This window comes from Bacteroides helcogenes P 36-108 (genome assembly GCF_000186225.1).
GTDB lineage: Bacteria > Bacteroidota > Bacteroidia > Bacteroidales > Bacteroidaceae > Bacteroides > Bacteroides helcogenes.
This window is the reverse complement of record NC_014933.1, coordinates 3,114,256-3,171,926: the sequence shown is the minus strand read 5'-3', so window position 1 is coordinate 3,171,926 and position 57,671 is coordinate 3,114,256. Positions and strand designations below refer to the sequence as shown.

Sequence of the window (57,671 nt, the reverse complement as noted above, 5' to 3'; positions counted from 1 at the left end):
TCGGTACACACAATGAACTTTACAGTTTCTCCAACTTGTTCATTCAGGACACCTACGGAACTTATTACTTCGGCAGTCCTGCTGATTTTTATAATGGCGTCATTAAGCAGTACCGCTATGGGCAGGCCAATACATCTGTAACAGGCGATCCCCGTTGGGCGCCTTCTTTCAGTGCCGGCCAGGTGGGGCTTTATGCACAGGATAAAATGAATGTGACGGATAATTTGGATGTAACACTGGGTGTGCGTATGGATGTTCCTTTATTTTTCGATACTCCGACAGAAAATGCAGAATTCAATACTTATGCAGCTTCTAAGGGATGGGGGTATAAAACGAACTCCAAGTTGAGCAGCAGTCCGATGTTCTCTCCGCGTGCCGGTTTTCGCTGGGATATCAATGGTAACAATAAGTACATCCTCCGTGGTGGCGTAGGTATCTTTACGGGACGTATTCCTTTTGTATGGTTAAGTAATAATTTCTCTAACACAGGTATTCAGCTTTCTACATATAATGTTTCGGTAAGCACTTCCAATCCCAATGCTACCAAGGATTTGTCAGTTATTCTTGACCCTTCCAAGCAGTCGCAAAATGCAGATAAGCTGAAAGCCAGTGGTTCACAGACCATCAATGTTTTCGATAAAGACTTCCGGTTTGCACAGAACTTGCGTGCCAACCTTGCTTTCGACTTTGAATTGGGGGGCATTAACTGGACTGCCGAGGCTATCTACTCCAAGACATTGAATGATATCTTGTATCAGAATCTGGCTTATGACTTGAATGGGAAGACTCTCTCTGACGTTGTGTCCGGTATGGATTTTGACAAACGTCCGATGTTGAGCAAATTATCAGATGCTTCTGCTTATAACGGTATTTACGCTCTATCTAATACGAGTAAGGGATATACCTATAACTTATCTTTGAAAGCTGAAAAGAAATTCGATTTCGGTTTGGATTTGATGGCGTCTTATGCATTCACAAAGTCTAAAACTGTGAATAATGGTACTTCTTCTGTTGCACAGTCCAATTGGCAGTACAATTATACTATCGGTAATCCGAATGCTCCAGAATTGGCAAACTCTGCATTTAATGTCCCTCATTCTATCCGTGTGGCTGCTTTCTATACCAAGAAATGGAAGGCAAATCGTTCTACTACTGTCGGTTTGATTTATACCGGTACATCGGGTATGCCTTATTCTGTTTACTATAATGGTGACTTGAACGGCGATAGCGGTTATAATGACCTGTTCTTTATTCCTACTGATGCCCAGATCGAAAAGATGCCGTTTGCCGATTATGTCAAAGATGGAAAAGTGGTTACTTCTGCTGCCGATCAGAAAGCAAACTTTAAGGCTTGGCTGGCAAATGACGAATATATGAAAGACCATCGCGGCGAATACTTTGAGCGTAATGCTGCCAATGAGAAGTTTGAGCATCACTTCGATTTTCACTTGGCACACACCATCAACTTCATGGTTGGCAAGAATAAGCGTGCTCTTGAATTCTCGCTGGATATCATGAATATCGGTAATCTGTTCAACGAAAAATGGGGACATACTTCTGCTTCCAATGGATATTATAGTCCGGTCGTTTATGGATACGACAAGAACACCAAGAGCAATTACTTCCAGTTTTTGCAGAAAGGCGACTATAACATGCGTTCTTACAGCGATTACTATTCTCGTTGGAGAGGCCAGGTTGGTGTGAAGTTCACTTTCTAAATAGGGAAGAATAACTTTTCGATATACAGACATGGGCTGTTCCAAATCTTTGGAACAGCCCATGTTGCATAAAAAGATGCACTGTCAATATCCCACTTCCATAATCACCGGATTGTGGTCGCTGCATAGATCCAGATCGGGTGAATAGTAGTCGATGCCTTCCAGCGTGGGCGAGTGAAAGATGTAGTCGATGCGCAGCAGTCCTTTGCCGTAGCGGTATGTATGCATGTAGCCGTGCCCGGCTGTGCGGAAACCGTCTTTCAGAAATTCACGCAGATGATAGTAGGTGTGTGAGGAAGGCAGTGAGTTGAAGTCACCGCATACCAATACGGGGTAGGGACTGTGCTTGGCGTAGTAGCTGATAATGTAGGTCTGCTCCGTACGTTTCACGAAGTTCTCGTGCAGGGTATATGCGGCGTCTTTTGCAGCATGCACTTCGCGGCGGGTGTCGTCTGCCTTCATCTCCCGTTCCCACTTGCGGCGTTTTTGGCTGACACTGGTGGTCTGCAAATGGTTGTTGAGCAGGCGGATGGTGTCTGTTCCCAAAGCGATGTCGCACATCATGCTGCAATTGGCGCTGCCTTGGTAAGTGATGAAGCGGTGTCCCGACAGGGGATAACGGCTGAACACGGCCATGGGAAGCACGCCACGGATGGAATCGTCATTGGGGATGAGTGCATAAGGCCAATGTGACAATGCTCGGCGGATGCTGTCCATCGGGAAGTCCTCGTTGTCGTCAAATTCTTGGAAGCAAAGCACATCCACGCCCTCCCGTTCCATGAAGCGGGCTATCTCCTTGCAAGAGTAGCCGGTCACTTCGTAGCCAAAGTCCTGCACGTTATAGGTAGCTATTTTCAGGTACTTGCCGCCGGGGATTTTCTCCTTGCTGCCGTTCAGTTGGATGACGGAGCTCAGATACGTCCAGTTGCAGCATATCGCCACGAGTGGAACCACAGCCCAGCATTTGCGTGCAAGTGCCCAGCATAGCGCGACAATCAGGTTGACGATTAACAGTACCGGTACGGCCAGCCCCAGCAATGGCATGACGACAGAGTTTGCGGGATCTACGTTTCCCGAAAACCCGGCAACGATGGTGACAGACGCCAGCACAAAGGTAGCGGCCGTCAGGCAGATATAGAATAGTCCTTTGACAGCAGATTTTCCCATATTCGGTATCAGTGGAAAGATGTTTTATACTTGTTGTAAAAGTCTGTCCTATAAGGCATAAAGTTGCTACTTACAGGTTGCAAAGTTATTACTTATAGGACATAAACTCTGTTCGCAGCGCGCGAACGGACAAACGCAATGCCCGAACGGATATTTGTGCGGCCCGGATATACGTTTGCAACGTCCGAATGCAGCTTGCTTTATTTTACTACGTTTACCGGCTTTCCTGCTATGTAGGCTTTGATGTTTTCCAGCATAATCTGCATCAGACGCTCGCGGGCCGCGGTACTTGCCCAGGCTATGTGCGGGGTGATGTAGCAGTTTTGGGCTGTGAGCAGAGGATTGTCGGCGCGGGGAGGTTCTTGAGAAAGCACATCCAGTCCGGCAGCATAGATGATGTGGTTGTTCAGGGCATCGGCGAGGTCTTGTTCGTTGACAAGCGGGCCGCGTCCGGTATTGATAAGGATAGCGGAAGGTTTCATCATTTTCAGCCGTTCGGCATTCACCAGTTCGCGGGTGGAGTCGGTGAGGGGGCAGTGCAGGCTGATGATGTCGCATTCGCGGAAAAGTTCGTCCAGTTCCATCTTTCGGATTTCGGGAGGGAGCTGGAAGTTTGTCTTTGAAGTGAAGGCGCATATTTGCATTCCGAAGCCGATGGCAATGCGGGCGGTGGTGTAACCGGTGTGCCCCAGACCCACAATACCGAGCTTCTTGCCGCGAAGTTCGATAAGCGGCGTGTCTCGGAAACAGAAGTCTTTGCTGGCCGTCCAACGTCCTTTATGCACTTCTTCGGAGTGGTGTTGCACTTGCTGGGCGATGTTGAGGATGTGTGCAAAGACCATCTGTGCAACGGAGTCTGTGCTGTAAGCCGGAATATTGGTTACCACAATGCCGCGTTCTTTGGCTGCCGCAGTATCAACGATGTTATATCCGGTGGCAAGTACGCCGATATATTTCAGTTCGGGCAGAACAGCCATGTGCTCGGCTGTAAGGACTGTCTTGTTGGTCAGCAGGATTTCTGCACCTGCTGCGCGCTCCAGTATTTCTTCGGGGGAGGTGCGGTCATAGATGGAACATTCTCCCAACGCTTGCAGTTCGTCCCAGCAAAGGTCACCGGGATTGGCGGCGTAGCCGTCTAATACTACTATTTTCATGTTTTATAAATTATAATTTGTTGTCTATGATTTCAGAATCTTTCTTTTCCCCACAGTTGCTGCATCCTTTCCTTATGTTTTTGTTCGGCGGCATTGGCTTGAGGTTCCCAGATGCGGCGGTTTTTCAGTTCGTCGGGCAAGAATTGCTGCTTGACGAAATTACCGGGATAGTCATGGGCGTATTTATAGTTGTCTCCGTAGCCCAACTGTTTCATTAGTTTGGTGGGAGCATTGCGCAGATGCAACGGAACCGGCAGGTTACCGGTTTCGCGTACAAGCTCCAGAGCCTGGTTGATGGCCATGTAGGCCGAATTGCTTTTGGGGCTTGTGGCAAGGTAGATGGTGGCTTCCGCCAATGGGATGCGTCCTTCGGGCCATCCCACTTTCATGAGAGTGTCGAAACAGGCATTGGCAATGAGTTGTGCATTGGGGTTGGCCAGGCCGATGTCTTCGGATGCCGAGATTACAAGGCGGCGGGCTATGAAGGCAGGATCTTCACCACCTTCCACCATGCGTGCCAGCCAGTAGATGGCTCCGTCCGGATCACTGCCGCGAATGGACTTGATAAAAGCAGAGATGATGTCATAGTGCATTTCTCCGTCCTTGTCGTATGCCAGGGGATTCTGCTGAAGTCGTTCGGTTACCATTTCGTCTGTAATGACAACCGGATCATCTGCTTCAGACTCTACTACGAGTTCGAGTATATTTAAGAGCTTCCGCGCGTCCCCGCCACTGAAACGGAGCATGGCGGTGGTTTCTTTCAGTTCGATTTTTCTTTCTCTCAGTACGGCGTCGGTAGTGACGGCCCGTTGCAGCAGTTCCAGCAGATCGTCTTTTTCCAATGACTTCAGCACGTAGAGCTGGCAGCGTGAAAGCAGGGGACGTATTACTTCGAAGGAGGGATTTTCAGTCGTAGCGCCTATCAGAGTCACCGTACCTTGCTCTACTGCTCCTAACAGTGAGTCTTGCTGTGACTTGCTGAAGCGATGAATCTCATCAATGAATAGGATGGGGCTTGCCTGTGAAAAGAAGCGGTTGCCTTTGGCGCGCTCTATTACATCGCGTACATCCTTCACCCCACTGGTTACGGCGCTGAGTGTATAGAAGGGCGTGTCGAGTTTGTTGGCTATGATTTGTGCCAATGTGGTTTTTCCAACTCCGGGAGGCCCCCACAAAATGAATGAGGAAATGCGTCCTGCATCAATCATCTTGCGCAGCACAGCACCCGGTCCTACCAAATGCTTTTGGCCGATGTACTCTTCTAATGTCTTGGGCCGAAGCCTTTCTGCTAATGGAGCCACTTTAAAATATCATTAATATCATAAATCGTATGCCGTCTTTCTTTACTCCCGGTATGTCGGTGTAGGTCAGTCGGCGCACATATTCAATATGCAGTAATTTGAATATATTATAGATACCTATACTTGCTTCAAGATAAGGGGTTTTGCCCATCACGTAGCTGGTAGGTATGCCATTGCGTGTGGGGAAAAGGAACAAATCGGAGTTGTCGCTCTTGTACGGATTGTTCTTGTCGGTCAATGTACCCCAAAGTCCACGGATGCGGAATGTTTCACGCCATTTTAACTTCTTGATAAGGGGAATACGGTTGAACAATTTGCCATTCATGTCATACGTCAGGGCGAGTGAGGCATAACGGTCGTTCAGGAACTCCATATTGTTGATGAGGTTGAAGGATTCATTATGCTGCGTGATATATGAAAGGTTTGCCATGGGCAGGTTCAGCAGGGGGAACGGAACGGTGTTCCATTGGGCGCCGGCACGGGCTGTGATATCTATTTTACCCCATGAGCCGAACCAAAAACGCTTGCGCATGCTGGCTTCCGTTAGATTGAAGTTATATTCGCCTCCCAAAACTCCCTTGAAGCCTGCTGTATGAGAAAGGCTGAATATCGGCGCGTCCAGTGATACGGGAACACGGCGCTGCTTGGTGTTGACGAAAGTTTCGCCGGGAGCGTAACGCAGGGTTACTCCCAATTCGGTCGTGGTAATATCGTGTACCAATGTGTTCTTGTCATCCCATGTGCCAGGAACGCTGCCGTTGTTCTTCCAGTATTGCAGGATACCTGCAGGCTGGTCATTGCGATGGCGTGCCATGGCCTGGATGGAGAATCCTGCATTGGTTTCCAGTTCGTAGGTCAGGGTAGCGTCGCGCATGTACGACATTTGGTCAACTGTGGTCCACTTCCAGCCCACAAATACGTTGTCTTTGTCCGTTGCGAGATACTTGTCCATGGGCGACATCACATCGTAGGTATATTTGAAAGCAAGGTAATGTTTCGGAAACTCCCACAATACATATTCGCGCTTGTTGAAAGAGTAGGCTGCTTCACCGGAGTAGAACCATTTTTTGTCTTTCGTTCCGTATGCCCCATAGCCGCTGAAACTCCAATGCGGGTCGAGGTTGCCGGTAGTCATGCCGCTTAAGCGGAAGCGTGTACCGTTTACGTAGTTACTGGTAATCATTGTATTGATAGGTCCGAGGTCAAACTTACTGGGATGTTTCTTGCTGCCTGTTTCCACAAAATTCTCGATCAGGGCTTTTGCTCCGAAGATGACATATTTGAAGCCTGGTATCTGTTCGATGCGGTTCATGAACACGTCCATAGTACTCTCTTTCTTGGTGAGTGGCACTTGGCGCACTTGTGCCCAATATTCATCGCTTTTAGATAGCATATTAGCTTCCTTGATGACATTCCCTTTCAGGCGGAAAAGCCGGGGCTCTATTTCATCGAATTTGTAGTCGGTGTATTTAGTGGTGCGTTCTACTTCCAATCCCTGAATACCTTTTACGAAAGCAAGTTCAACGGTCATGTCGTCATCGGTCAGCACCCAGTTGTTGTCGGGAAGTTGTTCATACTGCTGTACGATGTCAAGGTTTTCCACGAAATTAACTCCTGTCTTTTTAGGTAATTTCATGGTACACTTCTTTACGGCGTATGTAGAATCTTTCACAACATAGAGGTGTCCTGTAAATCCGAAGTCTTGTGGATTCTGCGGAACGAAGGTAAGGTGCACGCATTCTTGCTTATCCACCATCAGGGTGTCCATCAGGTAGTATTTATAGAAACTGATGGCTCCGCGTCCGATGGGGCTGACAAAGCGTCGTTGCAGCAGCCGGATATCATCATCGTAAATATTAATTTCAGAAAACACATCTGTCAGGATGGTTCCCAGCATATCTCCGGTACTGAAGAACTCTTCGATGCCGGTGGAATTCATGCCTTCGATGATTGTCTTTTCGCTCTTGGGGCTTTTGCGATAGATGGTCTTGGATGCTGTCTCCTTGATGGAGATAGGAAGGATCATCTTGTCGGTTTTGGGTGAAACCTCCACTTGGTCTTTGAAGAATGAAAATTTCTTGTAGATTCCTTTTTCCATCTTATCCGGTGTGACATCATTGATGGACATCTTCATTTTTTCATACTTCTGGTATTGGTAATAGTCGTTTTCTTCCAGCTTCAGGGCCTTCTTGTTATCGATAACCTTCTTCATGAACTCTACGGCTGGATTGTTTTTTCGGGAGTATTTCTCTTTCTTGGGCTTCACTACGACTTCAGACAGCATGACATCGTCCGACATCATCTTTACATTCAAGATTTTGGTTCCCGGAGCGAATTTTACTTTTTTGGTAATATAGCCTACGGCTGAAAAGGTCAGGACATCCCAACCTTTATGTGCTTCGACCTGGTATTCTCCTTTTCCGTTGGATATTGCGCCTACCCCTTTGCCTTCATATTGTACGGTGATGTACATCAACGGTTCATGGGTAAGGGAGTCTGTAATAACACCTTTGATCTGTGCAGATGTGCCGATGGAGGCAAACAAAGATAGCAGAAAAAAAATGAGGGTAATATGTCGTTGCTTCATATACTATTATGTAAATCAGGCTGCAAAGTTAACAATTTACTGTTAATCGAGAAGCAAAAAGAAGTTATTAATGATTAGGAATTAATGATTAAGGGTTAAGGATTAGCTTTTAATCCTTAACCCCTGATAAGCGTCTGTACAATCCGTTCCGCAGTTCGTCCATCCCAACGGTCGGGCAGGGTGGCATGTTTCCATTCACCTTTCAGTAACTTGTCGAGTGACGTGGAGAGGGCAAAAGTGTTTTCGCCTACCAGTTCGTTGGTTCCTATACGCCAGGTTTCGGGATGTTCGGCATAAGTGTTGAGGGTGATGCAAGGGACATCGAGGAAAGTGGCTTCTTCGGCAATGTTGCCGGAGTCGGTGACGATGCCTTTGGCCTGATTGATGAGGAAACCGAAATGCAGATAGCTTTGCGGTGGCAGAATATGCAGGTTGGGAGCATTCAGTTCCAATGACTTGACGGCACGCTCTACGTATGGATGTAGGGGGGCGATGACGGGCATGCCATTGGCTTTCTCAATCACAGTCTGTAAAAGAGAGTGCAATACGGCTTTCTTTTCCAGCAAGTCATGTCGGTTGAGTGTAAGCAGGAGGTAGTTGCCTTTACGCAGACCAAGGGTGGAGAACCATAAAGGTTGTATCAGACGATGGCGGTTGTATCGGATGGTGTCTATCAGGATATTTCCTACGTAATGAATATACTCCGGTATCATGCCCTCCTGATTAAGATTGCGGTTTGCTACCATGCCGGCAGTGAAAAGGTAATCGGAAATGGCATCTACAATAGTGCGGTTTACCTCGCGTGGCATGTTCATATCGAAAGAACGGGTTCCGGCAATGACATGTGCCACTTTCAATCCCCGTTTCTTGGCAACGATGGCACAACTCATGGTTGCCGTCATGTCATCTACCACAAGTATTACCTGCGCGGGGTGGGCATTCAGCTCTTTTTCGAAAGCGAGCATGATTTCTGCCGCTACCTGCGAATGGTCGTGCCCGCTGACGCCAAGATAGGCATCTGGTTTTCTTAGAACGAGGTCGGAAAAAAGGGAGGCATCCAGACTGGTGTCATTTTGAGGCCCTGTATAAATCAGGCGATAGGATATTTCTTTTCCCGCTTCTCTGGCTGCGTCGATGGCACGGCAGATAGGCGCTATTTTCATAAAGTTGGGGCGTGCACCCGATACAATGGTAATTTTCATTTCAAATATTTTAAATGATGAGGCAAAAATACGTTTTCTTAGGGAAATTATTTGTTACTTTGCCGATAAATTAACTTAGATATGCCAACATTTGTTCAAATACTCGATTTTATAGGTACATTTGCTTTTGCTATCAGTGGCATACGCTTGGCTTCGGCAAAGCGTTTTGACTGGTTCGGAGCATACGTTGTAGGGTTTGTTACCGCTATTGGTGGTGGTACGATACGTGATTTGCTACTGGATGTCACTCCCGGCTGGATGACTGATCCTATCTATCTGATCTGTACGGGACTTGCTTTGCTGTGGGTTATCTTCTTCGGAAAGTATCTTATTCATTTGCACAATACGTTTTTTATTTTCGACAGTATAGGTTTGGCACTCTTTACAGTGGTAGGTGTGGGCAAGAGTCTTGCGCTGGGATATCCGTTTTGGGTAGCCATTATCATGGGTAGCATTACCGGTGCGGCCGGAGGTGTGATACGTGATGTATTTATTAATGAGATTCCTTTGATTTTCCGAAAGGAGATTTATGCAATGGCGTGTGTGGTGGGTGGAACCGCTTATTGGGGGTGCAGCCTTTGGGGATTGGAGCCTTTTCTTTGCCAGATTGTGGGCGGGGTGACGGTATTTATTACCCGAATCTTGGCTGTGAAGTATAAGATTTGCTTGCCCACTCTTTCGGGAGCTGAGGAATAGAATGGAGATTGATGGTAGTAGGACAATGTCCCGTTTTTAGGTTATTGTCCGGTCTTTTATATTGAAAAAGTGCATCTCAAAAGCTTTATGTCTGCTTCTTCTGAGATGCACTTTTTATTTGGGGATTAGTTATCAGAACATTGTGTCTTTTGTATTGAACAACTTGCGTTCATTGACTTTTACCACCTTGCCATATTTCTCTAATCTTTTCAGATCAATATCTTTCGGATTGCCCATGATTCCGATAGCGTATGGCTTTCCCTTGATGTTTTCTTCGTAGAACTTCACGATATCATCAAAAGTCAATGCGTCTATTTTCGGAAGGTTTTCTTTTGCCGGATCTCCCTCATAGCCCATTTGCCGGTACATCTTGAGGACACGTGCTTTGTACCGAAAGTCCGGGTGTGAGCTTAGAGCTTCCTGCCGCATATAGCTTTTTATATTGTCTATGCGTTCGGCATTTTTCGGCATATTATTGACGAGTTCCATAAATACATCTACGGCATCATTGGCTTTGTCATTTTGCGTGCCGATGCTTCCTATCATGTAGGTTTGGTTTCCCAATACTTCGGGGGTTGCGATATAAGCTCCGGCTGTGTAGGCCATTGAACGCTTTTCGCGGATCTCATTAATTACCAAGCCATTGAATCCTCCTGAGAAGTATTGATAGAAAGCATTACGAAGAACATCGTCCTGCTTGTCATATTTCTGCATAGGCAGGTAGAAAGAAATTTGGGCTTGCTCTGCATCAGAGTTCGGTAAAAAGTAGATTGTATTTTCTGTCACTGATGCCAATGGAGTGTCTTGAGGAGATTGGCTGGGACGTTCATTGGCGACTAATGGCAGATTTTTACTTAATATTTCATAAGCATTGTCGAATGGTAAAGTGCCGCAATAAAATATCTCTGCTTCATAATTAGCAGCGCGGTTGATGTCACCCGTCAGTTCGGAGATTTGTAGTTCATAAACTTCTTTGTCAGTCAGCTCGTTAATATAGTTTGACTTATCCTGATGGCGTATGTATTGGGTCAGGGCATTTGCCAGTAAATTGACGTTTTCTTTACGTTGTTGGCGACTTCCCAGTATAGATCCTTTGATACGGCTCAATTGCTTGTCGTCCAGTTTGGGCATCAATATCTGACGGGCAAGGAGTTGGCAGGCTTGTGGCAGTGTTTCTTCATAACCTCTCATGGTGATATAGAGATAATTGTCGTCAGCATTCACGGAACAAGTTGCATTGAGCTTGCTCATTTCCTCTTTTAATTGTTGAGGCTCGTAAGCACCCATAATTCCGGCGTTGTTCATTAGTTCTGCTGCAATGCCCAATTTGGGGAGTTCGTGTTCTCCTACACCATATCTCAAAGTCAGGCTGAATATGTTATTTTCCGGATTCTTGGTATAGTACATTTTCGAACGGTCATTCAGTTTCTTGATTTGTACATCGCTGAAGTCTATGAACTTTTCATCCACTTGCCCGATAGGCATATTTTTGAACTGTATGGCATAAAGTGATTGTTTACCGACAGGAGGTTCAATAGGCTTATAGCCCGGTTTTTTGATTTTGTTTTCTTCTTTATTTTTGCCTTTTTCAATGTAAAGCGCCAAGTAGTTGTCAGACAGATATTGCTTGGCTACACGTTTGATGTCTTCATTGGTGATGGCCATGATCTCATCTTTATAGTTTAGCACCTTGCCTAAATCTGTTTCATTGATAAAAGCATTCATCAATTCATTGGCTCTGTTTTCATTGAATTCCATCTGCAGATCGTAGTCACGGCACATATTGTTTTTGATGGCTTCTACCGCCCAGTTCTCGAATTCACCGTTGGCTATTTGCTGGATTGCTTTCAATGCTTTCTTTTCCGCACTTTTGTTTGACTCGAAACGGCGTTGGTTTTCATCGTATAAAGGAATCACATTGATGACGTTGCGGCCTTGTTCTCTGAATGTCATGGGGGTGGATACTCCGCTGGTAAGCTCGCCGTCAATAACCAGCTTGTTCAAAGTGCCTGTATTGCTGCTGTTGGATAGCAAATCCATGGCTATTTCCAGTGCTTTCTCGTCCGGATGCCCGGCAGGTACACCTTTATATACCAAATATACGCTGGGATAGTAGCCTATTTTTGCATTATATTGCGTACGTCCTTTAATGTCTAAGTCGGAGTATTTTTTTCGTTCGGGAGTCTCTTTCTTGGGCAGACGTCCGAATGCGGCATTGATTCGTCCGCTGATTTGCCGGGCATTGACATTACCGACCAAAATCAGTACCATGTTTTCTGGCGTGTACCATGTGTTGTAATATTCGATAAGCTTGCTCAAGCGTGGGCTTTTCAAATGTTCGGGCAGTCCTAATACGGAACGTGAATACGGATGTCCTTCGAATGCTTTGCTTAATAGAAATTGTTGTTGTACTCTGCCCGGATTGTCCTGACCACGGTTGTATTCTTCATATACGGTTTCCAGTTCGGATTGGAAAGTGCGGAATACAGGATTGATGAAGCGATTTGAAGAAATTTCCAGCCATTTGTTGATTTGGAAGGCAGGAAATGAGTTGTAATAGATTGTATAGTCATAACTTGTTCCGGCATTCAATCCTTTGGCTCCCATACTTTCCATCAGGTTGGAAAATTCATTGGATACGCTGACTTTACCGGCTTCAATGGTCAGTTCGTTGATTTCTTTTCCGATGACTTCTTTCTTTATCGGATCGGTTTCATCGGCCATTTCATCATATTTGGCAATGATTCTCTTATAAATAGGCTCTTCGGCAGCCCAGTCAAGCGTACCGATTTTGTCTGTACCTTTAAACATTACATGCTCCAGATAGTGTGCAAGCCCGGTGTATTCGGCCGGATCGTTTACTGCTCCGGTGCGCACGCCAACGGCGCCATACACGTCTGATTTCGTATTGTCTTCCCATATATATACGGAAAGACCGTTTTTCAATTTGAAAGCCTTTAGTCCTTGCCCGAAAGAGGGGAGGGAAATGGCAAAGGCAGCCAACAGAAGGATTGGTTTTAACTTGAATGATTTCATGAAATAAAGTGTTTTTATGGCATAAAAGTGTTTTTCTTATATGCGTAGGCAAATCTATAAAAAAATCACAAAAGAACTTACGGAAATCTCGGAAAAAGATAGTATTTTACTGAAAATAGTACCTGAGAACTATCAAAAAAGGGGGTGCAAATTATCAATTGACAGTTTTCACCCCTAATAAAAATTATATTCCATCCGTCAAATTCTATAATCTTCTTTATACTTGCAATCAGAAACCTAAGCCATTAATAATCATTAAAAAAAGAAGCAGAGTATGAATACTTACAGTTTTAGAAAAGATTTACTTGCAGTACAAGAAGAACTGCTCCGCTTTGCATACAAGTTGACTGCCGACCGGGAAGAAGCGAATGATTTGTTGCAGGAAACCTCTCTGAAAGCATTGGACAACGAAGATAAATTTCAACCTGACACTAACTTCAGAGGATGGATGTACACTATAATGCGTAATATCTTTATCAATAATTATCGGAAAATAGTGCGTGAGCAGACATTTGTTGATCAGACTGACAACCTGTATCATTTAAGTATGCCGCAAGATTCCGGATTTGCAAGTACGGAAAGTGCCTATGACCTGAAAGAAATGCACCACATTGTAAACTCTTTGCCGCGTGACTATAAAGTTCCTTTCTCTATGCATATTTCAGGTTTTAAGTATCGGGAAATAGCAGAACGCCTCGGTTTGCCACTTGGAACAGTAAAGAGCCGCATATTCTTTACACGGCAGAAATTGCAGGAAGAGTTGAGGGATTTCATTTAAAAGAGCATCAGATTTTAGGGGTGAGAATCTCTTTTAATAACTGATTTTTCTTGCAATATGATATAAAACATGTCTTTTAGCTTAAACTTTTAAGGATTGTTCTTGACTATATGTCGGAATAATCCTTTATATTTGTATATGTTAAGTTAACCGAAGAAAAATCACTTATTACTGACTATGATGAAAAAGGAAATTAAATTCAGTCTTGTTTATCGGGACATGTGGCAGTCTTCCGGTAAATACCAACCCAGGGTTGACCAGTTGGTACGTATAGCTCCGTTGATTATTGAAATGGGCTGTTTTGCGCGAGTTGAAACCAATGGAGGAGCCTTTGAACAGGTAAACCTTTTATATGGTGAAAACCCTAATAAGGCTGTTCGTGCTTTTACTAAACCTTTCAAAGACGCGGGTATTCAGACACATATGCTTGATCGTGGATTAAATGCATTGCGTATGTATCCTGTTCCCGCAGATGTACGCCGGTTGATGTACAAAGTTAAATATGCCCAAGGTGTGGACATTACCCGTATTTTCTGCGGCCTGAATGAGACGAGAAATATTATTCCTTCCATCAAATATGCTTTGGAAGCCGGCATGATACCACAAGCCACACTCTGCATTACTTATTCTCCGGTGCATACTGTTGAGTATTATGCTGAAATAGCCGATAGGTTGATAGAAGCAGGAGCGCCCGAAATCTGTCTGAAGGATATGGCAGGTATCGGTCGTCCGGGTATGCTGGGACGGCTGGTGAAGACTATCAAGGAGAAGCATCCTGAAGTGCTGATACAGTATCATGGTCACAGTGGTCCGGGATTGTCTATGGCTTCAATTCTTGAGGTCTGTGAGAATGGTGCGGATATTATAGACGTAGCTATGGAGCCTATGTCATGGGGAAAAGTTCATCCTGACCTAATCTCAGTGCAAGCCATGTTGAAAGATTTGGGCTTTCAGGTTCCTGAGATTAACATGAAGGCATATATGAAAGCACGTGCTATGACACAGGAGTTCATTGATGATTTTTTGGGCTGTTTCATGGATCCTACTAATAAACATATGTCTTCACTTTTGTTGAAATGCGGTTTGCCCGGTGGTATGATGGGCTCTATGATGGCAGATTTGAAGGGGGTACATTCGGGTATCAATATGATATTGAGAGGTAAGAATGAACCTGAATTGAGCATTGACGATCTGCTTGTCATGCTTTTCGACGAAGTGGAATATGTATGGCCTAAACTCGGTTACCCTCCTTTGGTAACTCCTTTCAGCCAATATGTGAAAAATGTGGCATTGATGAATGTCATGCAATTGGTGAAAGGCGAAGGGCGCTGGACAATGATAGACAATCATACTTGGGATATGATTCTGGGTAAGAGTGGACGTCTTCCGGGGAATCTTGCACCGGAGATTGTGGAACTTGCCAAAGCCAAGGGGTTTGAGTTTGTTGATACTGATCCTCAGTTGAACTATCCGGATGCTTTGGATGATTATCGTAAAGAAATGGATGAGAACGGTTGGGAATATGGAGAAGATGATGAGGAACTGTTTGAACTGGCCATGCACGACCGCCAGTACCGTGATTACAAATCGGGTGTAGCGAAGAAACGTTTTGAAGACGAATTACAGCGTGCCAAAGATGCTGTTATGGCAAAAAGTGGTTATTCGGAAGAAGATATCAAGAAATTGAAGCGTGCTAAGGCCGATCCGGTCATTGCTTCTGCCAATGGACAAGTGCTTTGGGAAGTCTCTGTGGAAGGACCTTCTTCAGCTCCATTCATAGGACGTAAGTATCAGCACGATGAGGTTTTCTGTTATCTTTCTACTCCTTGGGGAGAATACGAGAAGATATTGACCGGATTTACCGGGCGTGTGGTTGAAATTTGTGCCCCGCAAGGAAGCAATGTGCACAAAGGTGATGTGATAGCCTATATTCAAAGGAGTGATATTTTTGCATAATGTTTTATTTCATCCATTTCTCTAAAACTGTTTTCAGCATCCTTATTTTTTTCAACGGACACAGCATTGGAAGGCTTTTCTTTTTTTGAGGCGGATATCAAAGGAAGGGTGAAAGTGAATGTAGCTCTTTTCCCATTTCGGAATAGACGGATATGTTGCCTCCCAATTGTTCGATAATGGTTTTGCAGATGGATAATCCTGTTCCTGTATCAGAAACATAGAATAAACATACACCGACCTATACAGCCGCAAAGAAAAGGCAGGGAGATGAAGCTATAATTGTTTTATATCGCTGGAAAACAATAAAAAAAGTACCGTTCATGATGCTTTGTGAATGGCACTTTTTTTATAACAGCGAAAACCGCTGATAGCATAACGTTCAAGGGGTGTCCCTTGTTGTTTGCCAGTTGCACAAACGGGTATTGTTTTGCCCGTTTGATTCAGGCATATATGACAGAAAATGACTTGTCAAATCATCCTGAATTTGAAACTTTCAGACAAATACTGGTTTGTTTCAAGAGCGCGCGTGAAAACTCGTACCGGAACGAGCGAGAAGACAGACGCATAAAACATTATATTGCGATTTTAAAAAAGAGTTGAGAAAATCCGTTCAAAAGAATTAAGAAAAAATCGCACTGGATATATATCTTGTGTCTTTATCTCGGAAACAATAAAGATAAAAAAGCCTTGGCAGGAATCCTTTTCTGAATCAATGCTAACAACAAAGTAAAGAGCATCTACAAATTTTCTCGTAATGGCTATGTGACATTAAAAATCGATGAATATGACGAGCAAGGGAATATAATAAAAGCAAACAAGGAAGATCCAGTTGTAAATACTTTCTTAAACTCCGGATGGAATTCTTGGTAGGTAGCCGGAGGTATCACCCTGAACAGGTTTTTGCCCAGTAGTTTTCCTCCTTCAAAAACCAGAAATTTATACCATTTACTGCAATGTCTTTTAGGTGTCCGATGTCAATTTTAATAGCCTTTCGGCATTATCTGCATTTTTCAGAATGCTTTTCATGCTCTTTCAGTATTTAGATTTATGCTCTTCTGGCTTTCTCCCATGCACCGTTTGTGTTGTCTTTTCGTTTGTGCAGGTAATTGAATCCTCTTATTACATTGATATTCATAAAAAGAAAATAATAAGGAATAAATAGTATCTTGTTTTTGACATGTTTTGTTGAGAGGTAATATCCCCAACTTCCCATTAGGTAAAATAGGGCTTGCAACAGCCAGATAATTGCGTACAATAAAGGAGTGTCTGTCGTAAAAATGAGAATTGCGTTGAGAGGAAGTAGTAGGAACAATAAGATGGGGGTAAGCGACCAACGCAATACTCTATGGGAAATATATTGGAAACTGAATATGCCGTAGCGGAATGGATTTAGTAGAGGGCGCAGACGCCAGATAGACTGCAAACCGCCGGCAGCAATGCGCACCTTGCGCTTTTCTTCTTCATTCATATTTGCCGAGCCATTTTCTATGGCATAAGCATTGGCACAATAGGCAATTGTATATCCTTGCATGACAATATGCAGGGAGAGGATAAAATCGTCAAGTAGAGTATCTGTCTTCATCTCTTTGAACAATTCACTACGAATGGCGAATAATTCGCCTGCTGCGCCTACTGTTGAATATAGACGGGAATCGAGTGCCTTGAGGGCGGATTCGTACTTCCAGTACATACCTTCTCCACCAGAAGCTGCATTGTTTTGAGAACATGCTGCTATGCGTTTTTCTCCCGCTACACAACCTACTTCAGGATTTGTAAAAGCATGTACAATCTCACGCAGAGCTGCACGGTTAAGATTAGTATTGGCATCAGTAAATACGACAAGCGGAGTCTTGACAAGTCGCATTCCCCGGTTGAGGGCATCGGTTTTCCCTTGACGTTCAGGTTGGTGTAGTACAGTAACTTGTGTCCAATGGGAAAGATATTCGTTTGTGCGGTCATCGCTGCCGTCTGTTACCCATAAAATATGGAGTTTATCCATGGGATAATCCAGAGATAGGCAATTGCTCATTTTTTCATTCACTACGTTTTCTTCATTGTAAGCGGCTATAAATAAAGTGAGTTCCGGCAGATCTGTGTCAGTCGGCATGTGGTGTTTGGCGGTTGTTTTATGAAAGCATTCTTTTATCTTAACGAGTACATATAGCAGAATGCCATATCCTATATATGTGTAGCATACAATAAAGACACTTATCCAAAAGAGTATTTCGCAGACTTTCATTGCATCAGATTAATATATTCTGTTTGTTAAAAAAATAAATTATCAGCCAAAAGTATGGATAATCTTTTTCTGTTGCAAGAAAAAGTTTGAAAAACAGCATAAAGTCGTTCACACTGCAATAAAGAGCTAAAATGCTTCAGTCATGTTGAAATAAAATAAAGTCTGTTTGTTGACAGTGTTTTTCCCTAAGTCCAGGCGGACGTTCATGCGGGGTTGCACTTCAATGCGCAGCCCCATGCCATAGTTGGGTAGCACACCTTCTATCTTTCCGGGGGTGGGTCCCATGAAGCCGCATCCGGTCCATGCCACAAAACCTATATGATGGAGCATGCGCTCTATCCATGTATTGCGGTTGGTATTAATCATTTGGCGATATTCTGCCATAACTATGTGTGAAGACTTATCCCGGTATTGTCCCATGTAGTAGCCGCGGAGATCAAATGGTGTTCCGGTAAGTGAATATTGTGTAAGAGGAACATTGCCGAAAACATCTTTGGTCTGTGCTGTCCAGGCAAGTATTTTACGGTTACCAAGAGATTTGTATTGGCGATAGTCTATTTCCAAACGGTAGAAAGTTCGGTCGCTACCTATGAATTTGGTGTACATCATGCCCCGAAAGTCCAGATAGATTCCTCTGTAAGCATTGGCAGGTACATCGCGACTATCGTAAGTCATAAGGAAACCGATTCCGGAATTAAAATTCTTATATCCTTTGGCAGTGCCTCCAGCAGTTTTGTATGCAGTTTCAGTAATGAGAAGTTTTGCAGGTTCAGTCAAATGATCATAGTTGATGTCAATTTGAGGTCCGGCAAAGAAATTACTGTTTCCAAGGCGGAATAAGAACCAAGGGTTAATTTGTATGCCACTGTAGCGGTATTTACTGGTACTGTCACTGCGTTCATAGCTTTTATTGGTATTGTAGCCAATGCCGTAAAAATTTTCTTCTGTATTCTTATAGCTAAATTTCCCAAAGATACGAAAACAATCGCCCTTAAAGAAAAGTTGCGGTTTAGAGAATATATTTACACCTCCATTGAACATGAATGCAACTGCCATGGGTACTATCGAGCGTAACTGTGTCGTGTCACCGGGATTCATGCGGAAGGTTATTAATGCGCTTCCGCCAATTAAAGCTCCAAAATCGGGAGTATAACTTGGACCGCCTAAGATGTTATAATGAATATTCCTGCGTGCTACTTTTTGTTTGCGCAATTCTTTTTTTATTGAAATAGAAGAACTATCGGTTATTGCGGTATTTTCTTGTTCTCGGGCAGAAAGATTACCTGTGCCCAGTATTAATGTAATTATACTTAGTATGTATTTCTTCATGATTATATGAAATGTGAATGCAAAGAAAACTGTTTTAATTGGAAAAGTTTTCACGTGGATTGACAATAAATCTAAAGATATTACTAAAAATATCAAAAAAAAGATTACTTTTGTTTGATAAAAAGAATATTGCGTAATTAAAATTTGTAACCTGAATGAAAAAACGATTTTTATCTGTAATTGTTTTTAGTGCTGCATTGTTTTCCATGCATGCACAAGATGGCAAGGGAGGAATCAGCCCTGACATGCTCAATCGAATAAAGCAAAGTTATGAAGGAACGGCTGCCGATAAGGCACTTCGTAATGCTATCAGTAATAATGATATTCGTAAATTATCTGTCAATCTGGATAATATGCAAGGTATGGATACTCATTTTTCTGTCAAGGTGGATTCCAAAGGAATCACCGATCAAAAGTCATCCGGTCGTTGCTGGCTGTTTACAGGATTGAATGTAATGCGTGCCAAAGCTCTTGCTGAATATGGATTCCAGGCTTTTGAATTTTCTCAGGTCTATTCTTTCTTTTGGGATCAGTTGGAGAAATCTAATCTTTTCTTGCAAGGTATCATTGATACTGCCAAGGATCCGATGAGTGATAAGACCGTTGAATGGCTTTTTCAGCATCCTCTGAGTGATGGTGGTACTTTTACCGGAGTAGCTGATATCGTGTCCAAATATGGTTTGGTTCCTAAAGACGTAATGCCCGAGACGAACAGTAGTGAAAATACGTCCCGTATGGCAAATCTGATTTCTCTGAAGTTGAAAGAGTACGGGTTGCAGCTACGTGATATGGTTACTGCTGGGGCTAAGTCTGCTGTTTTGGAGAAAGAGAAAACAAAAATGTTGGGTAATGTTTACCGTATGTTGGTTTTGAATCTTGGCGTACCTCCCACAGAATTTGATTATATCCGTAAAGATGCCAAGGGGAATCCTGTGGAGACAGAGCATCATACTCCTATATCTTTTCTGGAAAAATATGGTGACAAGAAGTTGCTGACGGATTATGTGATGTTGATGAATGATCCTACTCGCGAATACTATAAATGCTACGAAATAGACTATGATCGTCATCGTTATGACGGAAAGAATTGGACATATATCAATCTGCCTGTGGAAGATATTAAGGAAATGGCTATTGCTTCTTTGAAAGACAGTACCATGATGTATTTTTCTTGTGATGTGGGCAAGTTCCTGAATTCAGAACGTGGCCTGCTTGATGTGAAAAATTATGATTATGAGTCTTTGATGGGAACCACTTTTGGCATGAATAAGAAACAGCGTATTCAAACATTTTCCAGTGGTTCCTCTCATGCCATGACCTTGATGGCGGTGGACTTGGACAAAAATGGAAAACCAGTCAAGTGGATGGTTGAAAATAGTTGGGGAGTCGGCTCCGGGTATCAAGGGCATCTCATTATGACTGATGAGTGGTTTGATGAATATATGTTCCGTTTGGTGGTAGAAACAAAATATGTTCCGACTAAAATTATGGAACTATTTAAACAAAAACCGATTCGTTTACCAGCTTGGGATCCGATGTTCGCAGAAGAAGAATAAGGGAAAAACTACCGAAGTGTTTCAGTTTTTTTTGAATATAGGGATGTCGAAAGATATTATCCCGTGCTCGTTAACGAAAGGAATTACGGAAATTTCTCCGTAATTCCTTTCTTTTTTGCTCTTTATTCACATTCTTTTTTGCTACTTTTGCGCCAAATTAATGAAACCATTATTTTAAATAAACGCATGGCAAATGTAATTAAGTTACGTAAAGGCCTTGACATTAACCTGAAAGGCGCTGCTACTGAAAAGTTCATGTCTGTTAAAGAGCCGGGATTCTATTCATTGGTCCCAGATGATTTTACAGGTATAACTCCGAAGGTGGTGGTTAAAGAGCAGGAGTATGTGATGGCCGGAGGACCCTTGTTCATTGACAAGAATCATCCTGAATTGAAATTTGTTTCGCCCGTCAGTGGCGTTGTGACAAGCGTAGAGCGTGGTGCACGCCGTAAGGTGTTGAACGTCGTTGTGGAAGCTGCTGCAGAGCAGGACTACGAGGAGTTCGGTAAGATGGATCCGTTAAAAATGAATGGCCAGCAGGTAAAAGAAGTTCTTTTGCAAGCAGGCATGTTCGCTTTTATCCGCCAACGTCCGTACGATGTAATTGCTGATCCTACGGTAACTCCGAAGGCTATTTTTATTTCTGCTTTTGACAGTAACCCGTTGGCTCCCGATTTTGAATTCGTATTGAAAGGTGAAGAAACTAATTTCCAGACAGGGCTTGACGCTTTGTCCAAAATGGCAAAGACGCATCTGGGTATCAGTGTAAAACAAAAAGCTGCCGCATTGACGCAGGCTAAGAACGTTACCGTTACTGTATTTGACGGACCTAATCCGGCAGGTAATGTAGGGGTGCAAATCAATCGCGTCTCTCCCGTAGTGAAAGGTGAGACTGTATGGACAGTCGGTGCGGAAGCCGTTATCTTTATCGGGCGTTTGATGAATACAGGCCGTGTAAATTTAACTCGTACGGTAGCGGTAACAGGTTCTGAAGTATTGAGACCCGCATATTGCAAACTGCAGGTGGGCGCTTTGCTGACGAACGTCTTCAAAGACAACGTGAATACGGATAAGGGACTCCGTTATATCAGCGGGAATGTTTTGACTGGTAAGAAAGTATCTCCAAATGGTTTCCTCGGTGCTTTTGACACTCAGTTGACAGTGATTCCCGAAGGAGATGAAATCCATGAGATGTTGGGTTGGATTATGCCGCGTTTTAATCAGTACAGTGTTAACCGATCTTATTTCAGTTGGTTGATGGGTAAGAAAGAATATGTGATTGATGCTCGTATCAAGGGAGGTGAACGTCACATGATCATGTCCAATGAATATGACCGCGTGTTTCCGATGGATATTTTCCCCGAATATTTATTGAAGGCGATTATTGCAGGCGATATTGACCGTATGGAAGCTTTGGGCATTTATGAAGTGGCTCCGGAAGATTTTGCTCTTTGCGAGTTCGTGTGTTCTTCCAAAGTGGAAGTTCAGCGCATCGTACGTGCCGGACTTGATATGCTCCGTGCTGAAATGGCGTAATTCAATTAAAAATTTAAGAATTAAAAATTAAAAATGAAAGCGTTAAGAAATTATCTCGACAAGATAAAGCCGAACTTTGAAGAGGGCGGCAAATTCCACGCATTTCGTTCGGTGTTTGATGGTTTCGAAACATTTTTGTTCGTACCTAACACCACTTCGAAATCGGGAACGCATATTCACGACTCCATTGACAGTAAACGCATCATGTCAATGGTGGTTATTGCATTGATACCGGCACTTCTGTTCGGTATGTATAATGTAGGTTACCAGCATTTCCATGCTACTGGAACTACCGGAAGTTTTATCGAAATGTTTGCCTATGGTTTCCTGGCTGTGTTGCCTAAACTGATTGTATCTTATGTAGTGGGACTCGGCATTGAGTTCGTGGTAGCCCAGTGGAAGAAAGAGGAAATTCAGGAAGGATTTTTAGTTTCCGGTATTTTGATTCCGATGATTGTTCCCGTCGATTGTCCATTGTGGATTTTGGCGGTTGCCACTGCATTTTCTGTGATTTTTGCGAAAGAAGTGTTTGGCGGTACTGGTATGAATGTGTTCAACGTAGCTTTGATTACCCGCGCATTCCTGTTCTTTGCTTATCCTACAAAGATGTCCGGTGATGCTGTTTGGGTATCGGGTGACTCCATTTTTGGACTGGGACAGGCTGTTGATGGTTTAACGGTAGCCACTCCGTTGGGGGCAGCGGCAACAACCGGCACTTATCCCGAATTTTCCTGGGATATGGTAACCGGATTGATTCCGGGATCTATTGGTGAAACCAGTGTTATCGCCATTGCTATCGGTGCTGTCTTATTGTTGTGGACAGGTATTGCGAGTTGGAAGACAATGTTTTCCGTATTTGCAGGAGGCGCATTTATGGGATGGGTGTTCAATGCAATCGGTCCTGATACCGCAATGGCCAATATGCCTTGGTATGAACATCTTGTATTGGGTGGTTTCTGTTTTGGTGCTGTATTTATGGCTACTGATCCTGTAACATCTGCACGTACGGAGACGGGTAAATATATCTTTGGATTTCTGATTGGTGTAATGGCTATTGTTATCCGCGTGCTGAATCCCGGTTATCCCGAAGGTATGATGCTTGCCATCTTGCTGATGAATATTTTCGCTCCGCTGATTGACTATTGTGTGGTACAGAGTAATATCAGCCGTCGTGAGAAACGTGCTATTAAGTCTAACAATTAAATACCGAAAGAGAAATGAATACCAATAGTAACAGTTATACTATCATTTATGCTTCGGTAATGGTTGTTATCGTTGCATTCCTGCTGGCATTCGTAAGTTCTTCCTTGCGAGAGACGCAGAACAAGAACGTTGAACTCGATACAAAGAAGCAGATTCTTGCTGCTCTTAATATCAAGGACGTGAAAGATGCCGAAGCGGAATATAATAAATATGTAAAGGGCGATATGCTGATGAATGAAGACGGTACACTTACAGAGAATACCGGTGCATTTGCTACCGCTTATGAGAAAGAAGCCAAAGAGAACCATCGTTTGCACATTTTCGTAGCAGAGGTGGAGGGAGAAGAAAAATACGTGTTTCCCGTTTACGGTGCTGGTCTTTGGGGAGCTATTTGGGGATATGTAGCACTGAATAGCGATAAGGATACCGTTTACGGTGTTTACTTCTCTCATGCCAGCGAAACTCCGGGCTTGGGTGCTGAGATTGCCACTCCTCACTTCCAGGGAGAATTCCCCGGAAAGAAGACATTGGAAAACGGTGAAATCGCCCTCGGTGTTGTGAAAAATGGAAAAGTGGAGAAACCTGACTATCAGGTGGACGGCATATCGGGAGGTACTATTACTTCTGTGGGAGTAGATGCTATGTTGAAGGCTTGTTTGAGCAACTACAAGAACTTTTTAACTAATAATAATGAGGAGGAATAAGAATATGGGACAATTGTTTTCAAAAAAGAATAAAGAAGTATTCTCTACTCCATTAGGACTGAACAATCCTGTTACCGTGCAGGTATTGGGTATCTGTTCTGCTTTGGCTGTTACCGCCAAATTGGAACCTGCCATTGTAATGGGGCTTTCGGTAACGGTGATTACGGCATTTTCCAATGTTGTGATTTCATTGTTGCGAAAGACGATTCCCAATCGTATTCGTATTATTGTTCAGTTGGTGGTTGTTGCCGCTTTAGTGACTATTGTAAGTGAGATTCTGAAAGCCTTTGCTTATGATGTAAGTGTTCAGCTTTCCGTTTATGTAGGTCTGATTATTACAAACTGCATCCTGATGGGACGTTTGGAAGCATTTGCCATGCAAAACGGCCCTTGGGAATCTTGTCTCGATGGTATAGGTAACGGATTGGGATATGCCAAGATTCTGATAATCGTGGCTTTCTTCCGTGAACTTCTGGGATCGGGTACATTGCTCGGTTTCAACATCCTGAACTACGACTGCCTGAAGAATCTCGGTTATGTAAATAACGGCCTGATGTTGATGCCACCGATGGCGTTGATTATCGTAGCCTGCATCATCTGGTTCCAGCGTGCCCGTAATAAAGAATTACAAGAAAAATAAAATTCAAAGAAGAGTGATGAATGATGAGTTTCCCTGTATTGTGTATAGACATTCTTGCAGGTAATTTTTCATTATTAATTCAAAAGATTATGGAACATTTATTAAGTTTATTCGTTCGCTCCATTTTTGTGGACAACATGATATTCGCCTTCTTCCTTGGTATGTGCTCTTATCTGGCCGTATCAAAGAATGTGAAGACTGCCGTAGGACTGGGTATCGCCGTGACTTTCGTATTGGTGGTTACGCTTCCGGTCAACTATTTATTGCAAACTAAGGTATTGGCCGCCGATGCACTTATCCAAGGCGTTGACCTTAGCTTCCTGAGTTTTATTCTTTTCATTGCCGTGATTGCCGGCATCGTGCAGTTGGTAGAAATGGTTGTGGAACGTTTCAGCCCTTCGCTCTATGCTTCATTAGGCATTTTCCTTCCGTTGATTGCTGTTAACTGTGCTATCATGGGAGCTTCCTTGTTCATGCAGCAACGTATCAACATGGGTGAGAGCGATCCGAAGTTTATTGGTGGCATTGCCGATGCTATATCTTATGCACTTGGCTCAGGTATCGGTTGGTTGCTGGCTATCGTAGGTTTGGCTGCTATCCGTGAGAAAATGGCTTATTCTGACGTACCCGCTCCGTTGAAAGGACTGGGTATCACGTTTATCACTGTAGGTCTGATGGCAATGGCATTCATGTGTTTCTCTGGTTTGAACATCTAAAAGAAAGGAATAATAACAATGGATATGAATATGATATTAGCGAGCATCGGGGTATTCCTCGTGGTTATTCTGCTGCTTGTTGTTATTCTGCTGGTAGCCAAACAAATATTGGTTCCATCAGGTAATGTAAAACTGACTATCAACGGCGAAAAGGACCTGGACGTAGCTTCCGGTTCCACGCTGCTGAACACGCTGTCTGTAAACGGTGTGTTCCTTTCCTCTGCTTGTGGTGGTAAAGGCTCTTGTGGACAGTGCAAATGTCAGGTGCTTGAAGGTGGCGGTGAAATCCTGCCTTCCGAAGTGCCTCACTTCAGCCGTAAGCAGCAGAAAGATCATTGGCGTCTGGGTTGCCAGGTGAAGGTGAAGGGTGATATGGCGATCAAAGTACCGGAGAGTGTATTAGGTGTAAAAGAATGGGAATGTGAAGTTATTTCCAACAAGAATGTGGCTACGTTCATCAAAGAGTTTATCGTAGCTTTGCCTAAAGGTGAGCACATGGACTTTGTTCCGGGGTCGTATGCGCAGATTAAGATACCTAAATACAGTATGGATTACAATAAGGATATTGACAAGAGTCTTATTGGTGACGAGTATTTGCCTGCATGGGAGAAATTCGGCTTGTTCGGATTGAAGTGTACGAACACCGAAGACACCATTCGCGCTTACTCCATGGCTAACTATCCTGCAGAGGGTGACCGCATCATGCTGACGGTACGTATTGCCACTCCGCCTTTCAAGCCTCGCGAACAGGGTCCGGGCTTTCAGGATGTAATGCCGGGTATCGCCTCTTCTTATATCTTCACGCTGAAACCGGGCGACAAGGTAATCATGAGTGGCCCTTACGGAGACTTCCACCCGTTGTTCGACTCCAAGAAGGAGATGATGTGGGTAGGTGGTGGCGCCGGTATGGCTCCATTGCGTGCGCAGATTATGCACATGACGAAGACCTTAAAGACTACGGATCGTAAGATGTCCTACTTCTATGGTGCACGTGCTTTGAATGAGGTGTTCTATCTGGAAGATTTCTTGCAGATTGAAAAGGACTTCCCGAATTTCTCATTCCACCTTGCGTTGGATCGTCCCGACCCTGCGGCTGATGCGGCGGGTGTGAAATATACTCCGGGTTTTGTACATAATGTAATTTATGAAACCTATCTGAAGGATCATGAAGCTCCCGAAGATATAGAATATTATATGTGTGGCCCTGGACCGATGTCCAAAGCCGTTGAAAAGATGCTCGATGATCTCGGCGTTCCGGCTCAGAACCTGATGTTCGATAATTTTGGCGGCTAAGCTCGAAGAATATTTATTATAATTAAGGCGGCAGATGACATCATCTGCCGCCTTTTTATTGGATTGTTATTTATTTCCTATCTTTGCATCCAAATCCCCTAAATATATGGAATTATCAGATATCCTTTTCAATTTAAAAATAGAACGGCTTACGCCGATGCAAAAAGCCGCATCGGAAGCTTATCGTTCAAATAAAGATTTGGTATTACTTTCACCTACCGGTTCCGGAAAAACTCTCGCTTTTCTGTTGCCGTTGGTGCAATCATTAAAACCTGACGTGTCGGGAGTACAAGCGGTTGTGCTGGTCCCTTCCCGTGAGTTAGCATTGCAGATAGAGAATGTTTTCAAAGCGATGAATACCTCTTTCAAAGCTATGTGCTGCTATGGTGGCCGGCCTGCAATGGACGAACATCGGACGATGCGCGGAATCTGCCCTGCCGTCATTATCGGTACGCCGGGGCGGATGAATGATCATTTGAAGAAAGAAAATTTCGATGGCAATGCCGTGACTACTTTGGTTATTGATGAATTTGATAAATGCCTGGAGTTCGGCTTTCATGATGAAATGTCGGAAGTTATCGGACAATTGCCCTCGTTGAAGAAGCGCGTGTTGCTCTCTGCTACCGATGCTGAAGAAATTCCTCAGTTTGCCGGAGTAGGCAATGCGGATAGCCCTCAAATTGCCAAATTGAATTTTCTTTCCGTAGAGCCTGTCTCCGAACGTTTGAACCTGCAACGTGTCATTTCTCCTGAGAAAGATAAGTTGGAAACTTTATATCGCTTGCTATGCGTCTTAGGAAATCATTCCACTCTGGTGTTTGTCAATTACCGTGAAAGTGTGGAACGGGTGGCGGCATATTTGAAATCTAAGAAATTTCCTTGTGATGCATTTCATGGTGGTATGGAGCAGGCAGACCGGGAGCGTGCGTTGTATAAGTTCAGAAACGGCAGTTGTCCGGTTCTTATATCTACTGATCTTGCTGCTCGTGGGCTGGACATTCCCGGCATTGACAATGTGGTACATTATCATCTTCCTGTCAACGAAGAAGCTTTCACACATCGTAACGGACGGACGGCACGTTGGGAAGCACGCGGCTTTTCTTTTCTGATTTTTCATTCTGAAGAGCAGTTGCCGGATTATGTTCCTGAAACTACCCCTGTCTTTGAGTTGCCGGAAGTAACGCCTAAACCGGCTAAATCCCGTTGGGCTACCTTATATATAGGAAAGGGGAAAAAGGAAAAACTGAATAAGACAGACATTGTGGGTTTTCTGTACAAGAAGGGCGGATTGGCAAAAGAAGATGTAGGGCAGGTTGACGTAAAAGAGCATTATGCATTTGTGGCTGTCCGCCAAAGCAAGGTGAAGCAACTTCTGGCATTGGTACGTGGTGAAAAAATTAAAGGAATGAAGACAATAATAGAAGATGCTAAATAGGATTTCTTATAAATATTCATTTTACTTTCGTTTTTTCTTCTAAATAAAAAGGCATATATTCTTATAACTTTCAGTTTGTCTTGAAATATATATCATGATAACCATACATAACAAATTGGTGCATATATCTTGTATATACCAATAAAAAGTAAGGTAAATGCAACTGAAAAGAGGATTTTCATAGGGAAAGATTTGTTTTACGGAAATAATTCCGTAATTTCGCCATGTCGAAAGACATAAATGAACGAAATTGTATAACCAAAACAAACTTCAAATGAAAAAGCATAATTTCAATGCAGGACCTTCCATTCTTCCGCGTGAGGTAATTGAGGATACAGCGAAGGCTATTTTAGATTTCAATGGATCCGGTCTCTCTTTAATGGAGATTAGCCACCGTGCTAAAGACTTCCAACCCGTAGTAGATGAGGCAGTAGCACTGTTCAAAGAGTTACTCAATATCCCCGAAGGTTATTCGGTATTGTTCTTAGGTGGAGGAGCCAGTCTGGAATTCTGTATGATACCTTTCAACTTCCTTGAAAAGAAAGCTGCTTATCTGAACACCGGTGTATGGGCCAAAAAAGCGATGAAAGAAGCTAAGGGGTTCGGTGAAGTTGTAGAAGTAGCTTCTTCTGCCGAAGCCAACTATACTTATATTCCGAAGGATTATACAGTTCCGGCTGATGTGGATTATTTCCACATTACCACTAATAACACCATTTATGGTACAGAACTGAAGAGCGACCTTGACTCTAAAGTTCCGGTGGTTGCCGATATGTCTTCCGATATTTTTTCCCGTCCTGTTGACGTGTCTAAATATATCTGTATTTATGGCGGTGCGCAGAAGAATCTGGCTCCTGCCGGCGTAACCTTCGTTATTGTGAAGAATGATGCATTGGGCAAGGTGTCACGCTACATCCCTACTATGCTGAACTATCAGACTCACATTGATGGAGGATCTATGTTCAATACTCCTCCTGTTGTTCCCATATATGCGGCTTTACAGACTTTGCGCTGGATCAAGGCACAGGGGGGTGTGAAGGAAATGGAACGGCGCGCTATTGAAAAGGCAGATATGCTATATGCCGAAATAGACCGCAATAAACTGTTTGTTGGTACTGCCGCAAAGGAAGACCGTTCACGTATGAATATCTGCTTCGTGATGGCTCCCGAATACAAGGATCTTGAAGCGGACTTCTTGAAGTTTGCTACCGAGAAAGGCATGGTGGGTATTAAGGGACACCGTTCAGTAGGTGGTTTCCGTGCATCTTGCTATAATGCTATGCCGAAAGAAAGCGTACAGGCTTTGATAGACTGTATGCGGGAATTTGAAAAACTTCATTAATAATATTTATTCACCACAGATTAGGCAGGAGGATTTCACAGGTTATTTTAGATAAACATCTGTGGTTTCTGTATAATCTGTGGTGAGTTTTTTAATACCATTTGAATCATGAAAGTATTAGTCGCAACAGACAAGCCGTTTGCTAAAGTTGCAGTGGACGGTATTCGAAAGGAGATTGAAGCAGCAGGTTATGAACTTGTGCTTCTTGAAAAATATGGTGAGAAGGCAAAGTTGCTGGAGGCAGTGAAAGATGCCAATGCCATTATTATTCGTAGCGACATCATTGATGCCGAAGTATTGGATGCAGCCAACGAATTGAAAATTGTAGTGCGTGCAGGGGCCGGTTATGATAATGTGGATCTGGAAGCTGCTACTTCTCACGGTGTCTGTGTAATGAATACTCCCGGGCAAAACTCCAACGCTGTGGCCGAATTGGCTTTCGGTCTTATGGTGATGGCTGTGCGCAATATGTATAACGGTACTTCCGGTACGGAATTGATGGGTAAGAAACTGGGTATCCATGCATATGGTAATGTAGGTCGTAATGTAGCCCGTATCGCTAAAGGCTTCGGAATGGATATTTACGCTTTCGACGCTTTCTGTCCGAAAGAAGTAATCGAGAAAGACGGTGTGAAAGCTGTTGCATCCGCCGATGAGCTTTATGCCACATGCGACGTTGTTTCTCTACACATTCCTGCAACTGCCGAAACAAAGAATTCCATCAATTATGCCTTGGTGAACAAGATGCCGAAAAACGGTCTGTTGGTGAATACGGCCCGTAAAGAAGTAATTAATGAAGCCGAATTGATCCAACTGATGGAGGAACGTGCAGACTTGAAATACGTGACCGATATTATGCCTGCTGCCAATGAGGCTTTTGCGGCTAAGTTTGCCGGGCGTTATTTTTCCACACCGAAGAAGATGGGGGCACAAACTGCCGAAGCCAATATCAACGCAGGTATTGCAGCGGCCAAGCAGATTGTGGGATTCCTGAAAAACGGTTGTGAAAAGTTCCGCGTTAACAAAAAGTGAGATGAATACTATTAAAACACATTCCGATTTATGGCAATAATTAAACCTTTTAAGGGTGTCCGCCCTCCTCAGAATTTAGTGGAACAAGTTGCTTCCCGTCCATACGATGTACTGAATTCGGCAGAAGCACGCGAAGAAGCAGCGGGTAACGAAAAATCCCTGTATCATATCATTAAACCCGAAATTGATTTTCCTGTCGGTACGGACGAACATGACGAAAGAGTCTATCGGAAAGCTGCCGAGAACTTCCGGATGTTTCAGGATAAAGGCTGGTTGGTACAGGATGAAAAGGAAAACTATTATGTCTATGCGCAGACGATGAACGGTAAGACACAGTATGGTCTGGTAGTCGGCGCATACGTTCCCGACTATATGAACGGTGTCATCAAGAAGCACGAACTTACCCGCCGTGACAAAGAAGAAGACCGGATGAAGCATGTCCGTGTGAATAATGCCAATATCGAGCCTGTATTCTTTGCTTATCCTGATAATGAGAAACTGGATGCAATCATAGCCCGCTATACGGTCGGGAAACCGGTTTACGATTTCATTGCTCCGGGTGACGGTTTCGGTCATACTTTCTGGATTATCGACAAACAGGAAGATATTGATTCTATTACCGGAGAGTTTGCCAAAATGCCTGCCCTTTATATAGCGGACGGTCATCATCGCAGCGCTGCCGCAGCACTGGTAGGGGCGGAGAAAGCCAGACAGAATCCGAATCACCGTGGTGACGAAGAATACAATTATTTTATGGCCGTCTGTTTTCCTGCCAATCAATTGACTATTATCGACTACAACCGTGTAGTGAAGGATCTCAACGGACTGACTTCCGGACAGTTCCTTACCGCTTTGAGTAAGAACTTCACTGTCGAAGAACAAGGTGTTGATATTTACAAGCCTGCCTGTCTGCATAATTTCTCCCTTTATCTGGATGGGAAATGGTATAGCCTCACAGCCAAGCCGGGAACCTATAATGACAATGATCCTATCGGTGTATTGGACGTTACTATTTCTTCCAACTTGATTTTAGATGAGATTCTCGGCATTAAGGATCTCCGTTCAGATAAGCGCATTGATTTCGTGGGCGGCATCCGTGGCTTGGGTGAATTGAAGAAACGTGTGGATAGCGGTGAAATGAAAGTAGCTTTGGCACTTTATCCTGTATCCATGAAGCAATTGATGGACATTGCCGATACGGGTAATATTATGCCTCCCAAGACTACATGGTTTGAGCCTAAACTACGTTCGGGTCTGATCATTCATAAGCTGGACTAAATGAATCCGGTATAGAGATTAAGAAAAAACGAGGATACTTCAGTCAAATGAGTTATCCTCTTTTTTTTAGTAAAAGCCGAAATAATTGTATCTTTGCCGGATGCAAAGAGAAACCGTACCATGAGCGAAGATACCTATAAAACAATTGCAACAGCTTCCGAGGGCGTTTATACAGAAAAGCGTAGTAAGTTTATTGCTATTGCCTTGCCGGTGTGTACAGCAGAAGAAATAAAGGGGCATCTGGAAACTTATCAAAAGAAGTATTACGATGCCCGCCACGTATGCTATGCTTATATGTTGGGACATGAGCGAAAAGATTTTCGTGCCAATGATAACGGTGAGCCGTCCGGTACGGCGGGCAAGCCTATTCTGGGACAAATCAATTCCAATGAGCTGACGGATATTTTGATTGTCGTGGTCCGTTATTTCGGAGGTATCAAGTTGGGTACAAGCGGACTGATTGTTGCCTACAAGGCTGCCGCTGCCGAGGCCATAGCCGCCGCTGAAATCATAGAGAAAACTGTTGATGAAACAGTTACCGTTCTTTTTGAGTACCCGTTTATGAACGATGTAATGCGCATTGTGAAGGAGGAGGAACCGGAGATGCTGGGGCAGACGTATGATATGGACTGTTGTATGACACTCCGCATCCGTCGCTCTATGATGTCGAAGCTACGGGCGCGGTTGGAAAAAGTAGAGACTTTGCGTTTTGAGGAGGTTGAATGAATAAAAAGTCAAGTTTATATGGCATTTGAAGCTACCAAACGCGAGTTGGGTGAACTCTATACATTTTTCCGTCTGCTGGCAGATGGCAAAGTGTCTATGGGTACTTCCGAGGCTCGTAAAGATGAAACCAAGTATTGGCTCATTGCGCTGATACAAAGAGAAGAACATGACGGTACTCGCCGTTATTACATAGAAGAGGAAGGAGTGCGCATAGTAGGTGGTACTTTGGAGAAAGACGGAGCGTTTACAGCGTCGGATAAAGAACCGCAACTTATTCCCCGCCGTGATTTCAGTGATGCGGCAGAAATCGTATTACACCTGTTGAAGAACGTTCCCGGTGAAGAAATCGAAATATCCGAAGGACTGGAGGCTTTTTTAGACGCGATTAATATCTATGACTTGGAAGCAAAGACCGGAGATCGTACTGACTTTTCCATTGCTTTTTGGCATTCCGACGCTCCTTTGACGGGCTTCAACGTCCGGTGTCGGCTCAGTCCTATGAACCCTTTGCTGGACGGTGGTCGTACAGCCAATCTTAAATTGGAACAAAGCGGAGTAAAGTTTGCCGTACCTACTGTCAATAAGGTGAATGCCCTGCCGGAGTCTCCCGCTGAAGTTGCCGAGCGCATGCTGATGATTGAACGCCTCGGAGGTGTCTTGAAATATTCAGACGTGGCCGACCGGGTTTTTCGCTGTAACCTGCTGATGATAGACCTTCACTTTCCCCGTATGCTGGCAGAGATGGTGCGTATCATGCATTTAGATGGCATTACACGTGTCAGTGAATTGACGGCACGCGTCAAAGAAATGAATGTCCTGAAAATAAAGGATGAACTGATAAACAAACATGGCTTCTATGAATTTAAAATGAAGCAGTTCCTTCTGGCGCTTGCTTTGGGCATGCGTCCGGCAAAGATTTATAACGGTACAGATTCGGCCGTGGAGGGGATTTTATTTACAGATGCCGACGGAGGGGTTCTTTGTTATCATCGCTCCCAATACCGGGTATTTGCCGATTTCCTCTATCAGAACAGCCGTTTCGAGAAAAGTTCCGTTGATAAGGATAAATACGGTTTTCTGGAACGTGAGAATGGAGTCTATTATTTTAAGCTGAATGTAAAGATAGGGTTGACAAAGAGATAGACGAACGGATCACAGCATTTTCACCAAGATGTTCCATACTGCCATGAGGTGGCATGCCGACCCGCCAAGAACAAAAAAGTGAAAAACCGAGTGCATATATCTTGCCCGTCGTATGGAATAGAAGACGGCTCCGGTGATGTAGCATATTCCCTCGGCGATGATCCAATATACAGATACCTCGGCAACGGCAAACAGAGGTTTGAATACAACCAGCACTGACAGTCCCATCAAGATGTAGCATACCGTTTCAAGATAACTGTGTTCCTTCATCTTGCGGAAGCTGATGACAGTTCCTGCAATGGCGCATAGCCAGACAAAACAGAACAGCCCCCAGCCCCAAAGTCCTTCATTCCGCAGGGCAATCAGCGTAATGGGGGAGTAGCTTCCGGCAATATGCCAGTAGATAGCCGCATGATCCCAGTGCCGCAACCGCCTTTTCCACGGGTTGTGGTGTTTCAGGGAGTGATAAAGGGTGGAAGAAAGATAGGAGCCGCCCATGCCGAAGAGATAAAGCCACATGCCGAGTATAGCCCACTCATTCTGTGCCTGATAGCATTTCACCAGAAAAAAAACTCCTGCAACAACAGCCATTGCAATGCCTATGCCGTGAGATAGGCTATTGACGGTTTCTTCGCCTTTACTGTAAAAGAGGCCGTTTCTTTTTCTTCTCTGCGTTGTACTCATAAACTTATTTGTGGTATAAAAGAAAGGGGTGTGCATTCTATATTTTTATGCACACCCTCTCATTGTTTTAGTCAAAGCATCCGTAGCACGTCGGCAGTAGCTTGCGGTCACCCAATGTATTGTCCACGCGGGCTACGTTTATCCAGAATTTATTTTCACGTACGCTCTCTGTCGGATAAGCAGCCTTTTCACGCGAATAACAATGATTCCATTTATCTGATACCACCTCATATTCGGGATGGGGAGCATTTACCAGTACATTGTCTTCCTTGTCTGCCTTTCCTTCTTTCACTTCCTGAATTTCCTTCCAGATGGTCAGCATCACGGTGATGAAGTTATCCAGTTCGGCGAGGCTTTCACTCTCCGTAGGTTCTATCATCAGAGTGCCGTGCACGGGGAAAGAAAGGGTGGGAGCATGGTATCCGTAGTCCATCAGACGTTTGGCTATGTCATTTTCACTGATTCCTGTTTCTTCATGTACCTTGCGGCATTCCAAAATCATTTCGTGCCCTACAAATCCGTTCGCTCCACGGTAAACAATGCCATAGGTTTCGTTGAAGTATGCCGCCAGATAGTTGGCGTTCAGTATGGCGATCTTGGTGGCGCGTGTCAGTCCCTCCGTTCCCATCATGCGGATGTAACCGTAGGTTATGGGCAAGATACCTGCACTGCCGAAAGGGGCTGCCGCCACTTCGTTGGCGGTATTTCCGAACAATTCGTGTCCCGGAAGGAACGGAACCAGATGTTCGGCCACGCAGATGGGGCCTACACCCGGTCCCCCGCCACCGTGGGGAGAGGCAAAGGTTTTGTGCAGGTTCAGGTGGCAGACGTCCGCACCGATAAATCCGGGATTGGTCAGTCCTACCTGTGCGTTCATATTTGCGCCGTCCATATATACCTGTGCGCCGCAGGCATGGATGATGTGGCAGATCTCCACGATTTCTGTCTCAAAAATGCCGTGTGTGGAGGGATAAGTGATCATCAGTGCGGCAAGGTACTCTTTGTTCTCTTCGGCTTTGGCCCGCAAATCGCTCATATCCACATTGCCATGTTCGTCACAGGCACAGGTGACGGTGATAAATCCTGCCTGGATGGCCGAAGCGGGATTGGTTCCGTGTGCCGAAGCCGGTATCAGTATTTTGTTGCGGTGGCCTTGGCCGATGCTTTCTTGATAGGCACGGATTACACGAAGCCCTGTGTATTCTCCTGCTGCTCCGGAGTTGGGCTGCAAGCTGACGCCGGCAAAGCCTGTTATGATTTTCAGTTCTTCGCTCAGATTGTGTATCAGTTCACGATAACCTTCCGCCTGATCTTCGGGAACAAGCGGATGCATATTCATGAATTCGGGACGGCTGAGTGGCAGCATTTCGGCTGCCGCATTCAGTTTCATGGTGCACGATCCAAGTGAGATCATGGAGTGTGTCAGTGAAATGTCTTTGCGATCCAGACGTTTGATGTAGCGCATCATTTCAGTCTCCGTATGATATTTGTTGAACACCTCATGCGTCAGGTATGTACTACGGCGTTGCAGCGATTGCGGGATGGTGCAGGTTTCCGGTATCTCATTTGTTTTGGAATAATCTTTTCCGGCGGCGATGGCAAAAATCGATATCAGTACGTTTACTGCGGCTATATCTGTTGTTTCATCAATGCTCATGCCTACGTCACCATTTTTGAAGTAGCGCAGGTTTACTTCCTTGCTCAGAGCAATGGTACGGATCTGCTGTGCGGATATGGTGTCGGGCAACTCAAAACGCAGAGTGCCGAAGTATTGTGTATTGGCCTGCCTGTAGCCTAATTCATTGATGCTTTTTTCCAGATATGTGGCAATGCTGTGGATGCGTTCGGCGATGTTCCGGATGCCTTCGGGACCGTGATATACGGCATAGAAGCCTGCCATCGTAGCCAGCAGCGCCTGTGCTGTGCAGATGTTGGATGTTGCCTTTTCACGCTTGATGTGCTGTTCACGGGTCTGCAGGGCCATCCGGTAACATGTTTTTCCGTATTTGTCTTTGGACCATCCGATAATACGTCCCGGCATGTTCCGCTTGTATTCGTCACGCGTGGCAAAGTACGCTGCCGACGGACCGCCGTAAAACATGGGTGTGCCCAGCCGTTGGGTGGTTCCGAAAACGATATCTGCTCCCCATTCTCCCGGAGGGGTGAGCAATGCGAGGCTCAATATGTCGGCGGCCACGGCCACCTTGCAATTGGCAGCATGGGCTTTCTCCACGAATGTGCCGTAATCTTCTACATTTCCGTTGGCATTGGGGTATTGCAGCACGCAGGCAAAGATGTCCGGTGTCAGTTCCATTTCAGCGTATTTGCCTGTGCGCAGTTCGATACCCTGCGGGATGGCGCGGGTAGTCATCACAGCCAGAGTCTGCGGGAAGATGCCTTCATCCACGAATACTACGTTTGCCCCTGATTTCTGCATGTCGCGCGGGCGCAGGGCATACATCATCGTTACGGCTTCGGCGGCTGCGGTGGCTTCGTCCAGTAAAGAGCAATTGGCCAGAGGCATACCGGTGAGGTCACATACAGCGGTCTGGAAATTCATCAGAGCTTCCAGGCGTCCTTGCGAAACTTCCGTTTGGTAAGGGGTGTATGAAGTGTACCATACGGGATTTTCGAATACATTTCGCTGAATCACGGCAGGAGTGATGGTATTGTACCATCCCATGCCGATATAAGTGGTGTAAAGCTTATTCTTGGCTGCCAATTCAGCGATATGCTGCCCGAATTCATATTCCGTCATGGCTTCGGGTAAAGCCAATGGCTTTTTCAGGCGGATATTGGCCGGAATGGTTTTGTCTATCAGTTCTTCCAGACTTCCCACTCCGATTTTGCGGAGCATCCGCGCCTCTTCTTTTTCATTGATGCCAATGTGGCGATTTGCCAAAAGATCGTTTCTCATATGCTTAAATGATTTAAAAGTTTTGTTACTGTGTAAAAAAGGGGTATTTACCTGAAAAACGGATTTTCCGCTTTTTCAATACCTATGGTAGTCGGCGCTCCGTGGCCCGGATAGACAACCGTTTCATTGGGCAGCACGAAAAGGCGGCTGCAAATATGTTCTATCAGTTCGTCAAAGTTTCCTCCGGCAAGGTCGGCGCGGCCTATGCTTCCTTGAAACAGTACGTCTCCGGAGAACATGCAGTGATCTGCGGCGCAATAATATACCAGACTTCCCGGCGAATGCCCCGGCACATGGATGGCCTCCAGTTTTGTGTTGCCGAAAGTGATGATGTCGCCATCATGCAGATAGTTTCCCAATGGTACGGGAGGTTCCTGTAACTGGAAACCGAACATGCGGCTCTGTTTCGGTGCTTCGTCAATCCAGAACTCATCCGCCTGGTTGGCTTCCGCTTTCAATCCGAATTCTTTCAGCATGAACGGATTGCCGAAAATATGGTCCAGATGCAGGTGTGTATTCAACAGATGTTTTATGTTCAGCCCGTTGTTGGTGATAAAATTTTTCAGCGCTTGCTTTTCTTCCTCATAGAAACAGCCTGGATCGATGACTACCGCTTCGTTTGTTTCGTCCCAAAGTACATAACAGTTCTCCGGAAACATGTTAAATTCAAATCTCTTTATCTTCATGTCTATGATTTATGACTGTATCTTGTTTTAGTAATTGCTGACGTGTACCACCTTCTTTGTCCGGAAAAAATCTTCTTCAAAGAACTCCTTCATGTCCCACATTGTAGTTTTGTTTTTCAACGGCATTGCTTCATGTGCCAGTTCGCCGCCTTTCAGGCAGATCAATCCGTTAGGCAATGCGTTCTGTTGCTTGGGCGATATGTTTTTGCGTATTATTTTCATTAAATCGCTCAGGGGCATCACGGCGCGGCTCACAACGAAGTCGAATGTCTGTTTTTCTTCTTCGGCTCTCGCATGTCTGAAGGTGGTGTTCTTCAGGCCGATGCTTCCGGCAACTTCTTCAGCCACACGTATCTTTTTGCCGATGCTGTCAATGAGGTGGAATTGTACTTCGGGAAAGAGGATGGCGAGTGGAATGCCCGGAAAGCCGCCTCCCGTGCCGAGGTCCATGATCCTTGTTCCCGGTTTGAAGCGGATCACTTGGGCAATTCCCAATGAATGGAGTACATGGTGCTCGTACAAGTTGTCGATATCTTTGCGTGAAATCACATTTATTTTAGAGTTCCAGTCCAGATAGAGGTCATATAGTGCGGCATATTGCTTTTTCTGTTCTTCCGTCAGAACCGGGAAGTACTTTAAAATAAGTTCCATAAGCTGCTTCTTAGTCTTTAATTGAGTTGAGGATTCCGTTGTCGTCGCTCAGCAGATGTTGTATGGCTTCATACGGCAGAGTGATTTTCACAGGTCCCATCACATAAGGGGCAATGTCATATACATTATAGTAAAACGTGATGCCCTCCCCGCTGATGTAGAAGTTCTCTGTCGGTTCCAGATCGCCGGTAGTAGCATATCCCATGTCTTCCAGTTCCTGACGGGTAGCTACTTTGTTGTCCGCCATCAACTGATTCCATAGTAAATCGGTAAGTGCTTCTTTATAGTCGCTTACAAACAGATCATCCAGCCGGACAGGGCTTAATGTACGCAGGTCTATGTTAAGGAAAGTGGACATATATATGCCATGCGCTCCACCTGTATATTCGTTATAGTCGATTCGGTAGGACAGCAGGTTCTTCACATATTGTCTGATGTGGCTTTCTATACCTTTATAATAAGAGTACCAGGCTCCTATCTCTGCATTGTCCTCTTTGTCCTGTTCATCCTTCCGGTACATGGGTTCCAGGTCTTTCCGATAATCGCTGACGTATTTTTCTTTATATTTCCTGACAGCCTCTTCGGGTGTCATTGTCATATACTTTTCGCCGAAGCAGGCGGATAGGAAGATGGAGTTCAGGCTATCTTTCAGTTTAGCATCCGATGACTTCACGGTATATGCCAAGTTGATAACAAGATTGCATGCGGGTTTGGCTGTGTCACCAAAGAGGTGGGCTGTCACATTCACCTGTATGCTGTCGAACTCCAGCGCTCCCGTGTTTTTGTTCACGGTGTTACCGCAAGAAAAGAAAAAGCCGCTTGCCGCAAGCAGAAGGACAAGTAGGCTGACAGTTTGCTTTTTCATATTGAATTTTGTTTATAAATCAACATTTCAATCGATGATCTTTATCGACAAATATAGAACATATTAACGAACTCCATGCATAAAAAAGGGAAAATTAATTCCTAAATCGGTAATTGCACTGTTTCAGTACATATTTTTTTCCTATCTTTTTATCTTCCTGTGATAATAAGTATAGTCTGTATATGGGTATATTTTTTTTGAAATATATCTTATTTGGATAAAATTTACTTCTCTTCTCTGATTATATGGGCATAATAATGAAATTGTTATTATGTAAATAGTTGATTATGTGTGTTTTATTGCGTTTTTTAGACGTACGTTTAATGAACGCAAAGGTACTTTCAAGAAATGAAATTACAAAATATTTTTGAAAATAAAATGAATAGTATTCATAAATATAGTATCATTTAATTAACAATCAACAACTTGGGAAACTTTTTATTATAGAAACAAAATGTATGTTTCTATAAAAATTGCATGATATATAATATGCCCAAAATATGCGTTCATTAAACGTACGTCTAATGGACGATTTTCGTTTATAACATATTGATACATAGTTGTTTTTACAATTAGAGATGAAGACTTGTAAAAAGTCTGTTGGCAAGATGGGCATAAAGCTTGCCGTATTTCACATAAAATGCTCGCAATTGATTGAATTCCAGTACAATGTACGGGGTTTAAAGCCCCGGAGGAATGCCCTTTTCTGAACACAATCGAAGATGGATAGGGAGAAAGAAACCGAAATCTGGTACGCCATGCGTGCCACATACCGGCGGGAGCCGGATGCCATGCGCCTTCTCGAAAAGGAACAGATAGGCTGTTTCGTCCCCATGCAATACAAGGTGAGCCTGCGCAGAGGCAGGAAGGTCCGTGCCCTTGTGCCCGTTGTCCACAACCTTCTTTTTGTCCATGCCCTTCCTTCCGCATTGAAGCGTGTCAAGTCTCAGGTATCCTACCTGCAATACATCACCGATACCCGTAGCGGGCGTAAGATAATCATTCCCGACCATGAGATGCAGCGCTTCATTGCCGTTGCCGGAACTTACAACGACCATCTCCTTTATTTTCGTCCCGAAGATCTGAACCTCTCCAAAGGCACTAAGGTTCGTGTCACGGGCGGCGACTTCGAGGGTCAGGAGGGGATTTTCCTGAAAGTGAAGGGTGCTCGCGACCGCCGTGTGGTTGTTCAGATACAGGGTGTCATTGCTGTTGCGATGGCCACCATCCATCCCGATTTGATAGAAGTAATCGGCTGACCTTTCATATTAAATATTCTGCTCTTTAATTTTTAATTTATAATTCATTATTCATCATGTCTCTTTCCGAAGAAGCAATCTCCCTTCAGCGTGCTGCGCACGACCTGATGTATCTGGGTACGGACGGCAGTCCTGTTTATAGCGATGAATTGTCCCGTCGCAACGGTCAAGTGTACTGCTTGGCCACGGCTTTGTATGATTCTATTTCCGGTGGCTCTACTATCGAAGAACAGGCCAACGTCTGCCTTGCCCTTTTGATGGGTTACAGTGCCTCTTTCATAGATCATGGCGAAAAACAGGATCATATTCAGGAAGTGCTGAACCGTTGTTGGGACGTCCTCGATTCCCTTCCCGCCTCGCTGCTCAAGCTCCGTCTGCTCACGGCTTGCTATGGTGAGGTTTTTGACGAGCCTTTGGCCGACGAAGCCCGTGCCATTATCACCTCTTGGGAGGGACAGCCGCTTAGCGCCGAGCAGCAGGAAGCCATTGCCGAGTTCCGGAATGTGGTGGATAATCCCTATCCGTGGGAATACGTAGATTAGCTAAACTAAACAGATTGAAAATGAAATCAATGGACGAAGATAATCATTTTATTCCGGATGGGATGAATGCTTTTGAACGCAATGTAAAGCGTATCGGTGACTGTTTTTTGGCAATGGTCGCTCTTGTTATATTTTCGCCTTTGTTCTTGATTTGCTATTTGGCCGTGAAACATGAAGATGGAGGACCGGCCATCTTTAAGCAAGAACGTATTGGACGCTTTGGTCGCCCTTTCTGTATTTATAAATTTCGCAGCATGAAGTTGGATGCAGAGAAATATGGTCCTGCTCTTTATGCTGGCGGCAGAGATGAACGGCTGACAAAAATAGGCAAATTTCTCCGTGAGCACCATTTGGATGAACTTCCTCAATTGTGGAATGTGTTTTGTGGTGATATGGCTTTCATAGGACCGCGTCCCGAGAGAAAGTATTATATTGACCAAATAATGGAGCGTGATTCCCGTTATCGTTATTTATTTCAGATTCGTCCGGGGGTAACATCATATGCAACTCTTTATAATGGTTATACAGATACTATGGAGAAAATGCTTCGTCGTCTTCGCTATGATTTGTTTTATTTGGAACGCCGTTCTTGGTTTTTTGATGCCAAAATTCTTTTTATGACATTTATGAATATTGCTTTTGGAAAGAAGTTCTGATAAACAGGGAACTATCAGGAGGCGCACCTCCCGATAGTTCTGATAGAAACTGCCTGCTTTCATGCGGTTCAGACTTTCATGCATGAGTTCAGGCCCAATACACCCGCCAGAGCAGTAGCCACTGCGACGACAACTTTGAGGATAATGCCCCATACAGAAGAAGATGATTTTTCTTTCATAACGCAATGATATTATTAATTTGTTTTGTGATACAAGTATTATCCCAACGGGTTTTCGTTTTCGTCACCGCCTCCTCCGCCCGGATTAGTGGGCTGGTTGCCTCCTTCCGGTGTGGTAGTGGTGGGCTTGGATATGTCCACGGTGGTTTCACCGGCTTTCAGTGCTTTCACAATGGCACGGGTTGCCAGGCGCGTGGCCACAAGGTTGAAGTCGGCACTGTCTAATAGGGTGGTGAATCTCTCGCCGCAGGTCCAGTTCACATTCAGCTTCTTGATGTGGATGGCGGGGTTGAACTCCTTGGCGGTAGGCGCGCCGATACTGTTGATGCTGACAGAGAAACTGCCGAGGTCGCCCAACTGGATCTTTTGTCCGGCAAGCATCAGTTCTCTCATGCAGTCCACGGACATGGTCAGGATGGCTACGATGTCCGCCCGTTTATATACACAGCCATGACTGGCTATATGCTCGGCAAACTTGTTGATGTCCATCACTTCAGAATACTGCGCACTGGCATACGCTTTCTTGGGCGCCGTCTTGTTCGCCGGATTGCTTCGCATCACTGTACTGTAATTGATCATAATCTTTGATAGTTTTTTTAGTAAAATAATAATTATAGAATCACGATTACCAATCTTGCGGCTGAATGATTACTAATCTTCGCGCGTCGTCATTACTAATCTTAGACCTCCATCGTTTGGTATGTCAAAGATACTACATCCGCAACAGTGGCCGACGCCATCCGGCATCATGCGCAGCCATAGGGCATCATGATGCACAACATTGCACGATAATGCCCGTATCAGAGGTTGATAATATGCGGAGAAATGCCTATATTTGTAATGAATTAATTGATGAGTTTCTTTTCTCGTTCACAACAAGATACATTGCGGATATGGAGTCTTTTCACATACGTTCCTACGGCATAGGTGAGCTTGCCGTCTGTTATTGTCCCGACATCACGGCAGGTTCGGCCCGCCGCAAACTGATGCAGTGGATTTACCTCCAGCCTTCACTGGCAGAGGCACTTCGCGCTTCCGGATTCAGCACCAAGGTGCGCAGCTTCACGCCTGCCCAGGTGCGTCTCATTGTGGAGGCGCTGGGCGAGCCTTGATGCCGGTGTCCGTTTATTCCCGGTTTTCGGTATAGCGGCCCATGGCGTAGAGGTTGGCTTGTATTTCATCACCGGTGAGTTCTATCACCCGGTAGCCGCGTTTGCCGCCTGCCCGCATGGCTTCGAAGCCTTCCTGCTTCATCACCATGCCTATCCTGACAGGGCTTAGCTTTTGGCGGATGCCCATGTTGATGTGGCACAATATCTGTGTATTGCTGACGAACTTGCACCTTTCGCCCGGCATGGGGCGGCGATAGTGGGTCAATATAAGCTCTTGCTCTATGCAGGGCACTTCGAAATGTTTGTTATGTATGTTCAGCATTTTAATTTCCCTGTCTTCCAGCCAATAGCGAAAGCCATTCTTGGCCAGCGCATGCGCTTGGGCGTAGATGCCGTCATAGTTTACGGGATGCTTATACGGATTGTCGATGTTTTCTACCTCAAAGGGCAGCCAGCGTCGGTTTCCGCTGAGGTCCACCAGGAAGTGCGTGTTGTTGCTGGTTCCGCAAAAGCTGGCTATGTGCAGGCGATTCTCTTTGTAGTGCGCGTATGCTGCCCGTTCGTTTATGGTCTTCATGGTGGTGAGCGCCTTTATCTGGTTCACCTCCTGTGTCTCCATTTCATCCAGTTCTTCGAGGCACACCATGGCAAATTCGGCAAGGGTGAGCAGGTCGTCTTTAGTGATGCGGTGGGCGTTGGATTTCAGATAGAAGTACCGGCGCAGTTCGGGCGGCAGCAGATTGTTGAGCCATGTGGTCTTATAGATGCCCTGCTTGCCGATGAGCACCAATATCTCATGGTTCACCACTTCTTTGTCATGGAGGGAAGCCACCATGCCCACCAGCCACTTCTTGAAGTAGTCGGCAAAGGAGACTTGGTTGTTCGTGACATGCACTCCGGCGGCCAGCGCGGCGATGTGGTCGGTGACGCCGTCCCAAGGTGGAAGATTTTCAAAATATTGTTCAAAGGGATTGAAGATGTTTACAAAGTCCGATTCGAGCACGGCCCGTATATGTGCCACGTTTGCCGGCTTCACTTCCTTGCACATATTGCGCCACAGAGTGTTGACGGCGCGGTCCGTGAGTTCCTCATACTCCGTTGCCCCGTCGGGTTGTATTTCGCATTTTCCGGTGATGACGTTTTTGCGGAAGGAAGCCTGTCCGTTGAGGAATTGCTCTATATCGGCCACGGAAGCCGTGAAGTCCTGCCGTTCGTCCCGGCCGGAGTTGTGGCACTTGCCGAGGGTGAGGCTGCCGTGCTCGTCGGTGTTGAGGTAACAGGAGGCGAAGATGCCCGCCACATCACCATCGTAGTCGGCAAAACGTTTCGCGGCCCATTCGGTGGCCACCTTCTGCGCTACTCCGTAGGCATTGAGCAGATAGCCCGTGCGCATGATGTATTCATTGTGGCGGTGTTCCACATATTCCACTCCTTCGTCTGCCAACCGGTGGCGGACGATGTCTGTCACCCGCTTCAGGTGACCGATGGCTCTGTCGGAGACACTTCTCGTGTTTCGCTTTGCGGTGGTTTTATCCGGCAGGGCGAAAGGCTCGGCATCGGGGCGGAAGAAGATATGCTCGTCGTGTGCCAGTCCGCTGAGGCGAGTGGCATTCTTGCATTTCAGGTCGCACTCCAGACCGGTGAGGCGGGTGTAATGCTCGTTCACCATGGCAAAGACATTGGCGTGGATGCGCATGTTCCGGTCGTTGGCGTTGGTCAGTCCGGTATATCGGCAGATGATGCGTATGCCTTGCCCGCCTATGGTGACGTATTGGAGCAGGGTATGCCGGTCTTCCCTGATCAGCTTTATGCAACGCTCCATCTGTCCGGGCGGCACGTGGTCTATGTCCACCGGGCAGAGTCCCGTCCATTGGCTGATGTTGCCTTTCTGCTTTCCGCCTTCAAAGCGTACACTTACGGCGAAACAGGGGCACGAAGCCTTTTCGCGGGCGGCGGCGGTAGATTGTCCCTGCTCTGCATAGTAGCGGTGTTTGGCTGTGTGCTCTGCCACGGCCGGATTGTTGCATAGCAGTTCGATGATATTTTTTAGAGGGACCTCTGTCGGACAAGTGTCCGCATAGCCTTTGAAAAGGCTGACTGTGGTGTTTTCCATATTATTGTTTTTTGTTACGTCCGCAAAGGTGGGCATAATCAATCATACGGGCAAATCGGTCGTTTACCTTCTATGTGGTAAACGATACCGAATTATTTAACGGAGATTAACAACCTTGACACCTTGTCACCACCCTTGTGCAACTTTCCCATATACGCGCATACATGTGGAATTTCAGTTTCAGATTCAAAAATAAATTTCTCCCGCGTGCGTGCGTAAGGAAAAGTTATGCAAGGGTGGTGACAGGGTGTCACAAATTAATTTTTTTACACAGAGATGAAAAAACAATTTCACCCCTATGCAGAACTGGGCGACTTCCTGGATCTGCTGCAAAAGTCGTTCCCACAAGATGGCGAGCGCTTCACCAACCACCAAATCTGCCACAGTTTGGGCAGTATGAGTAGCAGCACGTATGCTGATTTAAAAAAGGCATGAAGAAGGATTTCTTTCAATACTTTGCTGTGTTGCGGATTTATCTGGATCATCTCATAGATCAGGGTGACACCCACATGCTGCACACAGTGCTCAACGAGCTGTATGAACGCCTTAAACTGGATTACAGCAACCGATGACGCTTTGCATCTTGACACCCTGACACCGCCGCAAGAGTGGTGACAGGGTGTCAGGAACTTTACTTTGCAGAAAAAGGAGTAAAAAGCTTCTAAACAAAGAATCTGTTCAACTTCTGACTTAATTTGCTTTATTACAAAAAACAATTATTTTATGCAAGCAATAATTTTAGCCGCTGGCATGGGGAAACGTTTGGGTGATTTGACCCAACACAATACCAAGTGTATGATACAAGTGAATGGTATATCACTTATTGATAGAACATTGACACAACTATCAAGGCTCGCTTTATCTCGTGTTGTCATTGTAATAGGCTACAAAGGAGAAAATTTAAAGAATTATATTGGTAGCGAATATAAGGGAATAAAGATAGAGTACATTGATAATCCTGTATATGACAAGACCAATAACATCTATTCGCTTTCATTGGCAAAAAAAGAGCTTCAGGAGGATGATACTTTACTTATTGAATCTGATTTGATATTTGACGATGCACTTTTCCCGATGATAGTAGATGATGCTTATCCGAATTTGGCATTGGTTGCCAAATATGAGACATGGATGGATGGTACGATGGTGCGTATAGACACAGATTGTAATATTGTGAATTTTGTGCCCAAGCAAGCCTTTAGATATGAAGATGCAGATGTTTACTATAAAACGGTAAACATTTACAAGTTCAGCCGCGAGTTCTCTACAAACGAATATGTTCCTTTTCTTGATGCTTATAGTCGGGTGATGGGAAATAATGAATACTATGAACAGGTATTGCGTGTGTTGACATTGCTTAATTCATCAACTCTAAAAGCTTTACCAATTCAGGATGAAAAATGGTATGAGATAGATGATGTACAAGATTTGGATATTGCTTCAACTATATTTTCTTGTAGTGAAACTAAGTATGAAGAATATCATAAGCGCTATGGAGGTTTTTGGCGTTTCCCTAAATTATTAGATTATTGTTACCTCGTCAATCCATTTTTTCCATCTAAGCGCATGAAGGATGAGCTTCGTGCCAACTTCGATACATTACTCACAGAATACCCTTCGGGTATGTATGTAAATTCTTTGTTGGCAGGTAAATATTTTGGTATAAAGCAAGAGTTTGTTGTGGTGGGTAATGGTGCTGCCGAACTTATCAAGGTTGTGATGGAAGAACATGCAGGTGACAAGGTTGGCATTATTTATCCTACATTTGACGAATATCCCAACCGGCTTCGTCCGGGACAGATAGTGGCTTATATTTCGCAAAACACGAACTTTTCCTATACAGCAGATGACTTGATGGATTTTTATGACGATAAGCCAATATCATTATTGTTACTTATCAATCCGGATAATCCGTCCGGGAACTTTATATCCAAGAAGGATGTGCTTAGATTGGCTTCTTGGTGTGAAGGCAAGAAAATACGCCTGATTGTCGATGAGAGTTTTGTGGATTTTACTACGGGATATGCAGATAATAGTTTATTGCATAATGATATACTTCTGCAATATCCATCTATGATGGTAATGAAATCTATCAGTAAATCTTATGGCGTACCCGGTTTAAGATTAGGTGTATTTGCATCTTCTAACGTGGATTTAATAGCTCATATAAAGAAAGAAGTTTCCATTTGGAACATCAATTCTTTTGCGGAGTTCTATTTGCAGATTTATGGAAAGTACGAAAAAGACTATGCAAAAGCGTGTCAGAAATTCATTGCAGAGCGTGAAATCTTCTTTAGGGAGCTGACGCAGATTACATACTTGCATGTCATTCCTTCGCAGGCCAATTATTTCTTGTGCGAGGTTATAGACAAATATACTTCTGCCGAACTGACACAAAAGTTGATAGAGCATGATGTCATTATCAGCAACTGTGGCTTGAAGTCGCATATGAATGGACGAAACCTGATACGTCTGGCTATCAGGAATAGGGAAGACAATGCAAAATTGATTGGTATTTTAAAGTCATTGTAAATAAGATGAAGAATAAAGTTCTTATTATTCAAAGTAAACAAATCCGTGATTTGAATATATCTCCTTTGGAGTGTGTGGCTTGGGTTGATGAATCATTCCGTATGAAATATGAAGCTCAACTTCCTGCTAAAATAAGCGTTCATCCGCAATGTAATGATTTTTTCACCTCTATGCCGGCATTGCTGCCTCAGCCTTATCGTTTTTTTGGTGTAAAAGAAGTGTGTCGAATAAATGGTAGAGAACCTGCATTAAGTAGTGATATACTTCTTTATGATAGTATAACAGGGCATTTGCTTGCATTGATGGATGGGGATTGGATAACAACTATGCGAACAGGTGCAGTTGCTGCATTGTCTATAGACAAATTGAAGAAATCTGATGCATATACATTCTCTTTTATAGGGTTGGGCAATACAGCTCGTGCGACAGCGATGTGTTTATTATCTTTGTATGCAAATAAAGGCGTTAAATTTCGTTTACTGCGTTATAAGAATCAAGCAGACTCTTTTATAGAAAGATTTCAAGAATATACCAATGCTCTATTTGAGATAGTTGACACTGTTCAAGAATTGATATCTGGGGCGGAAATTATCATATCTTGTATAACTGATGCGTCAGATTTAATCTGTTCTGATAATACTTTATATAATAAAGGTGTTTTACTGCTACCTGTCCATACTCGAGGTTTTCAAAATTGTGATTTGTTTTTTGATAAAATTTATGGTGATGATAGAGGTCATGTGTGTGGCTTCAAAAACTTTAGCAAATTTAGGGTTTTTGACGAATTTAGTAATGTTCTGTTGAGTCGAAATCCGGGCCGTGAGAATGATGAAGAACGGATTATTGCATACAATATAGGATTAGGGTTACATGATATTTTATTTGCATGTAAAATATATGAGCGTTTAAATAATGCCCAATTTCCTTTCTTTATGCAAGAAAAAGAAACTGCTAAATTTTGGATATAATAATGGGAAAAGTAACTATAAGTTTTGTATGGGCATTTATACAGAAGTTTGGTAATACTTTCTTGTCTTTTATTTCTAATATAATTTTGGCAAGATTGTTATTGCCAGAAGATTATGGTGCGATTGGGATGATTATGATTTTTATAGTCATATCAAATACATTTATAGATGGAGGATTTGCTTCTGCTCTGATTCAGAAAACAAATCCAACAACAAAGGACTATTCAACCATTTTTTATTGGAATATTTTCTTCTCAATAGGATCATATATCGTTTTGTATTTTTGTGCTCCATTTATAGCATCTTTTTACAAATTGCCCTTATTGAATAATCTGTTGAAAGTTCTGGGGGTAGTGTTAATAATTAATTCATTGAGTGTAGTACAAAGTACTCAGTTAAGAAAGAAATTAAAATTTAAGGAATGTGCCTACGCTACAGTTATATCATCCTTGTTGGCTGTTTGTGTTACAATCTTCTTGGCATATAATGGAATGGGAGTCTGGAGCTTGGTCATACAGCAGATTCTTGTGAGTGTGTTTAGTTTTTTACTGTATTTGTATTTTAATAAGTGGATACCTTCACTTGTGTTTTCATGGAAATCATTAAAAGAATTATTCAATTTCGGATTTTTCATGCTATGTTCGTCTTTTCTTAATAATCTATGCAATAATATTCAAGGACTCATCATAGGCAGACAATTCTCTTCAACGGTTATGGGATTATATACACAGTCTGCAAAATTGGCAACTGAGTCATCGAATAGTATTGCTTCAGTTGTAGATCAAGTTTCATATCCTTTATTGGTAGAGGTCAAAGATGATAATAGGGCATTGGAAAAAATAATTCGACAATTATCATGTAATTTATTATTTCTCATTTCCCCTTTGATGTATTTTTTAATAATGGTAGCCAAACCTTTAATAGTCTTTCTTTTTACAGAAAAATGGATTGATTGTGTTCCTTATTTTAGAATATTATGTTTGTCTGGTATTGCTGTGACATTTCAAGGTGTTTCATATAATTCTATAGCTGCAATCGGTAAAAGTTGGTTGTTATTTAAGTGGAATTTGGTAAAGAGAATATTTGCAATGATTTTAATTTTTGCAGGTTTGAAGTGGGGGGTATATGGCATATTGTGAGCAATGGTTGTAGGGGCTTATGTGATTTCATTTATAAATATGTATCTTGTTTCTTCTCAAATAGGTTATAATCTGGGTAAGCAATTTAGAGATATCATTCCTATAGTATTAATAACGACATGCCCATTAATGATCTTATTTTTAACAAAGGAAATATTTGAAATATCAAATGAATATGATTGCTATATGGGTATTATATATTTGGTTCTATACTTTATAATATCATGGTGTTTGAAGGTAGAACAATTAGGTAACATAGGACAAATATTAACCTCGATTTTTAGACGATGATTAAAATAGCATGTGTTGGTGATGTAATGCCTGCCGGTGTTCATCATGGGAAGAAGGATAATTATATAAAAAGTGATGTCTTAGAATTTTTAAAGTCATTTGATATTAGAGTTGCTACATTGGAATGTGCGATAGGAGATAAGCCTAGTTTTGATCCTGAGAAGATGGTACGAAAACAAGACATAGTCTATGCTCCGACTTCTGATCTGTACAGAGTTAAAGAAATGGGGATTGATGTTGTCAGTTTGGCAAATAATCATGCATTTGATTTAGGTGAAGAGGGCTTGATTAATACATGTAAACAACTTGATAAATTAGGAATAAAGTATTGTGGGGCTGGGTTGAATTCAGAAGAAGCCTCTCGTCCTGCTGTCTTTACATTTGCGGGAGTGTCAATTGCGTTTTTGGCCTTTTGTGATTGGAGGATGGATACTGTTGGATATGTACCGTTTGCAACTGAAAATAAAGCGGGCATGAATGAAATGAGAGAAAAGAGCATAAAGGAAAGTATTGAAAAAAATAAAAGTCAATATGATCATCTTTTTATTTTTCTTCATTGGGGTGTAGAATATTCCTATTTCCCTACTCCATCAATGACAACATTAGCTGATAAAATCCTAAACTGGGGAGCTGATGGAATCATTGGTGGGCATACACATAGAATTCAGCCACTGATAAGTAGTCATAATAAATTTATATACTTTAGTTTGGGTAATTTTTTCTTTCCAGACAGATATATAAATAAACCCAGACCTACTTATTATCCAAGTGAAGGTGAAGATTTGTCCAATTGTCCATATTCTTATGGATGGCCCTATGTCTCACATCCTCTATTAATGAAATGGAGGGAAACAGAGAATATCGGTATGATAGGGTGTATAGAAATAAATGATAATGTTGTATGTGCTAGTTATAGATTAACGAAACTCTGCGACAATATAATAGAGGGGAGGATAAGAAAACCTTTTCTTTTCAAGATCTCACAATTAATGGTTGGTCTTCCTTTCTATTCGTTTTCTTATTTTCTCTTTAGAGCTATTAGGTCTCTATATTTTAGAAGTAAAAAAATGAGCAGACTCATTCTCCAAAAAGAACTTGAACAAGAGATTATTTATCGTAATCATGAATGTTAAATTGAGCAATTTATGAAGCGTAGATTATTTTCACTTATTGAATTATTACTGAATTGGGTAGTCATGACTTTATATACAAAACCCAAATGTATATGTGCGCTCTTTTCCCATAAGGAGTATTGGAGTCATGCGAGTTATTTTCCAGAGAAAAAAAGTAAGCCACACTGTCGTGTTTTCTTTGAACAAGTAAAATATATAATAAAAGACGGTGCTCCCAACGAGTATTATTTTATGTATGGTTTGGATGTTAAAGGCGATAAGGAAGCAAGTGAATATGTAAATTATGCACCATTCATGAAGCGCAGGGATGAATTGAATTTAAAGTCTATTCATAATAGCACATGTCTTTTGCGAAATAAATTTTATTTCGGTTTGATTGCTGATAAATTTGGCGTTAGCACTCCTCGTATTATTGCTTATATCCGTAACGAACATGTTTATCTGGTAGATGTGAAAATGGAAATGTCATTAGACGATTTTGTAATATCCGGTGACTATGATATGTTTTGTAAAGTTATAGACGGTGAATGTGGAAAAGGAATATTCGCATTGCAGATTCGAAGTGGAAATATATTCGAAAATGGAATAGAAATATCGTTAGCTCATTTTAGGAATGATATAAGTAGTGCGACTTTTATCTGCCAAGAGAAAGTAGTGCAGCATCATGAGATGGATAGATTGTATGATAAGTCTGTCAATACGATTAGACTTGTGACAATAAGAAGTCTAAAAGATGGTGAGATTAAAACGATACCGCCTATTCTTCGTATAGGTGCTAATGGTAGTATTGTAGATAATACTTCACAAGGTGGAATTGCTGTTGGATTTGATATAAGTACAGGGCGTTTGGATGAATACGGCATATATAAGCCAAATTATGGATTGAAAACGGCGGAACATCCTAACAGTCATATTGTTTTTAGTACATTTACTATTCCATTTTTGAAAGAATCCATTGAGATGGCTATAAGATTCCATACTTTTTTCTTGGATATTCATTCAATAGGATGGGACATTGCAATAACAGAAAATGGACCAGTATTTATTGAAGGCAATGATAATTGGGAAATTAATGGTCATCAAGATGGGAATCATGGTCTTAAGAAGGAATTTATGGAATATTTTTTTAATAAATAATTTGATTTAACTATATGAATTTAATTCACCGTTTGGCTTTTAGGTATAGAGATAATATTTTAGCTAAAGCATTGATTCGTCCGATTTACAGAACTTTTGTTGCATGTAAACTTAATCAGAAAAAAAGAGTGTTTCGTCGAAATGCTAAGCTTTTGTTGGAAAAGCTTAAAGAGGCCTTAGATGCAAATGGAATTTCTTTTTGGCTTGAATTCGGAACGTTGCTGGGTGCATACAGGGAACATGGTTTTATAAAGCATGACTACGATTTAGATATTGGTGTGTTTTTTAAGAATACAACGATGGTTTATGATGTATTGACAAAAGCCGGCTTTAAATTAATCAGGGAATTTAAAGTCGGAGATGATGGTGTTGATGGCTTTGAACAAACTTATGAATATGCGGGTGTTTCAATAGATGTTTTTTTCTTTCATAAAGATGAAAATGGAGCATATTGTAATAGCTTTTCTCCGTTTGGAGGTGAAAACAGAAATCTTTCTCTGATGCAAGTAAAGAAAATATCAGTACCTTATAGGGGCTTGACGCAGATACCATTTGAAGGTATGATGTTGAATGTGCCCATTGAGACGGACAAATATCTACAGGCTCATTATGGTGCTAACTTCATGATTCCTAACGAGCATTTCGATTATAAAAAGGAAGCTACGAATATAGTTTGGTACACTCGTGAAGAAAGGATTGCTAACAGTATTCTTTATTGAATAAATTAACATTGAATAATAGTTTTAATACAAGAAATATATGTTAAATAGTATCCTTTGGTCTTTTATATTTATATGATTATTAATGAGTTATTCTTGTTATGGATTTAATTAATAAATTGGTGAAATCAAGTTCATTTCTATTTAAAATAATCTATTATTTGAGGTTATTGACATTTCCTTTATTTATAAGATTAACTTGGCGAATTAGTAATACAATTGAGAATAAAGCTTTGTATTCTTCCATAGATAAAGATATTAGAGGGTGTAATAATTATATAAGAATAGGAATAAAAAGTAGAATTTATGGTTTGAAGATATATGTTCGTGGAAAAAACAATAAAGTTATTATAGGTAATAATTGTATTATAGGTAAGAAGTGCAGTTTTTGGATTGAAGGCGATAATAATACAATCATTGTAGGTAATTCTTGTACATTTACTCATACAGTACATTTATGTGTACAAGAATATGGTTCTTCTATAAATTTAGGTGAAGATTGTATGCTTTCTAATAATATAATAATTAGGAATAGTGATTCTCATCCAATATTTAATAGCGACCATGAACGGATTAATGAAGCAAAGGCGGTTTGGATAGCAAAGCATGTTTGGATAGCCCCTCAAACTACTGTTATGAAAGGTGTTACAATTGGAGAAGGCGCTATTTTAGCATCTAATAGTGTTATCACAAAGGATGTTCCAAAGAATTGTTTAGCGGCTGGAGTTCTTGCTAAGGTTGTGAAAGAGAATATATATTGGTCAAGAGAACGATTGTTTTAATGATTTTATAATGAATAATATTGTTAGTTATAATCCTAAAGTTAGTGTTATTATTCCAATCTACAATGTAGAAAAATATATTGAGCGTTGTGCACGTTCTTTATTTGAGCAATCATTAAAGGATATTGAATATATTTTCGTTGATGATTGTTCTCCGGATAATAGTATTACAATACTGGAAAATATTTTGAAAGAATATCCGGAAAGACAGCCGCTTGTGAAAATATTGTTTCATGAGCCAAATCGTGGACTTGCTTATACTCGTCAAGAGGGAGTTGATGCTGCGAAGGGAGAGTATATAATTCACTGTGATAGTGATGACTGGGTGGAACCAGAAATGTATGAAACAATGTATAGCATTGCGGTTAAACAAAATGCAGATATTGTGTGCAGTAATTACTTTGAAGAATATAATCATTGGCATAAAAAGATTGAATATTCGTATCTTAATGAAACTCCTGAGATTTTATTGGCTTCCATTCCTACAACATTGAATTCTGCAGTATGGAATAAACTAATACGCAGGACATTGTACACAGCTAATAATATTCGGTGGTTTGAGGGAATAAATATGCAAGAAGATTTAGGAATTACTCTAAGATTAAGAGCTATTTCATTGAAAACCATTGTTGTACCTTACACTTTCTATCACTATAATAGGCAAAACTTGTTTTCAATGGCGATGAAACCAAAATTGAATTATATCGAAGAACAAATCTTATGTGCAGAATTGCTTGAGCAATGGATGTCATTCCATTTTAATGACCGTTATAAGTATTTGGTTGATAAAATTAAATTTTGGGCAAAGTCTGGTCTTTTCATTCATTCAGGAATACAAGATATTAAACGTTGGAAATCTACTTTTCCTGAAACAAACATTAATATTTGGCGATACAAGCAGATGCCATTGTACAATCGCCTTCCAATGTGGTTAGCTTTACATGGTTTTGACTTTCTGGGGAAAATGATTGTGTATATAAAAACTAAGTTAGCCTATATGAGAGCAAGTATTCGTTGAGTAGATAAGCAGATTGTTATGATAATTAAGATTAAAACGATATCATATTCTGTGTTAGCATTTATTGCTCTATTCTGTTATCTCTATCCTATTGCCTTTGTTTTTTACCTTTGGATACTGGTGAGTTACTCCATTTATGTGGAATTTTATACTTTATATTTTATGTAGGAAGGTACTTGAACAAAAGAATATATGAGATGCTGAAAATTGCTATTCTCGTAATGATTATTGGATTGTCTGCAACAGGGGTGTACAATAATGCTTATGACTTATCATTAATAAAAAAAATATTATCTTTTTTTTTATATCCTTTTTCAGCTATGCTTGTAGTTAATCTAATTTCAAAATCATCAAAGTCTTTTTCTTTTTATGTGCTATTGGAATGGATTATATATGTAACTATCGTGCAGGGGTTAATTTCAATTTTTATGTATTTTGATAGAAATCTACAAGAGTATATTATAAGTCATATAAGTTCGGGTATGGAGCAAGAAAACTTCATGGAAGTTCAAGCTTCTTTTCGAGTAATAGCTTTATGCAAGTTCCAATATGCCAATATGGCTGTGATGTACGGTCTTGCTCTCTTTTCTGCAATATCATTGGGCTTTTCTAATAAATCTACTTTATATCAACATAAAATTTTGTATGTGCTTTCGATAGTGTTCATTTCTATCATGGGGATACTCTCTGCTCGGACATTTTTTCTTATGATTTTTCTCTCTTTCCTTTATTATTCTTATTTATTGTATAAGCGAAAAGGTATCTATTCTTTTATGTATATATTATTAATAGTATGTTCGATTATTCTTTTATTAATTATAAGCATCTCTCTTATAGAAAATAGTGAATATAGTGCTACATATAATTGGGCATTTGAATGGTATATCAATATGAGCGAATCGCAAAGTTTTGAAACAGGTTCGTCAAATAGGTTATATGAGATGTATTTGTTTCCTGATAATCTTAAAACATGGTTATTAGGTGATGGCCAATTTGTTACGGCAGATGGGTTGTTTTATAAACAGACTGATGTTGGTTATTTGAGGAATTTATTTTATTGGGGGCTTGTTGGTACAATTGTGTTCTATTATTTTCAATATAAATGTTGTAAACTAATATGTAATTCGACAAGAGATGGCATAATAAAAAAGTTATGTTGGCTGATTTTTATTTGGTTGTTAGTATATAATGTTAAAGAATTTTGGCATGCTAATCTTTATTGGGCATTGTTTTTAGTGACTTTGATTAAATTTAAATATAATAATTCTCAAAATGATTTCAGTATGTATGGCCACCTATAATGGTGAAGCTTTTTTGAGAGAACAAATTGATAGTATATTACTGCAATTGAGTGAAGAAGATGAATTGGTTATCTCTGATGACAATTCAACAGATTCGACTGCTGATATTATAAAATCTTATCATGATAAAAAAATCAGGTTTCTTGTAAATAAAAGAAAGAAAGGAGTGACACATAATTTTGAGAATGCTTTGATTCATTCAAAAGGAGATGTCATTTTACTTGCAGATCAAGATGATGTTTGGCTTCCCAATAAGATTGAGGAATTAACACAATTTTTGACTAAAGGAGATTATGATGTTGTGACATGTAATTGTGCATTAACTGATATTAATTTGAATATTACCCAAGATGAATATTATGTACAGAAGTCTCCTTTGGACAAATCCGTTTGGGGCAATTTTGTGAAAGATTTGTGGTTGGGAAGCTGTATGGCATTTAAACGGAAAGTACTGCTTGCTACATTGCCTTTTCCTTCGAAAATGGCAGCTCATGATTTGTGGATTGCATTGTTTAGCCAGATTCATTTCAAATGTGGTTATTATCCTAAGGTTTTGCAATTATATAGAAGACACGAACATACAGTCTCTTTTGCTGGTGCAAAAAGCACTAATAGCTTGTGGTATAAAATAAATTATCGTTTCTATCTCGCTTTTTTCTTGTTGATTAGAAGTCTAACAAAATAATTAATTATGAACATTTATTTTATTAATCCCCCCTTTAAAGCTGAGTTTGGGAAATTCTCCAGAGAGTCCCGTAGTCCGGCCATTACAAAAAGCGGTGCTTTATATTATCCTTTGTGGTTGATTTATGCCGCATTATATTCTCAAGAACATGGGCATAAAATACATTTTTTGGATGTCCCGGCCAAACAGTTGAATGAAGAACAATCATTGGAAATTATTCAGAAAGAAGACAATGAAAGGACTTTGTTTGTGCTTGATACGAGTACACCTTCTATAAAAAGTGATGTGGCTTTTGCCGAAAGATTAAAGAAGCTATATCCTTCTTCTTTTATTATTTTGGTGGGTACACATCCTTCTGCCTGTCCGGAAGAAACATTAAGGTATTCTTCTGCTGTAGATGCTATAGCCATTGGCGAGTATGACTGCATCATAAAAGAATTGGCAGATTCATTGCAGAATAGTACAGAACTTCAGTCAGTCCGTGGATTATGTATGCGGATAGAAGATGGATTCATTCGTACTGAAAAAATGCCGC

General features: G+C 42.5%; 50 protein-coding genes and 1 pseudogene (2 of these 51 only partly in view). 34 read left to right on the top strand and 17 right to left on the bottom strand.

Annotated features, from left to right (window positions below; genetic code table 11):
• A protein-coding gene (locus BACHE_RS13050) for a TonB-dependent receptor (RefSeq protein WP_013548180.1) crosses the window boundary here: on the top strand, positions 1-1,718 show its 3' portion. Its footprint begins 1,489 nt before the window's first position; the window shows 1,718 of its 3,207 coding nt (coding positions 1,490-3,207); its start codon lies off the left edge, out of view; it ends in the stop codon at positions 1,716-1,718.
• An 84-nt stretch (positions 1,719-1,802) separates the two neighbouring features.
• Here the strand turns inward: BACHE_RS13050 and BACHE_RS13045 are convergent, their stop codons facing one another.
• The 5 genes from BACHE_RS13045 to BACHE_RS13025 form a co-directional block, all read right to left on the bottom strand.
• A complete protein-coding gene (locus tag BACHE_RS13045; protein WP_013548179.1) occupies positions 1,803-2,885 on the bottom strand; it encodes an endonuclease/exonuclease/phosphatase family protein in 1,083 nt (360 codons plus the stop codon).
• A gap of 200 nt (positions 2,886-3,085) precedes the next feature.
• Positions 3,086-4,039, bottom strand: coding sequence for a D-2-hydroxyacid dehydrogenase (locus BACHE_RS13040; RefSeq protein ID WP_013548178.1), 954 nt, complete (start codon positions 4,037-4,039; stop codon positions 3,086-3,088).
• Positions 4,040-4,071: 32 nt separating this feature from the next.
• Positions 4,072-5,340 carry a replication-associated recombination protein A gene (locus tag BACHE_RS13035; protein WP_013548177.1) on the bottom strand — a complete coding sequence of 423 codons (1,269 nt, stop codon included), beginning with the start codon at positions 5,338-5,340 and terminating at the stop codon, positions 4,072-4,074.
• A 1-nt stretch (position 5,341) separates the two neighbouring features.
• Positions 5,342-7,927: a DUF5686 and carboxypeptidase-like regulatory domain-containing protein gene (locus tag BACHE_RS13030; protein ID WP_013548176.1), complete on the bottom strand. Its 2,586-nt coding sequence runs from the start codon at positions 7,925-7,927 to the stop codon at positions 5,342-5,344.
• 116 nt (positions 7,928-8,043) lie between these two features.
• Positions 8,044-9,129: a UDP-N-acetyl glucosamine 2-epimerase gene (locus tag BACHE_RS13025; RefSeq protein WP_013548175.1), complete on the bottom strand. Its 1,086-nt coding sequence runs from the start codon at positions 9,127-9,129 to the stop codon at positions 8,044-8,046.
• Between the two features lie 81 nt (positions 9,130-9,210).
• Between BACHE_RS13025 and BACHE_RS13020 the strand changes: the two genes are divergently transcribed.
• On the top strand, positions 9,211-9,825 hold the full coding sequence (locus BACHE_RS13020; RefSeq protein WP_013548174.1) for a trimeric intracellular cation channel family protein: 615 nt from the start codon (positions 9,211-9,213) through the stop codon (positions 9,823-9,825).
• Between the two features lie 132 nt (positions 9,826-9,957).
• Here BACHE_RS13020 and BACHE_RS13015 read toward each other — a convergent pair whose 3' ends face one another.
• Positions 9,958-12,861: a M16 family metallopeptidase gene (locus BACHE_RS13015; protein ID WP_013548173.1), complete on the bottom strand. Its 2,904-nt coding sequence runs from the start codon at positions 12,859-12,861 to the stop codon at positions 9,958-9,960.
• A gap of 274 nt (positions 12,862-13,135) precedes the next feature.
• On the opposite strand from BACHE_RS13015, the gene BACHE_RS13010 reads away from it, so the two are divergent.
• Both BACHE_RS13010 and BACHE_RS13005 read left to right on the top strand, forming a co-directional pair.
• Positions 13,136-13,639, top strand: coding sequence for an RNA polymerase sigma factor (locus tag BACHE_RS13010; RefSeq protein ID WP_013548171.1), 504 nt, complete (start codon positions 13,136-13,138; stop codon positions 13,637-13,639).
• 180 nt (positions 13,640-13,819) lie between these two features.
• Positions 13,820-15,595: an oxaloacetate decarboxylase gene (locus BACHE_RS13005; protein WP_041579844.1), complete on the top strand. Its 1,776-nt coding sequence runs from the start codon at positions 13,820-13,822 to the stop codon at positions 15,593-15,595.
• A gap of 80 nt (positions 15,596-15,675) precedes the next feature.
• Here the strand turns inward: BACHE_RS13005 and BACHE_RS18005 are convergent.
• The 3 genes and pseudogenes from BACHE_RS18005 to BACHE_RS12995 form a co-directional block, all read right to left on the bottom strand.
• Positions 15,676-15,803, bottom strand: a pseudogene (locus BACHE_RS18005) (ATP-binding protein); the annotation flags it as partial.
• 837 nt (positions 15,804-16,640) lie between these two features.
• Positions 16,641-17,834 carry a glycosyltransferase family 2 protein gene (locus tag BACHE_RS13000; protein WP_013548169.1) on the bottom strand — a complete coding sequence of 398 codons (1,194 nt, stop codon included), beginning with the start codon at positions 17,832-17,834 and terminating at the stop codon, positions 16,641-16,643.
• A gap of 126 nt (positions 17,835-17,960) precedes the next feature.
• A complete protein-coding gene (locus BACHE_RS12995) occupies positions 17,961-19,163 on the bottom strand; it encodes a BamA/TamA family outer membrane protein (RefSeq protein ID WP_041579412.1) in 1,203 nt (400 codons plus the stop codon).
• 155 nt (positions 19,164-19,318) lie between these two features.
• On the opposite strand from BACHE_RS12995, the gene BACHE_RS12990 reads away from it, so the two are divergent.
• From BACHE_RS12990 to BACHE_RS12930, 13 genes are all read left to right on the top strand, one after another.
• Positions 19,319-20,719, top strand: a complete 1,401-nt coding sequence (locus BACHE_RS12990) for a C1 family peptidase (protein ID WP_013548167.1) — start codon at positions 19,319-19,321, stop codon at positions 20,717-20,719.
• 186 nt (positions 20,720-20,905) lie between these two features.
• Complete coding sequence (locus tag BACHE_RS12985) at positions 20,906-22,255, top strand: Na(+)-translocating NADH-quinone reductase subunit A (RefSeq protein ID WP_013548166.1); 1,350 nt, start codon at positions 20,906-20,908, stop codon at positions 22,253-22,255.
• Positions 22,256-22,288: 33 nt separating this feature from the next.
• Positions 22,289-23,458 carry an NADH:ubiquinone reductase (Na(+)-transporting) subunit B gene (locus tag BACHE_RS12980; RefSeq protein ID WP_013548165.1) on the top strand — a complete coding sequence of 390 codons (1,170 nt, stop codon included), beginning with the start codon at positions 22,289-22,291 and terminating at the stop codon, positions 23,456-23,458.
• A gap of 14 nt (positions 23,459-23,472) precedes the next feature.
• Entirely contained in the window at positions 23,473-24,162 is a 690-nt protein-coding gene (locus BACHE_RS12975) for a Na(+)-translocating NADH-quinone reductase subunit C (protein ID WP_013548164.1), read from the top strand.
• Positions 24,163-24,166: 4 nt separating this feature from the next.
• Positions 24,167-24,802: an NADH:ubiquinone reductase (Na(+)-transporting) subunit D gene (locus BACHE_RS12970; protein WP_013548163.1), complete on the top strand. Its 636-nt coding sequence runs from the start codon at positions 24,167-24,169 to the stop codon at positions 24,800-24,802.
• Positions 24,803-24,891: 89 nt separating this feature from the next.
• Complete coding sequence (nqrE, locus tag BACHE_RS12965) at positions 24,892-25,518, top strand: NADH:ubiquinone reductase (Na(+)-transporting) subunit E (RefSeq protein WP_013548162.1); 627 nt, start codon at positions 24,892-24,894, stop codon at positions 25,516-25,518.
• Between the two features lie 18 nt (positions 25,519-25,536).
• Positions 25,537-26,811, top strand: a complete 1,275-nt coding sequence (gene nqrF, locus BACHE_RS12960; RefSeq protein ID WP_041579409.1) for an NADH:ubiquinone reductase (Na(+)-transporting) subunit F — start codon at positions 25,537-25,539, stop codon at positions 26,809-26,811.
• Between the two features lie 106 nt (positions 26,812-26,917).
• Positions 26,918-28,246: a DEAD/DEAH box helicase gene (locus tag BACHE_RS12955; RefSeq protein ID WP_041579842.1), complete on the top strand. Its 1,329-nt coding sequence runs from the start codon at positions 26,918-26,920 to the stop codon at positions 28,244-28,246.
• A 274-nt stretch (positions 28,247-28,520) separates the two neighbouring features.
• Positions 28,521-29,588, top strand: a complete 1,068-nt coding sequence (serC, locus tag BACHE_RS12950; protein ID WP_013548159.1) for a 3-phosphoserine/phosphohydroxythreonine transaminase — start codon at positions 28,521-28,523, stop codon at positions 29,586-29,588.
• Between the two features lie 108 nt (positions 29,589-29,696).
• Positions 29,697-30,620, top strand: a complete 924-nt coding sequence (locus BACHE_RS12945) for an NAD(P)-dependent oxidoreductase (protein ID WP_013548158.1) — start codon at positions 29,697-29,699, stop codon at positions 30,618-30,620.
• A gap of 30 nt (positions 30,621-30,650) precedes the next feature.
• Positions 30,651-31,898, top strand: coding sequence for a DUF1015 domain-containing protein (locus BACHE_RS12940; RefSeq protein ID WP_013548157.1), 1,248 nt, complete (start codon positions 30,651-30,653; stop codon positions 31,896-31,898).
• A gap of 120 nt (positions 31,899-32,018) precedes the next feature.
• Entirely contained in the window at positions 32,019-32,624 is a 606-nt protein-coding gene (locus BACHE_RS12935) for an IMPACT family protein (protein ID WP_013548156.1), read from the top strand.
• An 18-nt stretch (positions 32,625-32,642) separates the two neighbouring features.
• Positions 32,643-33,767 carry an HpaII family restriction endonuclease gene (locus BACHE_RS12930; RefSeq protein ID WP_013548155.1) on the top strand — a complete coding sequence of 375 codons (1,125 nt, stop codon included), beginning with the start codon at positions 32,643-32,645 and terminating at the stop codon, positions 33,765-33,767.
• A gap of 9 nt (positions 33,768-33,776) precedes the next feature.
• Here BACHE_RS12930 and trhA read toward each other — a convergent pair whose 3' ends face one another.
• The 5 genes from trhA to BACHE_RS12905 form a co-directional block, all read right to left on the bottom strand.
• A complete protein-coding gene (trhA, locus tag BACHE_RS12925) occupies positions 33,777-34,451 on the bottom strand; it encodes a PAQR family membrane homeostasis protein TrhA (protein WP_041579840.1) in 675 nt (224 codons plus the stop codon).
• 67 nt (positions 34,452-34,518) lie between these two features.
• Entirely contained in the window at positions 34,519-37,368 is a 2,850-nt protein-coding gene (gene gcvP / locus BACHE_RS12920) for an aminomethyl-transferring glycine dehydrogenase (RefSeq protein ID WP_013548153.1), read from the bottom strand.
• Between the two features lie 47 nt (positions 37,369-37,415).
• Positions 37,416-38,054: an MBL fold metallo-hydrolase gene (locus tag BACHE_RS12915; protein WP_013548152.1), complete on the bottom strand. Its 639-nt coding sequence runs from the start codon at positions 38,052-38,054 to the stop codon at positions 37,416-37,418.
• A gap of 27 nt (positions 38,055-38,081) precedes the next feature.
• Positions 38,082-38,705, bottom strand: a complete 624-nt coding sequence (rsmG, locus tag BACHE_RS12910) for a 16S rRNA (guanine(527)-N(7))-methyltransferase RsmG (protein ID WP_013548151.1) — start codon at positions 38,703-38,705, stop codon at positions 38,082-38,084.
• A gap of 10 nt (positions 38,706-38,715) precedes the next feature.
• Entirely contained in the window at positions 38,716-39,570 is an 855-nt protein-coding gene (locus BACHE_RS12905; protein ID WP_013548150.1) for a DUF3298 and DUF4163 domain-containing protein, read from the bottom strand.
• A 722-nt stretch (positions 39,571-40,292) separates the two neighbouring features.
• On the opposite strand from BACHE_RS12905, the gene BACHE_RS12900 reads away from it, so the two are divergent.
• Genes BACHE_RS12900 through BACHE_RS12890 form a run of 3 tightly spaced genes read left to right on the top strand, consistent with a single transcriptional unit; the run spans position 40,293 to position 42,027 of the window.
• The gene (locus BACHE_RS12900) at positions 40,293-40,829 is read left to right on the top strand and encodes a UpxY family transcription antiterminator (RefSeq protein ID WP_013547673.1); all 537 of its coding nucleotides are present in this window, start codon (positions 40,293-40,295) and stop codon (positions 40,827-40,829) included.
• A 56-nt stretch (positions 40,830-40,885) separates the two neighbouring features.
• Positions 40,886-41,371, top strand: coding sequence for a UpxZ family transcription anti-terminator antagonist (locus tag BACHE_RS12895; protein ID WP_013548148.1), 486 nt, complete (start codon positions 40,886-40,888; stop codon positions 41,369-41,371).
• Positions 41,372-41,400: 29 nt separating this feature from the next.
• Complete coding sequence (locus tag BACHE_RS12890; protein WP_148229906.1) at positions 41,401-42,027, top strand: sugar transferase; 627 nt, start codon at positions 41,401-41,403, stop codon at positions 42,025-42,027.
• Between the two features lie 68 nt (positions 42,028-42,095).
• Here BACHE_RS12890 and BACHE_RS17620 read toward each other — a convergent pair whose 3' ends face one another.
• Both BACHE_RS17620 and BACHE_RS12885 read right to left on the bottom strand, forming a co-directional pair.
• Positions 42,096-42,206, bottom strand: coding sequence for a smalltalk protein (locus BACHE_RS17620; RefSeq protein WP_013548146.1), 111 nt, complete (start codon positions 42,204-42,206; stop codon positions 42,096-42,098).
• 39 nt (positions 42,207-42,245) lie between these two features.
• The gene (locus BACHE_RS12885; RefSeq protein ID WP_013548145.1) at positions 42,246-42,785 is read right to left on the bottom strand and encodes an HU family DNA-binding protein; all 540 of its coding nucleotides are present in this window, start codon (positions 42,783-42,785) and stop codon (positions 42,246-42,248) included.
• 314 nt (positions 42,786-43,099) lie between these two features.
• Between BACHE_RS12885 and BACHE_RS12880 the strand changes: the two genes are divergently transcribed.
• Complete coding sequence (locus BACHE_RS12880; protein ID WP_013548144.1) at positions 43,100-43,318, top strand: DUF4248 domain-containing protein; 219 nt, start codon at positions 43,100-43,102, stop codon at positions 43,316-43,318.
• A 13-nt stretch (positions 43,319-43,331) separates the two neighbouring features.
• On the opposite strand, the gene BACHE_RS12875 is transcribed toward BACHE_RS12880, so the two are convergent.
• Positions 43,332-45,431: a BT4734/BF3469 family protein gene (locus tag BACHE_RS12875; protein ID WP_013548143.1), complete on the bottom strand. Its 2,100-nt coding sequence runs from the start codon at positions 45,429-45,431 to the stop codon at positions 43,332-43,334.
• Between the two features lie 276 nt (positions 45,432-45,707).
• On the opposite strand from BACHE_RS12875, the gene BACHE_RS17615 reads away from it, so the two are divergent.
• From BACHE_RS17615 to BACHE_RS12820, 13 genes are all read left to right on the top strand, one after another.
• Entirely contained in the window at positions 45,708-45,866 is a 159-nt protein-coding gene (locus BACHE_RS17615) for a hypothetical protein (RefSeq protein ID WP_013548142.1), read from the top strand.
• Positions 45,863-46,003: a hypothetical protein gene (locus BACHE_RS17610; RefSeq protein WP_013548141.1), complete on the top strand. Its 141-nt coding sequence runs from the start codon at positions 45,863-45,865 to the stop codon at positions 46,001-46,003. Before BACHE_RS17615 ends, BACHE_RS17610 begins: the two co-directional genes overlap by 4 nt.
• A gap of 151 nt (positions 46,004-46,154) precedes the next feature.
• Positions 46,155-47,963, top strand: coding sequence for an aminotransferase class I/II-fold pyridoxal phosphate-dependent enzyme (locus BACHE_RS12870; protein WP_013548140.1), 1,809 nt, complete (start codon positions 46,155-46,157; stop codon positions 47,961-47,963).
• Positions 47,964-47,968: 5 nt separating this feature from the next.
• Complete coding sequence (locus tag BACHE_RS12865; protein ID WP_013548139.1) at positions 47,969-48,931, top strand: ornithine cyclodeaminase; 963 nt, start codon at positions 47,969-47,971, stop codon at positions 48,929-48,931.
• 2 nt (positions 48,932-48,933) lie between these two features.
• Positions 48,934-50,070 (top strand): lipopolysaccharide biosynthesis protein, encoded by a 1,137-nt coding sequence (locus tag BACHE_RS12860; protein ID WP_041579406.1) that lies wholly within the window; start codon positions 48,934-48,936, stop codon positions 50,068-50,070.
• Between the two features lie 287 nt (positions 50,071-50,357).
• Positions 50,358-51,494: a CapA family protein gene (locus BACHE_RS12855; RefSeq protein WP_013548138.1), complete on the top strand. Its 1,137-nt coding sequence runs from the start codon at positions 50,358-50,360 to the stop codon at positions 51,492-51,494.
• A gap of 12 nt (positions 51,495-51,506) precedes the next feature.
• Positions 51,507-52,631, top strand: coding sequence for a sugar-transfer associated ATP-grasp domain-containing protein (locus BACHE_RS12850; RefSeq protein ID WP_013548137.1), 1,125 nt, complete (start codon positions 51,507-51,509; stop codon positions 52,629-52,631).
• A gap of 14 nt (positions 52,632-52,645) precedes the next feature.
• On the top strand, positions 52,646-53,350 hold the full coding sequence (locus BACHE_RS12845; protein WP_013548136.1) for a LicD family protein: 705 nt from the start codon (positions 52,646-52,648) through the stop codon (positions 53,348-53,350).
• Positions 53,351-53,451: 101 nt separating this feature from the next.
• On the top strand, positions 53,452-54,132 hold the full coding sequence (locus BACHE_RS12840) for an acyltransferase (RefSeq protein WP_013548135.1): 681 nt from the start codon (positions 53,452-53,454) through the stop codon (positions 54,130-54,132).
• A gap of 10 nt (positions 54,133-54,142) precedes the next feature.
• Entirely contained in the window at positions 54,143-55,150 is a 1,008-nt protein-coding gene (locus tag BACHE_RS12835; RefSeq protein ID WP_013548134.1) for a glycosyltransferase family 2 protein, read from the top strand.
• A gap of 197 nt (positions 55,151-55,347) precedes the next feature.
• Positions 55,348-56,451: a hypothetical protein gene (locus BACHE_RS12830; RefSeq protein WP_013548133.1), complete on the top strand. Its 1,104-nt coding sequence runs from the start codon at positions 55,348-55,350 to the stop codon at positions 56,449-56,451.
• The gene (locus tag BACHE_RS12825; protein ID WP_013548132.1) at positions 56,423-57,136 is read left to right on the top strand and encodes a glycosyltransferase; all 714 of its coding nucleotides are present in this window, start codon (positions 56,423-56,425) and stop codon (positions 57,134-57,136) included. Before BACHE_RS12830 ends, BACHE_RS12825 begins: the two co-directional genes overlap by 29 nt.
• A gap of 6 nt (positions 57,137-57,142) precedes the next feature.
• Positions 57,143-57,671, top strand: partial view of a B12-binding domain-containing radical SAM protein gene (locus BACHE_RS12820; protein WP_013548131.1) — the start only. The gene runs 935 nt beyond the window's last position; 529 of the gene's 1,464 nt are visible here — the first part of the coding sequence; it begins with the start codon at positions 57,143-57,145; its stop codon lies off the right edge, out of view.

Excerpts from the sequence above, each read along its gene's own strand:
- BACHE_RS12905 (WP_013548150.1), bottom strand. The coding sequence starts at position 39,570 with ATGAAAAAGCAAACTGTCAGCCTACTTGTCCTTCTGCTTGCGGCAAGC.
- BACHE_RS12990 (WP_013548167.1), top strand. The coding sequence starts at position 19,319 with ATGAAAAAACGATTTTTATCTGTAATTGTTTTTAGTGCTGCATTGTTT.
- BACHE_RS12985 (WP_013548166.1), top strand. The coding sequence starts at position 20,906 with ATGGCAAATGTAATTAAGTTACGTAAAGGCCTTGACATTAACCTGAAA.
- BACHE_RS12825 (WP_013548132.1), top strand. The coding sequence starts at position 56,423 with ATGATTTCAGTATGTATGGCCACCTATAATGGTGAAGCTTTTTTGAGA.
- BACHE_RS12945 (WP_013548158.1), top strand. The coding sequence starts at position 29,697 with ATGAAAGTATTAGTCGCAACAGACAAGCCGTTTGCTAAAGTTGCAGTG.
- BACHE_RS13025 (WP_013548175.1), bottom strand. The coding sequence starts at position 9,129 with ATGAAAATTACCATTGTATCGGGTGCACGCCCCAACTTTATGAAAATA.
- BACHE_RS13000 (WP_013548169.1), bottom strand. The coding sequence starts at position 17,834 with ATGAAAGTCTGCGAAATACTCTTTTGGATAAGTGTCTTTATTGTATGC.
- nqrF (WP_041579409.1), top strand. The coding sequence starts at position 25,537 with ATGGATATGAATATGATATTAGCGAGCATCGGGGTATTCCTCGTGGTT.
- serC (WP_013548159.1), top strand. The coding sequence starts at position 28,521 with ATGAAAAAGCATAATTTCAATGCAGGACCTTCCATTCTTCCGCGTGAG.
- BACHE_RS13030 (WP_013548176.1), bottom strand. The coding sequence starts at position 7,927 with ATGAAGCAACGACATATTACCCTCATTTTTTTTCTGCTATCTTTGTTT.
- BACHE_RS12880 (WP_013548144.1), top strand. The coding sequence starts at position 43,100 with ATGGAGTCTTTTCACATACGTTCCTACGGCATAGGTGAGCTTGCCGTC.
- BACHE_RS13015 (WP_013548173.1), bottom strand. The coding sequence starts at position 12,861 with ATGAAATCATTCAAGTTAAAACCAATCCTTCTGTTGGCTGCCTTTGCC.
- BACHE_RS12900 (WP_013547673.1), top strand. The coding sequence starts at position 40,293 with ATGGATAGGGAGAAAGAAACCGAAATCTGGTACGCCATGCGTGCCACA.
- BACHE_RS12830 (WP_013548133.1), top strand. The coding sequence starts at position 55,348 with ATGCTGAAAATTGCTATTCTCGTAATGATTATTGGATTGTCTGCAACA.
- BACHE_RS12840 (WP_013548135.1), top strand. The coding sequence starts at position 53,452 with ATGGATTTAATTAATAAATTGGTGAAATCAAGTTCATTTCTATTTAAA.
- BACHE_RS12955 (WP_041579842.1), top strand. The coding sequence starts at position 26,918 with ATGGAATTATCAGATATCCTTTTCAATTTAAAAATAGAACGGCTTACG.
- BACHE_RS17620 (WP_013548146.1), bottom strand. The coding sequence starts at position 42,206 with ATGAAAGAAAAATCATCTTCTTCTGTATGGGGCATTATCCTCAAAGTT.
- trhA (WP_041579840.1), bottom strand. The coding sequence starts at position 34,451 with ATGAGTACAACGCAGAGAAGAAAAAGAAACGGCCTCTTTTACAGTAAA.
- BACHE_RS12975 (WP_013548164.1), top strand. The coding sequence starts at position 23,473 with ATGAATACCAATAGTAACAGTTATACTATCATTTATGCTTCGGTAATG.
- BACHE_RS12865 (WP_013548139.1), top strand. The coding sequence starts at position 47,969 with ATGAAGAATAAAGTTCTTATTATTCAAAGTAAACAAATCCGTGATTTG.
- BACHE_RS12940 (WP_013548157.1), top strand. The coding sequence starts at position 30,651 with ATGGCAATAATTAAACCTTTTAAGGGTGTCCGCCCTCCTCAGAATTTA.
- BACHE_RS12885 (WP_013548145.1), bottom strand. The coding sequence starts at position 42,785 with ATGATCAATTACAGTACAGTGATGCGAAGCAATCCGGCGAACAAGACG.
- BACHE_RS12850 (WP_013548137.1), top strand. The coding sequence starts at position 51,507 with ATGAAGCGTAGATTATTTTCACTTATTGAATTATTACTGAATTGGGTA.
- BACHE_RS12995 (WP_041579412.1), bottom strand. The coding sequence starts at position 19,163 with ATGAAGAAATACATACTAAGTATAATTACATTAATACTGGGCACAGGT.
- BACHE_RS12930 (WP_013548155.1), top strand. The coding sequence starts at position 32,643 with ATGGCATTTGAAGCTACCAAACGCGAGTTGGGTGAACTCTATACATTT.
- BACHE_RS17610 (WP_013548141.1), top strand. The coding sequence starts at position 45,863 with ATGAAGAAGGATTTCTTTCAATACTTTGCTGTGTTGCGGATTTATCTG.
- BACHE_RS13005 (WP_041579844.1), top strand. The coding sequence starts at position 13,820 with ATGAAAAAGGAAATTAAATTCAGTCTTGTTTATCGGGACATGTGGCAG.
- BACHE_RS13045 (WP_013548179.1), bottom strand. The coding sequence starts at position 2,885 with ATGGGAAAATCTGCTGTCAAAGGACTATTCTATATCTGCCTGACGGCC.
- BACHE_RS12935 (WP_013548156.1), top strand. The coding sequence starts at position 32,019 with ATGAGCGAAGATACCTATAAAACAATTGCAACAGCTTCCGAGGGCGTT.
- BACHE_RS12835 (WP_013548134.1), top strand. The coding sequence starts at position 54,143 with ATGAATAATATTGTTAGTTATAATCCTAAAGTTAGTGTTATTATTCCA.
- BACHE_RS12915 (WP_013548152.1), bottom strand. The coding sequence starts at position 38,054 with ATGAAGATAAAGAGATTTGAATTTAACATGTTTCCGGAGAACTGTTAT.
- BACHE_RS12845 (WP_013548136.1), top strand. The coding sequence starts at position 52,646 with ATGAATTTAATTCACCGTTTGGCTTTTAGGTATAGAGATAATATTTTA.
- BACHE_RS13040 (WP_013548178.1), bottom strand. The coding sequence starts at position 4,039 with ATGAAAATAGTAGTATTAGACGGCTACGCCGCCAATCCCGGTGACCTT.
- BACHE_RS12895 (WP_013548148.1), top strand. The coding sequence starts at position 40,886 with ATGTCTCTTTCCGAAGAAGCAATCTCCCTTCAGCGTGCTGCGCACGAC.
- BACHE_RS12870 (WP_013548140.1), top strand. The coding sequence starts at position 46,155 with ATGCAAGCAATAATTTTAGCCGCTGGCATGGGGAAACGTTTGGGTGAT.
- gcvP (WP_013548153.1), bottom strand. The coding sequence starts at position 37,368 with ATGAGAAACGATCTTTTGGCAAATCGCCACATTGGCATCAATGAAAAA.
- BACHE_RS12855 (WP_013548138.1), top strand. The coding sequence starts at position 50,358 with ATGATTAAAATAGCATGTGTTGGTGATGTAATGCCTGCCGGTGTTCAT.
- BACHE_RS13020 (WP_013548174.1), top strand. The coding sequence starts at position 9,211 with ATGCCAACATTTGTTCAAATACTCGATTTTATAGGTACATTTGCTTTT.
- BACHE_RS13010 (WP_013548171.1), top strand. The coding sequence starts at position 13,136 with ATGAATACTTACAGTTTTAGAAAAGATTTACTTGCAGTACAAGAAGAA.
- nqrE (WP_013548162.1), top strand. The coding sequence starts at position 24,892 with ATGGAACATTTATTAAGTTTATTCGTTCGCTCCATTTTTGTGGACAAC.
- BACHE_RS17615 (WP_013548142.1), top strand. The coding sequence starts at position 45,708 with ATGAAAAAACAATTTCACCCCTATGCAGAACTGGGCGACTTCCTGGAT.
- BACHE_RS12890 (WP_148229906.1), top strand. The coding sequence starts at position 41,401 with ATGGACGAAGATAATCATTTTATTCCGGATGGGATGAATGCTTTTGAA.
- BACHE_RS12860 (WP_041579406.1), top strand. The coding sequence starts at position 48,934 with ATGGGAAAAGTAACTATAAGTTTTGTATGGGCATTTATACAGAAGTTT.
- BACHE_RS12875 (WP_013548143.1), bottom strand. The coding sequence starts at position 45,431 with ATGGAAAACACCACAGTCAGCCTTTTCAAAGGCTATGCGGACACTTGT.
- rsmG (WP_013548151.1), bottom strand. The coding sequence starts at position 38,705 with ATGGAACTTATTTTAAAGTACTTCCCGGTTCTGACGGAAGAACAGAAA.
- BACHE_RS12980 (WP_013548165.1), top strand. The coding sequence starts at position 22,289 with ATGAAAGCGTTAAGAAATTATCTCGACAAGATAAAGCCGAACTTTGAA.
- BACHE_RS12970 (WP_013548163.1), top strand. The coding sequence starts at position 24,167 with ATGGGACAATTGTTTTCAAAAAAGAATAAAGAAGTATTCTCTACTCCA.